At 74.6% G+C, this 54,632-nt stretch carries 52 protein-coding genes, 3 pseudogenes and 1 riboswitch (1 of these 56 running past the window's edge); of the genes and pseudogenes, 30 read left to right on the forward strand and 25 right to left on the reverse strand.

Features of this window, described 5'->3' with window-relative positions:
- Window positions 1–112: 112 nt before the first annotated feature.
- From ABTZ58_RS07295 to ABTZ58_RS07315, 5 genes are all read left to right on the forward strand, one after another.
- A complete protein-coding gene (locus ABTZ58_RS07295; protein WP_351351450.1) occupies window positions 113–1,630 on the forward strand; it encodes a serine/threonine-protein kinase in 1,518 nt (505 codons plus the stop codon).
- A 78-nt stretch (window positions 1,631–1,708) separates the two neighbouring features.
- Window positions 1,709–1,893: riboswitch (cobalamin riboswitch) on the forward strand.
- 30 nt (window positions 1,894–1,923) lie between these two features.
- Entirely contained in the window at window positions 1,924–2,625 is a 702-nt protein-coding gene (locus tag ABTZ58_RS07300) for an energy-coupling factor ABC transporter permease (protein WP_351351452.1), read from the forward strand.
- Window positions 2,622–2,990 (forward strand): energy-coupling factor ABC transporter substrate-binding protein, encoded by a 369-nt coding sequence (locus tag ABTZ58_RS07305; RefSeq protein ID WP_351351455.1) that lies wholly within the window; start codon window positions 2,622–2,624, stop codon window positions 2,988–2,990. Before ABTZ58_RS07300 ends, ABTZ58_RS07305 begins: the two co-directional genes overlap by 4 nt.
- Window positions 2,991–2,996: 6 nt before the next feature.
- Window positions 2,997–3,746 carry a cobalt ECF transporter T component CbiQ gene (gene cbiQ / locus ABTZ58_RS07310; protein WP_351351458.1) on the forward strand — a complete coding sequence of 250 codons (750 nt, stop codon included), beginning with the start codon at window positions 2,997–2,999 and terminating at the stop codon, window positions 3,744–3,746.
- A complete protein-coding gene (locus tag ABTZ58_RS07315) occupies window positions 3,743–4,630 on the forward strand; it encodes an ATP-binding cassette domain-containing protein (protein ID WP_351351461.1) in 888 nt (295 codons plus the stop codon). The genes cbiQ and ABTZ58_RS07315 overlap by 4 nt, the downstream gene beginning before the upstream one ends.
- Here ABTZ58_RS07315 and ABTZ58_RS07320 read toward each other — a convergent pair.
- Window positions 4,618–5,784 (reverse strand): amidinotransferase, encoded by a 1,167-nt coding sequence (locus ABTZ58_RS07320; protein WP_351351464.1) that lies wholly within the window; start codon window positions 5,782–5,784, stop codon window positions 4,618–4,620. The genes ABTZ58_RS07315 and ABTZ58_RS07320 overlap by 13 nt on opposite strands.
- Before the next feature lie 171 nt (window positions 5,785–5,955).
- Between ABTZ58_RS07320 and ABTZ58_RS07325 the strand changes: the two genes are divergently transcribed.
- The 9 genes from ABTZ58_RS07325 to ABTZ58_RS07365 all read left to right on the forward strand — a co-directional run bounded on the left by ABTZ58_RS07325 (window position 5,956) and on the right by ABTZ58_RS07365 (window position 14,119).
- Window positions 5,956–6,612 (forward strand): maleylpyruvate isomerase N-terminal domain-containing protein, encoded by a 657-nt coding sequence (locus tag ABTZ58_RS07325; RefSeq protein WP_351351466.1) that lies wholly within the window; start codon window positions 5,956–5,958, stop codon window positions 6,610–6,612.
- A gap of 59 nt (window positions 6,613–6,671) precedes the next feature.
- Complete coding sequence (locus ABTZ58_RS07330; RefSeq protein WP_351351852.1) at window positions 6,672–7,475, forward strand: alpha/beta fold hydrolase; 804 nt, start codon at window positions 6,672–6,674, stop codon at window positions 7,473–7,475.
- Window positions 7,475–8,809, forward strand: coding sequence for a SpoIIE family protein phosphatase (locus ABTZ58_RS07335; protein WP_351351469.1), 1,335 nt, complete (start codon window positions 7,475–7,477; stop codon window positions 8,807–8,809). The genes ABTZ58_RS07330 and ABTZ58_RS07335 overlap by 1 nt, the downstream gene beginning before the upstream one ends.
- A complete protein-coding gene (locus ABTZ58_RS07340; RefSeq protein WP_351351472.1) occupies window positions 8,806–9,135 on the forward strand; it encodes an STAS domain-containing protein in 330 nt (109 codons plus the stop codon). The genes ABTZ58_RS07335 and ABTZ58_RS07340 overlap by 4 nt, the downstream gene beginning before the upstream one ends.
- Before the next feature lie 251 nt (window positions 9,136–9,386).
- Window positions 9,387–11,201, forward strand: coding sequence for an ABC transporter ATP-binding protein (locus ABTZ58_RS07345; RefSeq protein ID WP_351351475.1), 1,815 nt, complete (start codon window positions 9,387–9,389; stop codon window positions 11,199–11,201).
- A 353-nt stretch (window positions 11,202–11,554) separates the two neighbouring features.
- On the forward strand, window positions 11,555–11,716 hold the full coding sequence (locus tag ABTZ58_RS07350; RefSeq protein WP_351351478.1) for a hypothetical protein: 162 nt from the start codon (window positions 11,555–11,557) through the stop codon (window positions 11,714–11,716).
- On the forward strand, window positions 11,716–13,335 hold the full coding sequence (locus ABTZ58_RS07355) for an AMP-binding protein (protein ID WP_351351481.1): 1,620 nt from the start codon (window positions 11,716–11,718) through the stop codon (window positions 13,333–13,335). Before ABTZ58_RS07350 ends, ABTZ58_RS07355 begins: the two co-directional genes overlap by 1 nt.
- Before the next feature lie 56 nt (window positions 13,336–13,391).
- Window positions 13,392–13,805 carry an SRPBCC family protein gene (locus ABTZ58_RS07360; RefSeq protein ID WP_351351484.1) on the forward strand — a complete coding sequence of 138 codons (414 nt, stop codon included), beginning with the start codon at window positions 13,392–13,394 and terminating at the stop codon, window positions 13,803–13,805.
- Between the two features lie 5 nt (window positions 13,806–13,810).
- On the forward strand, window positions 13,811–14,119 hold the full coding sequence (locus tag ABTZ58_RS07365) for a hypothetical protein (RefSeq protein WP_351351487.1): 309 nt from the start codon (window positions 13,811–13,813) through the stop codon (window positions 14,117–14,119).
- A gap of 10 nt (window positions 14,120–14,129) precedes the next feature.
- Here the strand turns inward: ABTZ58_RS07365 and ABTZ58_RS07370 are convergent.
- The 7 genes and pseudogenes from ABTZ58_RS07370 to ABTZ58_RS07400 form a co-directional block, all read right to left on the reverse strand.
- Window positions 14,130–14,474, reverse strand: a pseudogene (locus ABTZ58_RS07370) (aromatic ring-hydroxylating dioxygenase subunit alpha); the annotation flags it as partial.
- A 63-nt stretch (window positions 14,475–14,537) separates the two neighbouring features.
- Window positions 14,538–15,143, reverse strand: a complete 606-nt coding sequence (locus ABTZ58_RS07375; protein WP_351351490.1) for a hypothetical protein — start codon at window positions 15,141–15,143, stop codon at window positions 14,538–14,540.
- Window positions 15,144–15,292: 149 nt separating this feature from the next.
- Window positions 15,293–16,132 carry a glutathione S-transferase C-terminal domain-containing protein gene (locus ABTZ58_RS07380; protein ID WP_351351493.1) on the reverse strand — a complete coding sequence of 280 codons (840 nt, stop codon included), beginning with the start codon at window positions 16,130–16,132 and terminating at the stop codon, window positions 15,293–15,295.
- Window positions 16,133–16,443: 311 nt separating this feature from the next.
- The gene (locus ABTZ58_RS07385) at window positions 16,444–19,377 is read right to left on the reverse strand and encodes a hypothetical protein (RefSeq protein WP_351351496.1); all 2,934 of its coding nucleotides are present in this window, start codon (window positions 19,375–19,377) and stop codon (window positions 16,444–16,446) included.
- Window positions 19,378–19,379: 2 nt separating this feature from the next.
- Entirely contained in the window at window positions 19,380–21,236 is a 1,857-nt protein-coding gene (locus tag ABTZ58_RS07390) for an HSP90 family protein (RefSeq protein WP_351351499.1), read from the reverse strand.
- Between the two features lie 321 nt (window positions 21,237–21,557).
- Window positions 21,558–22,544: pseudogene (locus ABTZ58_RS07395) on the reverse strand (hypothetical protein).
- An 88-nt stretch (window positions 22,545–22,632) separates the two neighbouring features.
- On the reverse strand, window positions 22,633–23,514 hold the full coding sequence (locus ABTZ58_RS07400; protein ID WP_351351502.1) for an endonuclease/exonuclease/phosphatase family protein: 882 nt from the start codon (window positions 23,512–23,514) through the stop codon (window positions 22,633–22,635).
- A gap of 65 nt (window positions 23,515–23,579) precedes the next feature.
- Between ABTZ58_RS07400 and ABTZ58_RS07405 the strand changes: the two genes are divergently transcribed.
- From ABTZ58_RS07405 to ABTZ58_RS07415, 3 genes are all read left to right on the forward strand, one after another.
- Window positions 23,580–24,305: an NAD(P)/FAD-dependent oxidoreductase gene (locus ABTZ58_RS07405; protein WP_351351505.1), complete on the forward strand. Its 726-nt coding sequence runs from the start codon at window positions 23,580–23,582 to the stop codon at window positions 24,303–24,305.
- Between the two features lie 334 nt (window positions 24,306–24,639).
- Entirely contained in the window at window positions 24,640–25,098 is a 459-nt protein-coding gene (locus ABTZ58_RS07410; RefSeq protein ID WP_351351508.1) for a winged helix DNA-binding protein, read from the forward strand.
- Between the two features lie 50 nt (window positions 25,099–25,148).
- Window positions 25,149–25,508, forward strand: a complete 360-nt coding sequence (locus ABTZ58_RS07415; protein WP_351351511.1) for a tetratricopeptide repeat protein — start codon at window positions 25,149–25,151, stop codon at window positions 25,506–25,508.
- Window positions 25,509–25,578: 70 nt separating this feature from the next.
- Here ABTZ58_RS07415 and ABTZ58_RS07420 read toward each other — a convergent pair.
- Window positions 25,579–26,984: pseudogene (locus ABTZ58_RS07420) on the reverse strand (PepSY-associated TM helix domain-containing protein).
- A 130-nt stretch (window positions 26,985–27,114) separates the two neighbouring features.
- On the opposite strand from ABTZ58_RS07420, the gene ABTZ58_RS07425 reads away from it, so the two are divergent.
- Window positions 27,115–27,759 carry a peptide deformylase gene (locus tag ABTZ58_RS07425; protein ID WP_351351514.1) on the forward strand — a complete coding sequence of 215 codons (645 nt, stop codon included), beginning with the start codon at window positions 27,115–27,117 and terminating at the stop codon, window positions 27,757–27,759.
- Between the two features lie 114 nt (window positions 27,760–27,873).
- Here the strand turns inward: ABTZ58_RS07425 and ABTZ58_RS07430 are convergent, their stop codons facing one another.
- Window positions 27,874–29,304, reverse strand: coding sequence for a dihydrolipoyl dehydrogenase family protein (locus tag ABTZ58_RS07430; RefSeq protein ID WP_351351517.1), 1,431 nt, complete (start codon window positions 29,302–29,304; stop codon window positions 27,874–27,876).
- Window positions 29,305–29,422: 118 nt separating this feature from the next.
- On the opposite strand from ABTZ58_RS07430, the gene trxA reads away from it, so the two are divergent.
- On the forward strand, window positions 29,423–29,812 hold the full coding sequence (gene trxA, locus ABTZ58_RS07435) for a thioredoxin (protein WP_311684496.1): 390 nt from the start codon (window positions 29,423–29,425) through the stop codon (window positions 29,810–29,812).
- Window positions 29,813–29,852: 40 nt separating this feature from the next.
- On the opposite strand, the gene ABTZ58_RS07440 is transcribed toward trxA, so the two are convergent.
- The 3 genes from ABTZ58_RS07440 to ABTZ58_RS07450 form a co-directional block, all read right to left on the reverse strand.
- Window positions 29,853–31,289, reverse strand: coding sequence for an aldehyde dehydrogenase family protein (locus ABTZ58_RS07440; RefSeq protein WP_351351522.1), 1,437 nt, complete (start codon window positions 31,287–31,289; stop codon window positions 29,853–29,855).
- Between the two features lie 223 nt (window positions 31,290–31,512).
- Window positions 31,513–32,550, reverse strand: a complete 1,038-nt coding sequence (locus ABTZ58_RS07445) for a LacI family DNA-binding transcriptional regulator (RefSeq protein WP_351351525.1) — start codon at window positions 32,548–32,550, stop codon at window positions 31,513–31,515.
- A gap of 90 nt (window positions 32,551–32,640) precedes the next feature.
- Entirely contained in the window at window positions 32,641–33,306 is a 666-nt protein-coding gene (locus tag ABTZ58_RS07450; RefSeq protein ID WP_351351528.1) for a TetR/AcrR family transcriptional regulator, read from the reverse strand.
- Window positions 33,307–33,436: 130 nt separating this feature from the next.
- Here ABTZ58_RS07450 and ABTZ58_RS07455 point away from each other — a divergent pair, with 130 nt between their 5' ends.
- Complete coding sequence (locus ABTZ58_RS07455; protein ID WP_351351531.1) at window positions 33,437–34,000, forward strand: NAD(P)H-dependent oxidoreductase; 564 nt, start codon at window positions 33,437–33,439, stop codon at window positions 33,998–34,000.
- Between the two features lie 184 nt (window positions 34,001–34,184).
- On the opposite strand, the gene ABTZ58_RS07460 is transcribed toward ABTZ58_RS07455, so the two are convergent.
- From ABTZ58_RS07460 to ABTZ58_RS07475, 4 genes are read right to left on the reverse strand one after another with little or no spacing between them, the layout of a single operon-like run.
- Window positions 34,185–35,390: an XdhC family protein gene (locus ABTZ58_RS07460; RefSeq protein WP_351351534.1), complete on the reverse strand. Its 1,206-nt coding sequence runs from the start codon at window positions 35,388–35,390 to the stop codon at window positions 34,185–34,187.
- Entirely contained in the window at window positions 35,383–37,497 is a 2,115-nt protein-coding gene (locus tag ABTZ58_RS07465) for a xanthine dehydrogenase family protein molybdopterin-binding subunit (RefSeq protein WP_351351537.1), read from the reverse strand. The genes ABTZ58_RS07460 and ABTZ58_RS07465 overlap by 8 nt, the downstream gene beginning before the upstream one ends.
- Complete coding sequence (locus ABTZ58_RS07470; RefSeq protein WP_351351540.1) at window positions 37,494–38,486, reverse strand: FAD binding domain-containing protein; 993 nt, start codon at window positions 38,484–38,486, stop codon at window positions 37,494–37,496. Before ABTZ58_RS07470 ends, ABTZ58_RS07465 begins: the two co-directional genes overlap by 4 nt.
- A complete protein-coding gene (locus ABTZ58_RS07475) occupies window positions 38,483–39,025 on the reverse strand; it encodes a 2Fe-2S iron-sulfur cluster-binding protein (RefSeq protein ID WP_351351543.1) in 543 nt (180 codons plus the stop codon). Before ABTZ58_RS07475 ends, ABTZ58_RS07470 begins: the two co-directional genes overlap by 4 nt.
- Window positions 39,026–39,263: 238 nt before the next feature.
- Between ABTZ58_RS07475 and ABTZ58_RS07480 the strand changes: the two genes are divergently transcribed.
- Window positions 39,264–39,842, forward strand: a complete 579-nt coding sequence (locus tag ABTZ58_RS07480) for a TetR/AcrR family transcriptional regulator (RefSeq protein WP_351351546.1) — start codon at window positions 39,264–39,266, stop codon at window positions 39,840–39,842.
- 460 nt (window positions 39,843–40,302) lie between these two features.
- The gene (locus ABTZ58_RS07485) at window positions 40,303–41,493 is read left to right on the forward strand and encodes a CaiB/BaiF CoA transferase family protein (protein WP_351351549.1); all 1,191 of its coding nucleotides are present in this window, start codon (window positions 40,303–40,305) and stop codon (window positions 41,491–41,493) included.
- Window positions 41,494–41,570: 77 nt separating this feature from the next.
- Here ABTZ58_RS07485 and ABTZ58_RS07490 read toward each other — a convergent pair whose 3' ends face one another.
- Both ABTZ58_RS07490 and ABTZ58_RS07495 read right to left on the reverse strand, forming a co-directional pair.
- On the reverse strand, window positions 41,571–42,215 hold the full coding sequence (locus ABTZ58_RS07490; RefSeq protein ID WP_351351855.1) for a phosphoribosyltransferase: 645 nt from the start codon (window positions 42,213–42,215) through the stop codon (window positions 41,571–41,573).
- 113 nt (window positions 42,216–42,328) lie between these two features.
- On the reverse strand, window positions 42,329–42,985 hold the full coding sequence (locus ABTZ58_RS07495; RefSeq protein ID WP_351351552.1) for a dienelactone hydrolase family protein: 657 nt from the start codon (window positions 42,983–42,985) through the stop codon (window positions 42,329–42,331).
- A 117-nt stretch (window positions 42,986–43,102) separates the two neighbouring features.
- Here ABTZ58_RS07495 and ABTZ58_RS07500 point away from each other — a divergent pair, with 117 nt between their 5' ends.
- The 4 genes from ABTZ58_RS07500 (at window position 43,103) to ABTZ58_RS07515 (ending at window position 46,616) form a co-directional block, all read left to right on the forward strand.
- A complete protein-coding gene (locus ABTZ58_RS07500; RefSeq protein ID WP_351351555.1) occupies window positions 43,103–44,098 on the forward strand; it encodes a GlxA family transcriptional regulator in 996 nt (331 codons plus the stop codon).
- Window positions 44,095–44,697, forward strand: coding sequence for a DJ-1/PfpI family protein (locus ABTZ58_RS07505; protein ID WP_351351558.1), 603 nt, complete (start codon window positions 44,095–44,097; stop codon window positions 44,695–44,697). The genes ABTZ58_RS07500 and ABTZ58_RS07505 overlap by 4 nt, the downstream gene beginning before the upstream one ends.
- Window positions 44,698–44,754: 57 nt before the next feature.
- A complete protein-coding gene (locus tag ABTZ58_RS07510; protein ID WP_351351561.1) occupies window positions 44,755–45,207 on the forward strand; it encodes an archease in 453 nt (150 codons plus the stop codon).
- 161 nt (window positions 45,208–45,368) lie between these two features.
- Window positions 45,369–46,616, forward strand: coding sequence for an MFS transporter (locus tag ABTZ58_RS07515; protein WP_351351564.1), 1,248 nt, complete (start codon window positions 45,369–45,371; stop codon window positions 46,614–46,616).
- A gap of 34 nt (window positions 46,617–46,650) precedes the next feature.
- Here ABTZ58_RS07515 and ABTZ58_RS07520 read toward each other — a convergent pair whose 3' ends face one another.
- Window positions 46,651–47,079 carry a VOC family protein gene (locus tag ABTZ58_RS07520; RefSeq protein ID WP_351351858.1) on the reverse strand — a complete coding sequence of 143 codons (429 nt, stop codon included), beginning with the start codon at window positions 47,077–47,079 and terminating at the stop codon, window positions 46,651–46,653.
- Between the two features lie 257 nt (window positions 47,080–47,336).
- On the opposite strand from ABTZ58_RS07520, the gene ABTZ58_RS07525 reads away from it, so the two are divergent.
- Entirely contained in the window at window positions 47,337–47,711 is a 375-nt protein-coding gene (locus ABTZ58_RS07525; RefSeq protein ID WP_351351566.1) for an SH3 domain-containing protein, read from the forward strand.
- 85 nt (window positions 47,712–47,796) lie between these two features.
- Window positions 47,797–48,171 (forward strand): peptidase M23, encoded by a 375-nt coding sequence (locus tag ABTZ58_RS07530; protein WP_351351569.1) that lies wholly within the window; start codon window positions 47,797–47,799, stop codon window positions 48,169–48,171.
- Window positions 48,172–48,264: 93 nt separating this feature from the next.
- Here ABTZ58_RS07530 and ABTZ58_RS07535 read toward each other — a convergent pair whose 3' ends face one another.
- The gene (locus ABTZ58_RS07535; protein WP_351351572.1) at window positions 48,265–48,714 is read right to left on the reverse strand and encodes a hypothetical protein; all 450 of its coding nucleotides are present in this window, start codon (window positions 48,712–48,714) and stop codon (window positions 48,265–48,267) included.
- Window positions 48,715–48,987: 273 nt separating this feature from the next.
- On the opposite strand from ABTZ58_RS07535, the gene ABTZ58_RS07540 reads away from it, so the two are divergent.
- Window positions 48,988–50,172, forward strand: coding sequence for a hypothetical protein (locus tag ABTZ58_RS07540; RefSeq protein WP_351351574.1), 1,185 nt, complete (start codon window positions 48,988–48,990; stop codon window positions 50,170–50,172).
- A 73-nt stretch (window positions 50,173–50,245) separates the two neighbouring features.
- On the opposite strand, the gene ABTZ58_RS07545 is transcribed toward ABTZ58_RS07540, so the two are convergent.
- The 3 genes from ABTZ58_RS07545 to ABTZ58_RS07555 all read right to left on the reverse strand — a co-directional run bounded on the left by ABTZ58_RS07545 (window position 50,246) and on the right by ABTZ58_RS07555 (window position 53,754).
- Window positions 50,246–51,793 carry a protein kinase domain-containing protein gene (locus tag ABTZ58_RS07545; protein ID WP_351351577.1) on the reverse strand — a complete coding sequence of 516 codons (1,548 nt, stop codon included), beginning with the start codon at window positions 51,791–51,793 and terminating at the stop codon, window positions 50,246–50,248.
- Complete coding sequence (locus tag ABTZ58_RS07550) at window positions 51,790–52,563, reverse strand: serine/threonine protein kinase (protein WP_351351580.1); 774 nt, start codon at window positions 52,561–52,563, stop codon at window positions 51,790–51,792. The genes ABTZ58_RS07545 and ABTZ58_RS07550 overlap by 4 nt, the downstream gene beginning before the upstream one ends.
- A gap of 243 nt (window positions 52,564–52,806) precedes the next feature.
- Complete coding sequence (locus ABTZ58_RS07555; protein WP_351351583.1) at window positions 52,807–53,754, reverse strand: SCO2400 family protein; 948 nt, start codon at window positions 53,752–53,754, stop codon at window positions 52,807–52,809.
- A gap of 338 nt (window positions 53,755–54,092) precedes the next feature.
- Here ABTZ58_RS07555 and ABTZ58_RS07560 point away from each other — a divergent pair, with 338 nt between their 5' ends.
- Window positions 54,093–54,542, forward strand: coding sequence for a spore-associated protein (locus ABTZ58_RS07560; RefSeq protein ID WP_351351586.1), 450 nt, complete (start codon window positions 54,093–54,095; stop codon window positions 54,540–54,542).
- 80 nt (window positions 54,543–54,622) lie between these two features.
- Here ABTZ58_RS07560 and ABTZ58_RS07565 read toward each other — a convergent pair whose 3' ends face one another.
- Window positions 54,623–54,632 carry the end of a glycoside hydrolase family 43 protein gene (locus ABTZ58_RS07565; protein ID WP_351351589.1) on the reverse strand. Its footprint extends 1,379 nt past the window's final position, so 10 of the gene's 1,389 nt are visible here — the last part of the coding sequence; its start codon lies beyond the right edge, outside the window; it ends in the stop codon at window positions 54,623–54,625.

A 54,632-nucleotide genomic window follows, 5' to 3' on the forward strand; every position in this document is an offset into this window, starting at 1 on the left:
GCGGAGCACAATGATCATCCGGCGCCAGTATCCTGGGTCGGCTGTGGCACCCCCCACCAATCCCCGTGCGACCACGGGGAGTTCGGGCTGCGGCAAAGAACTTCCCACCTGCATGAGACGAGGACGAGTGCTGCTAGCGGGCCGCTACCGGCTGGATGTTGAGATCGGGCGCGGTGGAATGGGAGAGGTCTGGCGGGCGTACGACGAGACGCTCGCCCGAGCGGTGGCCGTCAAGCTGCTGCTGCCCCAGGACACCGACGCCACGGCGGCCTCCCGGTTCCGCCTGGAGGCCCAGACCGCCGGGCGTCTCAACCACCCGAACCTGGTCGGCGTGCTCGACTTCGGCGAGTACGACAACCGGCTGTACCTGGTGATGGAGCTGGTCGAGGGCGACAGCCTCGCCGGGGTGCTCGCCGCGTCGGGCGCACTCCCGGCCGGCCGGGTGGCCGACCTCGCCGCCCAGGCCGCCGCGGGGCTCGCCGCCGCGCACGGGCAGGGCATCGTGCACCGCGACATCAAGCCCGCCAACCTCCTGCTGGACCACCACGGCACCCTGAAGATCGGCGACTTCGGCATCGCCCGCTTCCTCGACGACCCCGGCGCCGCGCTCACCGCGACCGGGCAGATCGTCGGCACCGGCCTCTACCTCGCGCCGGAGCGCGCCCTCGGGCAGCCGGCCGGCCCCGCCTCCGACATGTACTCGCTGGGCTGCGTGCTCTACCAGCTGCTCAGCGGCCGCCCGCCGTTCCAGGCCGACACCGCCGTCGCGCTCCTGCACCAGCATCTCGACGCCGCGCCCGTGCCGCCCCGCGAACTCGGCGTCGCCGGTCTCCCGCCGGCGTTCGAGAACTACCTGCTGGGACTGCTCGCCAAGCAGCCCGAGGACCGGCCGTCGGCCCAGCAGGCCGCCGAGTGGTTCGCCGGCGGCGCCTGGCAGGGGCGGCCCGAGCCGCTGCCGGAAGCCACGCCCCCGACGGCCTCCCCGGTCCCGTCCCCGGCGCCGGCGGCCTACCCGCGGGCCGGGACCGGCGCCCCGGCCACATACGCGCTGCCCACCGGGTCGCGCACCGCCCCGGGCGGGCGGGCCCGCCGCGCGGCACCGCGGGGCGGCCCGGGCGGCGGTCCGCAGGGCGGAGCGGGCAGCCGTGCGCAGGGCGGTCCGGGCAGCCGTGCGCAGGGCGGTCCGGGCAGCCGTGCGCGGGGCGGCTCGGACGGCCGGTCGCGCCTGGCCGTCACGGCCGCCGCCGCGGCTCTCTTCCTCGCGGCGATGTACCTCGGCATGGTGTGGTTCGCGCCCGAGGACACCGCGACGAAGGGCACCGAACCCGACGCCTCGCCGTCGGCGAGCAGTCCGGCGGCCTCCGCGGAGCCGAGGTCGGGAGCCTCCGCCGGTCCGGTCACGTCCACCGCGGGCACCGGCGTGACGCCGGCCGTCGGCACCGTGGGCGATGTCACCCCGTCTTCCGAGGCGCCCGCCGCCCCGGGCCCGGCCGAGCCGACGCCCGGCCCGTCGAGCCCGGCGCGGGAGCCGGGCGCGGGCGGCGCGGAGCAGGTGGAGCAGCCGGGGCAGCGGCCTCCCCACGTCCCCGCGGACGGCGGGGAGGACGAGGACGACGAGGGCGAGGACTGAGCGGGCCTGCGCCGGTGCGCGAGCGGGCGCCCCCTCGCGCGCCCCCTGGGGCGGCTTGTCATCGCCCTGATCCCGGCCTTATTGTCACCACGCCTTGGTGAACGGGAAATCCGGTGTGATGCCGGTGCGGCCCTCGCCACTGTGAATCGGGAAGTCCGGCTCCGGCCCTCGCGGGCAGCCACTGGGTCCTCGTGACCCGGGAAGGCGGAGTTCGGGCGGTGGTACCCGTCAGCCAGGAGACCGGCCAAGGCGCGTCAACCATCCACGAGGTGCTGGAGAGGGTCTGCTGAGCCATGCACATAGCCGAGGGTTTTCTGCCTCCGGTGCACGCGGCCGCCTGGGGCGTCGCGTCGGCGCCGTTCGTCGTCCACGGAGTCCGGTCACTCACCCGTGAGGTGCGCGAGCACCCCGAGAGCACCCTGCTCCTCGGTGCCTCCGGCGCCTTCACCTTCGTCCTGTCGGCCCTGAAGCTGCCGTCCGTCACCGGAAGTTGCTCCCATCCCACGGGCACCGGCCTGGGGGCCATGCTGTTCCGGCCGCCCGTCATGGCGGTGCTGGGCACCATCACCCTGCTCTTCCAGGCGCTGCTGCTGGCGCACGGCGGGCTGACCACGCTCGGCGCCAACGTCTTCTCCATGGCGATCGTCGGGCCCTGGGCCGGCTACGCCGTCTACCGGCTGCTGCGCCGGTACGACGTGCCGCTCATGGTGACCGTGTTCTGCGGGGCGTTCGTCGCCGACCTGTCCACCTACTGCGTCACCAGCGTGCAGCTGGCGCTCGCCTTCCCCGACCCGGGCAGCGGGTTCCTGGGCGCGCTGGGCAAGTTCGGGTCCATCTTCGCCGTCACCCAGATCCCGCTCGCGGTCAGCGAAGGGCTGCTGACGGTGCTCGTGATGCGGCTGCTGGTGCAGTCCAGCAAGGGCGAACTGACCCGGCTCGGCGTGCTGTCCGGCGCGAAGAGCGCTCGGACCGAGTCGGAGGCGGTGGCGCGATGAGCCGGAACACGAAGATCAACCTGCTGCTGCTGCTCGTCGTGGCCGCCCTCGCGGTGCTGCCCCTGGCCCTCGGCCTCGGTGACCACAAGGAGGAGCCGTTCGCGGGCGCGGACGGTGAGGCGGAGTCCGCGATCACCGAGATCGAGCCGGGCTACGAGCCGTGGTTCTCCCCGCTGTACGAACCGCCGTCCGGGGAGATCGAGTCGGCCCTGTTCTCCCTCCAGGCCGCTCTCGGCGCCGGTGTCCTCGCCTACTACTTCGGCCTGCGCCGCGGGCGCCGGCAGGGCGAACAGCGCGCGCTGGAGCGGGAAGCCGGGAGCGCGCCCGCCGGCGCGGCCGGGAAGTCCGCCGACGGTCAGGGCTGAACCCGGGTGCTGCCGATCGACGTGGCGGCGCACAGCAGTCGCTGGCGCCGTCGTCACCCCGTGGACAAGGCCGTGCTCGGGCTCGGTCTCACCGTGCTCGCGATCTCGCTGCCGCCCTGGCCGGGCGCGGCGCTGGTGCTGGTGACGGCCCTGGCGCTGCTGCTGGGGCCGGCGGGCGTGCCGGGCCGGCGGCTGTGGCGGGCCTACCGGGTGCCGCTGGGCTTCTGCGTGACCGGCGCGCTCCCGCTGCTCGTCCGGATCGGCGGCCCTGACGGTTTCGTCTCCCTCGCCGGTGACGGGCCCGTCCGGGCCGGGGAGTTGCTGCTGCGCACCTCGGCGGCCTCCCTGGGCGTGCTGCTGTTCGCCTTCACCACCCCCCTGTCCGACCTGCTGCCGCGCCTGGTCCGGGCCGGGGTCCCCGCGCCGGTCGTCGACGTCGCGCTCGTGACGTACCGGATGAGTTTCCTGCTGCTGGACTCCGTGCGGCGGATCCGGGAGGCCCAGGCCGCGCGTCTCGGCCACACCAGCCGGGCCGCGGAATGGCGTTCCCTGGCCGGGCTGGGCGCCACCGCGTTCGTGAGGGCCTTCGACCGGGCCGCCCGCCTGCAGGCCGGACTCGCCGGGCGCGGCTACGACGGCACCCTGCGCGTGCTGGTGCCTCAGGCCCGGGTCTCCGCCCGCTTCACGGCCGCCGGTTGTGCCCTGCTCGTGGCACTGACCGCTCTCACCTTCGTCCTGGAGAGGCCGCTGACATGAGCGAGCCCGCCCTCGTCGCCCTGCGGGGCGCGTCCTACGGCTACGAGGACGGCCCGCCCGTGCTCAGCGGCCTCGACTTCGACATCCGCGAGGGGCGCGCGCTGGCGCTGCTCGGCCGCAACGGCAGCGGCAAGACGACCCTGATGCGTCTCCTGAGCGGCGGACTGAGGCCGGACGAGGGCCGGCTGACGGTCGACGGGCAGCCGGTGACGTACGACCGCAAGGGTCTGACCCGGCTGCGGACGACCGTGCAGCTGGTGGTGCAGGACCCGGACGACCAGCTGTTCGCGGCCTCGGTCGGGCAGGACGTGTCGTTCGGGCCGCTCAACCTGGGTCTGGACCAGGCGGAGGTGCGGGCGCGGGTGGCGGAGGCGCTCACCGCACTGGACATCACCGCCCTGGCCGACCGGCCCACCCACCTGCTCTCCTACGGGCAGCGCAAGCGCACGGCCATCGCGGGCGCGGTCGCCATGCGGCCCCGGGTCCTGATCCTCGACGAGCCGACGGCCGGACTCGACCCCGACGGCCAGGAAAGGCTCCTCACCACGCTCGACGGACTCCGCGCCACCGGCACCACGGTGGTGATGGCCACCCACGACGTGGACCTCGCGCTGGCCTGGGCCGACGACGCGGCGCTCCTCACCCCGTCCGGCGTCCGCACCGGCCCCGCGCCCACGGTCCTGGCCCGCACGGACCTGCTGCGCGCGGCGGGGCTGCGGCTGCCGTGGGGCGCCGCCGCGGCCGAACTCCTGCGCGCACAGGGGCTGTTGACCGGCACGGAGCGGGGTCCGCGCACGCCGGCCGAGCTCGCCGCGCTGGCGGCCGGGCGGCCGGCGGCGTCCGGGGCCTCGAACGTCCCGCCCCGGCGCGGTCAGTCGAAGTAGGACTGGAGCGAGCCGCGGCGGCGGACGTCGAGGGTCGCGCAGTGGAACGAGCCGCCGAAGGGGGCGTAGTGCAGCAGGTCGCACGGGATCGGCTCGAAGCCCCACTTCTCCAGGGCGCGCAGCATCCCGGTGTGATGCCGCTCGGCGATCACCCGCTTCTCGTCGACCATGAGCACGTTCATGCTGAGCCACTTGCCGCACATCGACGTGACCTGGAGCAGCCGCTCGTCGATCGGGTCCGGTTCGGGCGCGACCAGCACCTCCCAGGAGTCGAGGATGTCCGGCAGCCCGTCGGGGTCGACGTACTCGGGGTTGATCAGCACCTTGCCGGGGGCGAGCAGCACGAACGTGGTGTCGATGTGCATGGGCGTGCGGCAGCGGCTGGCGATCTCGTGGACGCGGTACCCGGGGCCGAGGTGGCGGCGCAGCCAGTCGATGCCCATCGCGTTGGTGACGTTGCTGCGCGTCACGAACAGATCGCGCCCGGCCCGGACGAAGTCCGCCGCGTCGAAGACGGGCTCGAACTCGGTGAGGATGTACCGCATGGGTTCGCCGTCCTCCGGGACCCGGAAGTCCGGATCGAACAGCTCGTCCGCCAGCTGCGGTTTGGGCGCCGCCGTCCAGCGCGCGCCGCGCCGGAAGTAGTCCTTGAGGATCGGCCGGTAGGAGTGCGTCTCGAAGTAGCGGCACGGCCAGGCCATCGGCGTCTCGATGATCTCGTCGCCGATCACCAGCATGCTGTCCCGCGGACAGGTGTTGCAGAAGCCGCGCGAGGACCAGTCGGGCGTGCCGAAGCGGCGCCGGTGGTCGACCGCGTCCGGACGGCGGACCGTGACACCGAGGGACTCCAGGAGGGCGACGAACGCGTCGAGCTCCTGGCGGGCCTGCTCGACGAGCAGACGCGGATACCGCAGCCCCGCGGCGAGCCCCTGCAGACGCCCGGCCCAGGGCGGCACGTTGCAGGTGACCACCGGGTGGCCGGAGGGGATGGTCGCGCCCTCCAGCCGCCCGACGATGATCTCCTCCAGCGGATCCCACTCGTTGTGCGAGCTGACCGGCTGGGCGAGGTGCTCCGGGCCGGGGGCGGCCGGGGTGGGGTGCTTCGCGGCCTCGTCGGCGACGGTGGCCGTTCCGGGAGTGTCTGTGACCGCCATGCTCACCACTCTTCTGGTCGCACGCTTCGGTGGCACGCCGCGCTGTGACACGGCGCGAGGCGGCCCGCCGGAGCGTGCCCCCAGCCGTCGCGCGGGGCTTCGACACCCGCGCGGGCGGGCCGGCCGTGACATACGGTTGCCCACCTTCGGGCACTTCACTACGTTGCCGAGGTGGATCTCTTCTCGACCTCCTGGGCGGCGCTGCGCGCGGCCGTCGCCGGTCTGTCCGACGAGGACTTCACGCGCCCGTCCGGCTGCACGGGCTGGCTGGTGCGGGACCTGGTGTGCCACCTGGTCATCGACGCGCAGGACGTCCTGATCACCCTCGCCACCCCGTCCCACCGGGAGCCGACCCGTGACGCGGTGACCTACTGGGAGGTCTCCGACACCCCGCCGACCGGCGAGGACCCGCTCGACGCGCTGACGGTCCGGCTGGCCGCCGCGTACCAGGAGCCGCACCTGCTGAAGCTCCACCTGGACGACGTGGGTTCCGCCGCCTGCCGTGCCGCCCTGCTCGCCGACCCGGCCGGCCGGGTCGGCACCCGCGACGAGGTCCTCACGGTGGCCGACTACCTCTCGGTGTACGTGCTGGAGTGGACGCTGCACCACCTGGACCTGATCGCCCACCTCCCGGACCCGGAGCAGCCCCCGGCGGCGACGCTCACCCGCTCCCGCGAGCTGCTGGAGCGGATCGCGGGCGGCGCGTTCCCCGCGTCGTTCCCCGACGTGGACGCGCTGCTGATCGGCACGGGGAGGCGGGCGCCGACCCAGGCGGAGCGGGCAGGGCTCGGGGAGCCGGCCGACCGGCTCCCGCTCTTCCTCGGCTGAAAGGCCCGGCGCGAGCCCCGCCGTCGATCCGTTCCGGACGAGGTGGGAGCATGGCGAGTATGGACATCCGCCGCAGGAACCACGTGAACGTCACCGGTCCCGAAGACGCCCCGGTGCTTCTCCTGGCCCACGGGTTCGGCTGTGACCAGAACATGTGGCGCCTGGTGGCGCCGGTGCTGGCGGAGCGCTACCGCGTGGTGCTGTTCGACTACGTCGGCTCCGGCAAGTCGGACCTGGCGGCGTGGAGCGAGGAGCGGTACTCCTCGCTCCACGGCTACGCCCGCGACGTCGTGGAGGTCTGCGAGGAGCTCGGCCTGCGGCAGGCGGTGTTCGTGGGGCACTCGGTCAGCGCCATGGTGGGCGTGCTCGCGGCGCAGGCCGCGCCGGAGCGGATCGGGGCTTTGGTGATGGTGACGCCCTCGCCCTGCTACATCGACAGCGGGGACTACCGCGGCGGCTTCAGCACGGAGGACATCGACGAGCTGCTGGCCTCCCTGGAGGCGAACTACCTGGGCTGGTCGTCCGCCATGGCACCGGTGATCATGGGCAACCCGGACCGCCCGGAGCTGGGGCGGGAACTGACCAACGCCTTCTGCGCCACCGACCCGGACATCGCCCGGATCTTCGCCCGTACGACGTTCCTGACCGACAGCCGTGAGGACCTCAAGGGCGTCCATGTGCCGACCCTGGTGCTGGAGTGCGAGCAGGACGCCATCGCTCCCCGCGAGGTCGGCGCGTACGTCCACGCGGCGATCCCGTCCTCCCGCCTGGTCACGCTGGACGCCACGGGGCACTGCCCGCAGCTGAGCGCGCCCGAGGCCACCGCCGAGGCGATCCTCGACTTCCTGGAGTCCCTCAAGTGATGTGCCGCAGGGGCGGTCCGGAGCCCACGGGGACCGGGGACGGGGCGAGCACGGACGCGGCCTTCACCGCCCTGCTGGAGGACAGTGCCGAGGACCTCTACGAGTCGGCACCGTGCGGCTATCTGTCCACGCTGATGGACGGCACCATCGCCAAGATCAACGCGACGCTGCTGGACTGGCTCGGCCTGGAACGCGAGGCCGTGGTGGGACGCAGGCGCTTCACGGACCTGCTCACCGTCGGCGGCCGGCTCTACCACGAGACGCACTTCGCGCCGCTGCTGCGCATGCAGGGCGAGCTGCGCGGGATCGCCCTGGAGATGCGGCGCGAAGGCGGCGGCCGGCTGCCGGTGCTGGTGTCCGCCGTGGTCAAGCACGGCACCGAGGGCGAGCCGCTGCTCATCCGCACCACGGTCTTCGACGCCTCCGACCGCCGTGCCTACGAGGAGGAACTGCTGCGCCGCCGCCAGGAGGCCGAACGGGCCCGGGCGGAGGCGGAGCGGGCCCGGGCCGAGGCCGAGGCGGCCCGACGGCAGGCCGAGGCCGACCGGGCCCGGCTGGCCGCCGCCCTCGCCGTCCTGCAGCAGTCCCTGGTGCCGGACTCGCTGCCCGCCGTGCCGGGCCTGGAGACGGCCGTCCACTACCACACGGCCTCGCCGGACCGGCTGGGCGGCGACTTCTACGACCTGTTCCCGGTGGCCGGCGACCGGTGGGCGTTCTTCCTGGGCGACGTGTGCGGCAAGGGGCCCGAGGCCGCCTCGCTCACCTCGCTGACGCGCTACACGCTCCGGGCCGCCGCGCACCACGACCCCGAGCCCGCGGCGGCCCTGGCCACGCTCAACGCCGTGCTGCACGAGCGGTACACGGGTGACGGCAACCCCCGCTACTGCACGTGCATCTTCGGGATCGTCGAGCCGGCGGGCGAGCACGGCCCGGCGGTGGTGCGTCTCGCCTCCGGCGGGCACCCGCCGGCTCTCGTCCTGCGCTCCGACGGCAGTGCCGAGTACCTGCCGACCCCGGGCGGCCTGCTCGTCGGGGTGCTGACCGACGCGCCGATCGGCACCGCTTCGACCGTCCTCGACCCGGGCGACACACTCGTGCTGTACACCGACGGTCTCACCGAGGCCCGCACAGGGCCCGGCCGTGACGACCGGTACGGGGAGGACGCCCTGCTCGCCTTCGGCGCCGGCCTCGCGCCCGCCACGCCCCGTGAGGTGATCACCGCGCTGACCGGGCTGCTCGCGGGCTTCGGCGACGGGCTGGACGACGACACCGCCCTGCTCGCCCTCGGGGCCCCCTTGCCCGCGATGCGCCCCGCGACGAGCCGCCTGCCATGAATCCGCTGACCATCGGCCTTCGCTCCACGCCGGCCGGCCCCGTGCTGCGGGTGGCGGGCGATCTCGACTTCGACCGGACCCCCGAGCTGCGCCGGCGGATCGACCAGCTCACCGTGGAGCCCGGGCAGCGCCTGGTGATGGACCTGTCCGGCCTCACGTTCTGCGACTCCTCCGGCATCACCGCCCTGCTCGCCGCCCGCCAGCGCGCCCTGGCCGCCGGGGCCGACATCGCGCTGGCCGCCGTACCGGCCAACCTGATGCGGGTCCTCACCCTCGTCGGCCTCGACCGGGTCTTCACCCTGCTCCCGGACACTCCCCCTGGGTGACCCGGGGCGTGGCGGGCTCGCCCTGAGGGGACGAGCTCGCGTGCGCCCGGGCCGGCTCCGCCCCCGAGTCCGCCCGCCGTGCCTCTTGGCGCTCCCCGCACACCACCGCCCGGCCGGAAAACGCTTGGACTGCGCGGTCGCGGTCGCGGGACACTTCCGGACTCGACCCGAAACTCCACACATCCGTTGCGGTGACGGCCCCTGCCCGCACACGCGCGGGACGGGCGGCCGCAGGACGACACAGGGGTGGGATGGAAACGCCTGGATCACGCAGGGTTCAGCCGGGCAAGCGCTCGGTCCTTCTGGCACTTCGGTACTACGGGAGGGAGCTGTCCCGGCTGCGCCGGTGGACGGCTCCCGCCATGTTGCTCTCGGCGCTGGGCAACATCGGCATCAACTACATCGCGCCGCTGATCGTCGCCAAACTGGTCGGCGCCCTCGCCGGCGGCCGGGACGTCACGGCCGCCTCGGCGCTGCCGTACGTGCTCGGCTTCGCCGGTGTCCTGCTGCTCGCGGAGGCGCTGTGGCGGATCGCGCTGCACTGCCTGAACCGGCTCGACGCCCTGGGCATCGAGCATCTGTACGTCATCGGGATGGACGAGCTGTTCGCCAAGGACGCCGCGTTCTTCCACGACAACTTCGCCGGCTCGCTGACCAAGCGCGTGCTCAGCTTCGCCTCCCGTTTCGAGCCGTTCGTGGACACGCTGACCTTCCAGATCGTGGGCAGCTTCGTGCCGCTGACGTTCGGCGCGGTGGTGCTGTGGCACTACGAGCCGCTGCTCGTGGCCGGCCTGCTGTTCATGATCGTGCTGACGGCGGTGCTGGTCGTGCCGCTCATCCGCCGGCGGCAGCGGCTCGTCGACGAGCGTGAGGAGGCGATCGCCCGGGTGTCGGGCCATGTCGCCGACAGCCTGATGAACATGGAGACCGTGCGGGCCTTCGCCGCCGAGGAGCGCGAGGCCGCCGAGCACCGCTCCCGGGTCGCCACCTCACGCCGGCTCACCCTGCGCTCGTGGGACTACGGCAACCTGCGCATCGACACACTGGTCGCGCCGATGTCCGTGGTGACCAACGCGGTGGGTCTGCTGCTCGCGGTGACGCTCGCCGGGGGCGCGAACGGCGTGGAGGCGATCGTGGTCGCCTTCACGTACTACACCAACGCGACCCGCATCATGTTCGACTTCAACCAGATCTACCGCCGGCTGGAGGGCTCGATGACGGAGGCCGCGCAGTTCACCGAGCTGCTGCTGACGCCGCCGACGGTGCTCGACCCGCCGGAGCCGGAGCCGCTGCGGCCCCGGGGCGCCGACGTCCGCTTCGAGAAGGTGACCTTCGCCCACCGGGGCGGGCGCCCGCTCTTCGACGGGCTCGACCTGGACGTGCCGAGCGGGTCGAAGCTCGGCCTGGTGGGCCGGTCGGGCGGTGGCAAGACCACGCTCACGCGGTTGTTGTTGCGGATGACGGACATCGACGGCGGCCGCATCCTGATCGGCGGCCAGGACATCAGCCGACTGCGCCAGGCCGACCTGCGCGGGCAGATCGCCTACGTCCCGCAGGACCCGGCGATGTTCCACCGCACCCTGCGGGACAACATCGCGTTCGCCCGGCCGGACGCGACCGAGAAGGAGATCCGCCGGGCGGCCGAGGCGGCGCACGTCACGGAGTTCGCCGACGCGCTCCCGGACGGCTTCGACACCATGGTGGGCGAGCGGGGCGTGAAGCTGTCCGGCGGGCAGCGCCAGCGCGTCGCCCTGGCCCGGGCGATCCTGCGCGACGCGCCGATCCTGCTGCTCGACGAGGCCACCAGCGCCCTGGACTCGGAGAGCGAAGTGCTCGTCCAGGAGGCGCTGTGGCGGCTCATGGAGGGGCGGACCGCGCTGGTGGTGGCGCACCGGCTGAGCACGGTCGCGACCATGGACCAGCTCGTCGTCCTCGACCGGGGCCGGATCGTCGAGCAGGGCAGCCACCAGGAGTTGCTCGCGCTGGGCGGCGCCTACGCCAAGCTGTGGCAGCACCAGTCGGGCGGGTTCCTCGACGACACGGCTGGGCAGGCCGAGGTGGTGTAGCGCGGCGGACCGTCTCCCCTCCCGGCGGGGAGGCGGCCCATGACCGGCGAGGCCCCCGGCGGCCTCGCGGCTGCGGCCCGGCCGGACCGCCCCCGGACCGGCCGACAGGTCCTCGGGGACGGGTCGGGCGGCGTCTACCCACCCGAACTGCCCGTCTGCCGGCCCGGGTTCGCCGGACCGGGCGCCGCAAACACCGCACAGGCCCGTTTCACCCACGGGTGTGACACCGGACGGCCACCCGGGTGAACGCCGTGTCACGGAGCGTGACCGGCCGTTACGGTGGCGCGGTGCTCAACGCCCCGCGTGCCCGCTTGACAGCCGTCGCCGTCCGTCTGCCGTCCCGTTTCCGGAGCATGGAGGAGATCCGAGCCGGGATCGCGGAAGCCTGTGCGTCCCGCCGCCCGGCCTGTCGCAGGACATCCCGCGCCGGGCACCTGGTCATGGACGACGCCGGCGGCCAACTCGGCGCCCGCATCCGCGACTTCGCGCTGCCCGAACCCCTGCGAGGACAGTGATGACCGCCCCACCCGACAGCATCTCCGCCCGTCTGGCCCGCCTCGGCGAGCACCCGCGTTCCCCCGTCATCGTCCGCTGCAGCGGCCCCGTCTCCGCCGAGGACGTGACGGCGGCCCAACTGCTGGACGGTTGCACGCGGATCGCCGACGCCCTGCGGGCGGCCGGGGTGCGCTCCGGCGACAGGGCCGTGGTGATGACCCGGGACGCCTATCAACTCGTCGTCTGCATCTACGCGTTGACCTCGCTCGGCGCTGTTCCCGTGCTGGTCGAGCCGCCTGCCGGGGTGCGGCACCGCCAGGACGAGATCGCCCCCGGTGTGTTCATCGGGGAGCCGCCGGCGCACGTGGCGCGCCGCGCCCTGGGCTGGGGACACGGCCACGTCCGTACGGCCCTGGTCACCGGCCGCGGCTTCCCCGGGCAGGCGCACCTCCTCGGGCGGCACCTGCCGTCGGCCGTGCCGGACGGCACCGGTCCCGCCCCGCGCGTGGCGGAGCCCCGGCCGGAGGACCTGGCGATGATCGCCTTCGCGTCCGGCTCCACCGGGCGGCCCAAGGGCGTGCGGTACGCCCACGCCACCCTCGCCGGGCAGCTCACCGCCCTGGATTGCGTGCTGCGGGCCGAGGCGGACGACGTGCTGCTCTGCTGCTTCCTGCCGTTCGCCGCGCTGGGTCCGCTGCTCGGCGTGACCACGGTCGCCCCGCAGGTCGACCACCTGGCCCCCGCGCGCACGCCGCCGGCACACCTCGTGGGCCCCCTGCTGCACCACCGGGCGAGCGTCCTGCTCGGTTCGCCGGCGGTCCTCGGTCTGATCGCCGGGCACTGCTCCCGCCACGGTCTGACGCTGCCGTCGGTGCGCCGCGTGGTGTCCTTCGGCGCGCCGCTGCACCCGCGCCTCGCCGAGGCCCTGGCCAGGGCGCTGCCGGCCGGGGCGGAGATCCTCGGCGTCCACGGCGCCACGCAGTGCCTGCCCGTCGCGGCCATCGACGCGGAACAGTCGCGCACGCTGCGGATCCAGCCGCCGCCGGGGCACGCGGGCACCTGTCTGGGCCGGCCCCTGCCCGGCGTCCAGGCGCGCGTGCTGGACGCCGACGCCACCGGTCTGGGCGAGATCTCCGTCGCCGGGCCGGCGGTCGGCCCCGGCCGCCACGCCCGGCCCGAGTCCACGGACGCGGCCCGGACCGAGGCGGACGGCACGCTCTGGTACCGCACCGGTGACCTGGGGCGCCTCGACGACGAGGGCCGCCTGTGGTACCTGGGCCGCAAGGCCGACCTCGTCACCGGCGAGGACTTCACCCTCACCACCGAGGACATCGAGGTCCTCGCCGACACCGCCGCCGGGGTCCGCCGCACCGCCCTGGTGGGCGTCGGCCCCGCCGGGCGGCAGCGGGCGGTGCTCTGCGTCGAACCCGAGCGCGCGGCACGCAAGGACACGGTCGTCGGCGCCCTGCGCACGGCCCTCGGCGACCACCCGCAGGCCCACCGCATCGGCTCGGTGCTGTTCCACCCCCGTCTGCCCACCGACTTCCGCCACGACTCCGGGATCGACCGTGCTCGGCTCGCCACCCGGGCCGGCGATGAGGGCCACGGGCGGGAGCGGGTCGGTGCATCGCGCGGTTAGGTCCGGGCGGTCCGGGAACGCGGTGCGCTGTACGTCCCCGAGCCGAGGGTGCCGCGATGACCGAGTACGAACGTTCCCGCACGATGCCCGCCCAGCCCGAGCACGTCTTCGACCAGGCCGCCGACGTGGGCCGGCTGGACACCTGGCTGCCGGACGCCCTGCACGTGGAGGCCGGGGAGCTGCCGGCCGTCACCGTGCACGAGGACCGCGCCGACGAGGACACCGCCGCCGTGCTGCGGGCCCGGCCCGAGCAGATGCGGCTCGAATGGGGCACGCGTGAGCATGGCGGTTACGCGGGCTGGCTCCAGGTCGCCGGTGTCGGCGGCGGCACCAGTGAGGTGACGCTGCACCTGTCGTTCTTCGACGCCGGCCACGACCCGGGCGAGGGCGCCGTCGTCGACGCCCTCGACACCAGCCTGCGGCGCCTGGAGGAACAGGTGCGGCAGCGCGTCGGCCACACGGCGGACTGACCGCCGTGGCACGCGCCAAGCAGTACGCCGTCGCGGCGTCCGGGCAGTGGACCGACGAGGAGGAGGGCCGGCGCCGCCTGCCGTCCGGGGAGGTGCACGCCTGGGAGCCGGGCCGGAACGAGACCGTCTGCGGGCTGTCCCTGAGCCGGTCCCAGCTCCTGCGTTTCCCTCATGTGGGCTGGCCGGACACCTTCCCGGAGTCCGGCGGAGCGGCGGACCGGGTGCGCCGCCAGTGCCCGCGCTGCGCCTCGGTGGCCGGCCGCCGCGGTCTCGACGCCCGGCCCCGCTGGCACCGCACCAACCCCCGGCCGTGAGCGGCGGTCCTCACCGGCCCTCGCACCCGCCGGCGGAGCCGCAGCCGGCGGGGCCGGACCCGATCGGGACGCCGTTGCCGCGCAGCACCTCGCGCACGTCCAGGATCAGGGAGAACACCTTCTGGTTGCGGTCCTCCCCCTGCTCGTCCCAGGCCCGTTGCTCCGCATCCAAGGCGATCCGGTCCTCGGCGAACACCCGCTCTCTGAACCGCCTGATCAGCGGCCGGGCCAGGTGCCGGGCGGCGGGGACGCGCGGCTTCCCGATCATGAGCAGGCCGTAGGTGTGGCACCTGCGCTGCTCGGCGTCGTCGGGCACGTAGGCGGCCCAGAGGCGGAAGGCGGGGCGCTCGGCGTCGCCCGCACCCGCCCGCGCCCCGCCCGGCGCGTACGGACGGGTGAGGCGCGGGCCCGCGGGAGTTCAGTGGCCGACGGGGGGCGCGAAGCAACCTGTCTCCAGGTAGGGGCCGTTGGCCCGCGCGTCGACGTTCGACGGCTGCACGAACGCGGTGACGCAGGCGTCGTCGTGGACGCGCAGCGCGACGCGCGTCCCCTCGGGCGTGACGTAGCGGCCGTCCTCGTAGCGCGAGAGCATCTCCGTCACGGTGAGGGTCCCGCCGAGCCGGGTGCCGTCCGCGCCGACGCGCTCCTCCTCGTAGCCGAGCCGGAGCAGGGCCGCTTTCACGGAGGCCGGGTCCCACCGCTCCTGCTTCCACAGCCGTCGCAGGACCGGCCTGATCCGGTCCGCCTCCCGCTCGGCGTCCCGCGCGTGCCCGGGGGACATCTCGCCCGGCCGGCGGTGGGCGTTGTTCTCGTTGTGGTGCGGGGCGCCGTCGCCGGCCCCGGGTTCCACGTACGGCGACGCCCCCAGGGCGGTGGGTGAGGGCGGTCCGCCGGACGGGCCCGGGGCGGTCCCGCGCTGCGCGTCCGAGGCGCGCAGCTCACCGCATCCGGTGAGGGCCAGGGCCCCCGCGAGGGCCAGGGTGGCGGCGAGCGGGGCACGGCGCGCGGCCGTCGAGGTGGGCATGGGGCCACCCTCTCATCAGGAGCCGCCGCCCGGGCACGCCGTCAGGTCCGGGTCCGCACGGAGGGCCGCCCCCTGGGTTTCATGGGCGAGCCCCGGGTGGACGTCCTCGAACTGAACAGCGCCATCGCGGCGTTGACCGCGCGGGCCCGTCAGGCGTACGCCGTCCAGTCCACGATCGGCACGGCCGCGCCGGCGGCCTCCCTGCCGCGGCAGTGGGCATGGTGCCTGCGGGCGATGCCGTCCAGGTCGATCCGGGAGCCGAAGGCGGGGTGGGCGGCCAGCCGGCGCGCGTAGGCCCACAGGCGGGGGTGGCCGGTGATCCGGTGCACCGCGGCGGCGTCCAGGTGGTGGCGGTGCACGGTGTCCAGCTGCAGCAGCGTCGCCCACACCTGCACGTCGGCGAGGGTCGGCCCGTCGCCGAGGAGGTACTGCCGCCCGTCGAGCCGCCGCTCCAGCTCGTCCAGCGCGTCCAGCAGCGTGGCCAGCGCGGTGTCGCGGGCCACGGGGTCGCCGTCCCACCGCCCGGCGCGCTGGGCGGCCGCGGCGATGCCCCGCTCGCAGAGCCGGGCCACCTCTTCGACGGCCTCCTCGGCGCCGCGCGGGTGCAGGTCGGGACCGTCGCCGCCGAACCGCCGCGCGAGGTCGCGCAGGATGTCGGGGGCGTGGGTGCTGACGATCCGTCCGGTCCAGCCGTCGCTGAGCACCGGTGCGGCGGCCGGCCCGGGGTGCTGGTGGGCGCTGGCCTCGTACAGCGGGCGCAGGGCCCGGTGTCCCCCGCCGGGCGCGTCGGGCACGGCCGGCAGCAGCGTCACCGGGACGGTGTCGTCGAGGCCGAGCAGGCCGTGGACGACGGCGATCTGCACGGAGTGCGGACACGACAGGGCGAGGTGCAGCCGGTAGCGGCGGGACGCGGCGTAGTAGCCGCTGCGCGCGTCACGGCCGATCCTGCTCCGGAAGGTCGGCACGGCGGTCGGGAAGGTGGCGGACATGCGTCTCCCTGGGGGCTCGGTCACGGGCGGACGACGGCGACGGCGCGCGGCGGCCGGGCGCCGCGGGCGGCGACGGGCGACTCGCCGCGCTGCACACCCGCACCAGGTCGATGTGGCGGCGTGATGTCAGCCGGGGCAGTGACCGCAGGACGATACGGACGATGTCGCTCCCGAGGTCCGCTGCGCCCATGATTTCCCTACCGATTCCCTAGGATTCCTCTACGGAGTGTCGGGCCGTGGCGACGGCGCGTCAAGGGGCCCGTCCCGGGGGCCGGGAGCGCGCCACCGCCCCCGGCCCCGCGGGCGCCGGGTCACCGCTCGTCGCGCAGGCGGGCCGCCAGGGCGGTCAGCGCCTCGGTCTCCTCCGTGTGTCCCAGGGCGGTCAGCCGGGCGACCGCCGCGTCGAGGCGGGTGAGGGCGGGGGCGGGGCGTTCCAGGTAGATGCCCTCCACGGCGCCCGCGAGGCGTACGCACTCGGCCCATTCGCCGGCACGGTCGCCGTCCGCGCCCGGCTCGCCGAGCAGGGCGAGGGCCTTGTCCAGGGCGGCCAGCGACTCCTCGTGGGCACCGGCGTAGGCGTTGACCCGCCCGTGTTCGTAGGCCAGGGCCGTGTCCAGCGGGCGGCCGTGCGCCTCGTACCCGGCGGCGCGGGCCTCGTCGGCGAGGCGGGCGGCGTCGGCCAGGAAGGCGCGGGCGCCGGTCAGGCCGTCGGGGCCCTGCTGCTGGGCCTGGAGCCGGGCGAGTTCGCGCAGGCAGTTGCTGAGCAGTTCGTAGCGCGGGTCCCGGGCGTGGGCGGCGAGCGCCTGACCGGCGGCCTCCCGGGCCCGTCCGAACTCACCGGACTCACCGAGGAGTACGGCCGTCTCGGCGGCGATCATGGCGTGGCTGCCCGGGTCGTCGTCCCAGCCGGCCGACTCGGCCGCGAGGGCGGCGAACTCCGCCGTGGCGGCCTTGAGGTCCTCCCCCGCGTGCAGCGCGCGAGCGCGGGTCAGGCGCAGTTGGGCGACGAGCCGGTCGTCCAGCTCCCCGGCGGCGACGTCCGGTTCGGCGAGCAGGGAGTCGAGCAGCGCGATGCAGTCCTCGACGCGGCCGAGGTCGAGGCTGAGCTGGGCCGCGTTGCTGTAGGCGCAGTACGCGTCCGTCCGGCTGCCGCGGCGCAGCTCCAGCTCCGCCGAGCGGGTCAGGTGCCGCAGGGCCTCGTCGGGGCGGCCCAGGTGCATGCAGGCCTCGGCCAGATCACCGTGGAGGCGGGCGGTGTCGATCGCGTCGGCGGGCCAGTCGGCGGCCAGGCGCAGGCCCTCGGAGAGGTCGGCGTGCGCCCCCTCGGCGTCCCGGAGACCGAGCCGGAGCCGGCCGCGCAGGCCGAGGGTGCGGGGCAGGTGCCAGTCGGGTCCCTGGGCCTTGAGCCGGTCCAGCAGGGCGTCGGTCTCGGTGACCGCGGCGGGCAGGTCCCCGGAGATGGCGAAGGTGCCGGCCCGCAGCAGCAGGGCGCCGGAGACCTGCCCGGTGATGCCGTGCCGGCCGGCGAACGCGTGCAGCAGGTCCGCCTCGGCGAGGACGGGCGCGACGTGCTCCTCGCTGCCCGTGGTCTGCAGGCGCAGGGCGAGCGCGGTCGCGCGCAGCCGCAGCAGACGGGCCTCCTGGTGCGGGGTGAGGCCCGGGGTCTGCTCGTGCATGCGGACGATCGACGCGTGGGCCGCCGTCAACGCGGCGGCCTTGGCCTCGCTCGCGCCGTCGCCCTCGACGGGGAGTTCGGCGGTGGCCAGCAGGGCGCAGGCGCGGGAGATCGCCGCGTGGCCCGGCAGGCCGGCGTCGTCGAACAGGGCTGCCGCCTCCTCGTGGAGGGCGGCGGCCTCGGCGTACTCGTCCCTCTCCCCCACCCGGGCCGCCTCGTCGTTCAGCAGGTCCGCGCGTAGCCGGGCCGGTGGGCCGACGGCCGCGTCGTCGGGGTGGGCGTAGTCGCGGGCGGCGACGAGGGTGCGCAGGCGGGCCCAGCAGGCCCGCGCGTCCGGGTGCCCCAGCTCGTCCAGCTCCCGTGCCCTGAGGATGAGTTCGGGCAGCGCCTCGGGGACGGCGGCGGCCGTACGGGCGGTGGGGGTGGCGGCCGGGGCGGCCGGGGCCAGCTCGTCCAGGGCGCGGGTGCGCAGCGTCAGTTCGAGCGCGTCCACGAGCGGGGTGCGCTCGAGCCGGGCGCGGCGGCGGTCGGCGTGGGTCGTGGTGCCGTTGCGGGCGTCGAAGCGGGCGGCGAGGTCGTCGGCACGGCCGCCGGCCTCGGCGCGCAGGCCGGAGACCGTCCAGGTGCGGCCCGCGTATCCGGCGGCGGGCAGGTCGCCGTGGCCGAGCGACTCGACGCGCCGCAGGAGGACCTCCACGCCGGTGAGGAAGTCGAGCTGGTCCAGCGGCGAGTCGACCTCGTCGAACAGATTGCGGTTCTCGGCGAGCAGTTCCAGGCCGCGCGCCTCGTTGCCGGTGAGCGCGCAGAACTCCAGGTGCCGGCCGACCTCCGCCGACATCGAGGGGTTGCGGCGGCAGCCGCGGTAGCCGGCCAGGTGCAGTTCGCGCGCCCGGTCGGCGCGGCCGGTGCGCAGCAGGGGCAGCAGGGCGTGCGAGACGGAACGCGCCGGCTCCTCCTGGCAGGACTCCCTGCCCGCAAGGACGGGCTCCCAGGCGCGCAGCGCCCGCTCGTCGTCGCCCGCGGCGAGGCGGTACAGGGCCCGCTGGCACGTCTCGCAGGCCTCGCAGTCGCTGAGCCGGGTGCGGGCGCGGGCCGCCCACAGCTCGTAGGCGAGGGTGGTGTCCTCACCGACGTGGGCGGCGAGCTGGTACGCCTGCCCGTAGTAGGGCTGGAGGCCGAGCCCTTCCTTCTCGTAGCGGTCGCGCATCTCCGTCAGCCACTGGCGCAGGCTGGCCAGCGGTATCTCGGGCAGCTGGCGCAGGGCGTGGGCCACCCACTTGAACCGCCAGAACAGCTGGTGGCGCAGGCGCTCGTCGAAGACGTCGGGCTGCTCGTCGAAGAGGGTGAGCAGCCGGGCGAAGACGACGGGCGACTTGCGGGGCTCGGAGCCGTAGGTGTACGCCTCCTGCAGTTCGAGGAGGGCGTGGACGAGCGGGACGGGCTCGTCGAACTGCTCGGCGGCGTCGACGAGTTCCTCGGCGGTGAGGGTGCGGGTGCGGCCGTAGGGACGCTGGTCGTTCTCCTGGAGCGCCTGGTACAGCTCGTCGGTGGTCTGGGGTGTGGTCGGCATCGTCAGCTGTCCTTGCGGAGGGCGTGGGCGAGAAGGTCGAGGAAGGAGCGGTTGATCAGGCTCGACTCGGCGGGCCGTAGCGGGCGACGGGACAGCATCGCGGCCTGCCCGTAGAGGGCTTCGGCGCTGGTGCGGGCCAGCTCGGGCTCGTCGATGGTGACGGCGGTGCGGACCAGCGGGTTGAGCTGGTTGAGGATCAGCTGGGCCCGCGGGGCCTCCTGGCGCAGCGCGCCGAGGATGTCGCCCCACAGCCCGCCCTCCTGCTCCCGGGCGAGCCGGGAGCGGGTGCGCTCGTGCCGGGCCTCGCGGCTGTCGACGAGCAGGGCGGGGGCCGAGGCCGGCTGGAAGGTGCGCAGCGCCACGTCGCAGTCGAAGACGGCGAGGGCGTCACGGGCCTGCGCGAGGTAGGCCGCGGCGGCGAGTTCCGTCTCGCGGTCGACGGGGTCGAGGTGGGCGGTGAGGGTCGCCGGGTCGAGGTCGGCGACGGTGGCCTCGGGCCTGATCTCGGGCAGCCGGTGGACCAGTTCGCGGTCGTAGGTGTAGCCGCCGTTGACGACGCCGAGTCCGGCGGCCGAGGCGATCGCCGCGACCTGCCGGAACTCCTCCACACTCGACGTCACGAGCACCGTGCGGTGGGTGCGCGCGAACTCGTCGAGGGTGGTGTGCCCGTCGGTGGTCTCGAACGGCAGCCAGGGCAGCAGCATCCGCAGGATCCGGTCGTCGTGCACGGCGAGCGACTTCACGGCCAGGTGGTGGGCCTGGAGGAAGCGGTGCAGCAGATCCGGGTCGCTGGCGGCGGCCCGGGCGATCCAGTCGCGCAGCCGTTCGGCGAGGGCGTCGCGCACGGCGGCGAGGGTGTCGTCCTCGTACAGGGACTCGCGGGACGCCGTCGGGCGCAGGCTCTCGGCGTCGACGACGCAGCGGACGAAGAACGCCCAATCGGGCAGGATCTCCTCGGCCTGCTCGGAGAGCAGCATGCCCTTGACGTGCATGCGATGGCCGTGACGGCGTCCGGCCGGGACCGTCTCGGGCAGCACGCAGGCGATGCCCTTCAGGCCGACGGCCGGCAGGTCCAGCTCGATGGTGTCCAGCGGCGTGAAGCCGAAGACCTCCTCGCCGTACGCGGCCAGGGCGCGGGAGCGGGCTCCCGGCGTGGGGTGGGTGCGCGCCCAGGGCGCGGGCTCGGGGTTGACGGACGCGCCCGGGGCGCCGGGTCCGGCCGTGCCGTCGTCGAAGGTCACCGGGTGGCGCAGCAGGGAGCCGAAGTGGCGGGCCAGTGCGTGCACCTGCGCCGGGCGGGTCCACTCGCCCGCGTCGGCGCGGGGGGTCAGCGTGACCGTGGTGCCGGGCCGGGGGCGGGCGGTGGCGGGCAGGGTGCGGACGGTGTAGCTGCCGTCGCCGCGCCCGCGCCACTCCACGGCCGGGGCGTGCGCGGTGCGGGCGGAGCGGCTGAGGACGTGGATCTCGTCGGCGACCAGGAAGCAGGAGAGCAGGCCGATGCCGAACTGTCCGATGAAGTCGCCGCGCTGCTCGGCGATGCCCTCGGCGCGCTTGCTGCTGCGGCCGATGGTGGCGAGGAAGCGGTGCACGTCGGCCTCGGTGAGACCGACGCCGTCGTCCTCGACGCGGACCACCGCGCCGTCGGCGTACAGGCGCACGCCGAAGGCGCCGGTGGGGGCGTCCGGTTCGAGGGTGTGCCGGGCGGTCAGCGCGTCCACCGCGTTCTGCATGAGTTCACGCAGGTAGACGCGGGGGCTGGAGTAGAGGTGGTGGGAGAGGAGGTCGACGAGGCCGCGCAGATCCACCTGGAAGGTGCGGTCGGCGCCGGCCGGGGTCGCGGCGGTGTCGGGAGGAGTCATCGGGCGGTTCCGGGGGTGGGAGACGGGTGAGGTGACCAGGTGCGGGCCGCACGGGGCCGGACGGGTCCGGTGGTTGCCCGGGCGTTCCGGGGCCGGTGCGGAGTGCGCCGACGGCCCGCCCGGCACTCGGGTGCGGCGGTGACAGCCGTGCCCGGGCTCGGCGGGGAGCCGTATCGGGCTCGCTGGGGAGCCGTACGCGGGCTCGCCGGGGCGGGGTTTCGTGAGCCGGGCCTCGTGGTGGGGCGGAGGCCGCACCTCGCGGCGGTGTCGGGGCTCAGCCCTTGCGACCGCGGCGGGCTCAGCCCGTGCGACGCGGCGGGCTCAGGCCTTGCGGTGGTGGCGGGCGAACTGCTTTTCGGGGTCCGCGAAGTACGTCCAGGGCCACTTGGTGTAGGCGCCGTCCAGGGTCCGGAAGACCCGCCGGACGGTGTGCCGCTCACCGGCCAGCGACAGGGCCATGGCGAACATGTTGAAGTCGTGCTGCCAGCCCGGGCGCCACACGTACGCGGGGTGGAGGATGCTGTGGTCGGCGGCCTCGCGCAACTGGGCCCGGATCTCGTCGGTTTCGAGGTGGTCCCCGCGGTCCGCCTCGACCCACTCCTCGATGTACGCCATGGCGATCACACAGCCGAGGCGGTGTCCGTGCGGGGCGCGGGAGAACACCTCCTGGGCGTACGCCAGGGCCTGCCCCGGCTCGCCGCCCCAGCGGGGCTGCAACTGCGACAGCCACTCCAGATGGGTCTCCAGGTCCAGCGGGTCGCGGCGCAGGGCGGCGTCGAGCCGGGTCTCGTTGACGGCGGAGCCCAGCGACATCCCGCGGCCCGAGGTGAGGAGCCGACGCCACGGCGTGACCCAGTCGGGGCGCAGCTCGGCGGCCTCCAGCAGGTGCTCCTCGGCGATCCGGAGCCGCTCGTGGAAGATCCGCCACTGCTCCTGCGTGACGTCCACGGCGCGTGCGGCGGTGCGGGCCTCCCAGCCCCAGCTGACGTGGCGCGTCCCGGAGATCAGCAGGGCGGTCGCCCGGTGCTCCTTGTCCTCCTCGACGGCCCGGACGATCTAGTCCTGCACCCCGTCCAGGTCGGCGAGTTCGCCCAGGACCTGGTGGTCGCGGCCGAGGTCGAAGGGGGCCAGCGCCGCCTTGACGGCGTCCCAGTCGCCCGCGTCGGCCGCCTCCACCAGGGCGAGCACCCGCGCGTCGCCGAGCGCGCGCAGCGTGTACATCCCGTTCCTCTGTCTGCGCGGGACGGGAAGGGCGTGCGGATCCTCCGCGGGTCTCTCCTCGCCCCTGCCGAACAGCCTGCCGAACATGCCGCGCCCTCCCCTGGTCCCGCGTGATCGTTCGGAGCAGCATAGACGGCACCTACGACAGCGCTTCCACAGGGTTTTCACCAGGGCTTCACGCCGCGGGCCGCTCCTCGGTGTCCAGGTCTGCGTACACGATGTGGTGGTCCGAGTACGGGCTCGGCTGCACCCGGTGGCCGAGGGCGGTGATGCCGCGCAGGAAGACGTAGTCGAACCTGAGCTGCCAGTCGGTGGTCGGCTCGCAGCCGCCGGTGGCCGGGGGACGGCACCGGGAGTCCGCCTCCACGGCCAGTTGCTGCACCGGCGTGAGTTCGGGGGCGCCCGGCACGGCGTTGAAGTCGCCGATGAGGACGGCGCGTTCGTGCCGGGCAGCGGCCGCGGCCAGGATTCGGACCTGTGCCGCCCGGACCGTCTCCTGGCGTCGCTGGGCGAGGTGGGTGTTGAAGACCCGGACGGCTTCACCGTCCACGGTGGTGGTGACGGCCATGTACCCGCGGTCCTCGGAGCCGCCGTCGGGGTACTCCACACTGACGGCGTCCGTCATCGGTGCCGCGGAGAGGATCGCCTGGCCGAAGGCGCCCGGGCTCCACGGCGCTCCCCCGCACCGGCCCCACTTGCGCAGGACCGACCCGTACTCGACGTGGTAGACCAGCCCGTGCAGGTTCTTCAGATGCTCCCGGATGGCCTCGACGTCGCGGACGCACGCCTCCTGCATGCCGATGACCTGCGGAGCGTACGCGGCGATCGCCGCGGCCCGGTCGGCGTCGCCCGCGTCGCACGGGTTGCAGATGTTCCACGTCATGACCCGGTCCGGTACTACGTCCTTGACGGCTCCGACGGGCAGCGACGCGCCGAGCAGGGCACCGCTCGGCGCGCTGGGGCCGACGAGCACCATGCAGACGACGGTCATGACGCCCACGAGCCACCGCGCGCACCTTCCGAGCACCACAGCCTCCTCACACACCGGTCCTCCCATAGTGACCTGTGCGGCAGCGGTGTTCGGCCGGAACGGCAAGATCGACGAAGCGAGGGGCACCGACCATGAAGGTCGTCGTCATCGGTGCCGGTGTGCCGGGCGCGAGTGCCGCGAGGCATCTGTCCGCCGCCGGCGCGGAGGTGGTGCTGCTGGATCACCGGGGTGCCGGTGCGCCCACGAGCGCGACGACGTTCGCCTGGGTCAACTCCAACCGGAAGCACGATGTGAGCTCCCACAGGCTGAACGTCGCCGGGATGGAGGAGCACGCCAGGCTCGCCGAGCGGCTGCCGGGGCCGAGGTCGTACTTCCCGAGCGGAGCCCTGCACTGGGCCGACGAGGCGAGCGAACAGCGGCTGGTGAGCAATGTGGAACGGCTGCGGTCCCTCGGCTACCCGGCGCACCGGGTCACGCCCGGGGAAGCGGGGCGGATCGCGGGCGGCCTGCGCATCCCGGCGACCGTCACGGCCGTCGCGCACTTCCCCGGCGAGGGATACGTGCTGCCCGGCCTCTTCCTGGCGGGCCTGCCGTCGAATGCCGAGCGGCACGGCACGCGGTTCGCGCCGGGTGAGGCCGTGGGCATCGACGACGGGCCGGGCGGAGTGTCCCTCGCCCTGGCCGGAGGCGGAGTCGTCCGGGGCGATCGAGTCGTCCTGGCGGCGGGCCGCTGGACGGAGCGGCTGGCCGCACGGGCCGGGATCGACATCCCGATGGTGACGGACACCGCCCGCGGATCGCAGCCGGTGGGCCTGCTCGGCTACGTCCGTCACCGGCGCTCGGCCTGCGCCGCGTGATCCATGGCCCCGGCCTCAACCTCCGCCCCGTGGCGGGCGGGCAGATTACTCATGGCGCACAACCTAATCCGGCGGACGTCTCCGCGTCAGCGCGTCACCCGGCCGTGCACCCCGCGCGCGCAAGCCGGCCGCTCGGCACCGCCGGAGTCGGAAAACAGTAGCGGGGCAGTGAGGTCACCCGGCGGGCGATCGACGTCGTCCAGGGGTTGCTCCGGCAGCTATTGGACCCGCTGGGCGGTCTCGACAGCGCGCGAGCCAAGGAGGTCACGCGCGCTCTGACGGTCCTGCTCGACACACCCCTCGAGCCCTTCGGCGAGCATGAGACGGAGCAGCCGTGACCACCACCGCACCCTCGCTCGACCCCCGCGTCATCGCCCTGGGCCACTACGCCGGGCGCGCGATCCTGGAGACCCTGCCGGCCCGGCACGGCGTCACCTTCCAGCAGTCCGTCACCCTCCGGCTCGCCGCCGCCGCCGACGGGCCGCTCGGCCGCGACCGGCTCGCCGACGGTGTCACCGGCGCCCTGAAGACCGGACCGGCGCCGGCGCACGGCGTGATCGACGAGCTGATCGCCGCGCGGCTGCCGGCTCCGGAGGGGACGTCGGACGGGCGGATCACGGAGGCCGGGCGGGAGCCGTACGCCAGGACCTCCGGCGAGACGGCACCGATCACCGCCCGCGTCCACCACGGCATCCCCGAGGAGGAACCGGCCGTCGCCGGCCGGGTGCTGAGCCTGATCACCGAGCGCGCCGACGCCGAGCCGGCCGCCCCGTCCGGCAGCTCCGGCCAGTAGTGGAATATTGAATCAATAGGCGCGGTTGACGGCCTCGAAGGAGGTCACCAGTGAACACGACCTACGAGCCGGCCTACTACGACCACGGAACTCCGGCGGAGCGCTGGGAGCGCGCGCAGCTGTTCTTCGACGCCCAGGACTACGCCGCCGCCGCGCGCGTCCTGGTCGGGCTGGTCGAGGAGGCGCCCGAGCAGACCGGGCCGCGGCTGCTGCTGGCCCGCGCCTACTACCACTCGGCGCAACTGCGCCGCGCCGAGGCCGAGTTGCGGACCATTGTCGAGCAGGACCCGGTCGAGCACTACGCCCGGCTGATGCTCGGCCGTACGCTCCAGCGGCAGAGCCGGCACGACGAGGCCGAGCCGCACCTGCGGGTCGCCGCCGCGCTCGCCGGTGACTTCGCCGGGCTCTGACCGGCACGGACACGACGACGGGTGCCCGGCTCCGACGAAGGGAGCCGGGCACCCGTGCGTGCACGCCTCCCTACCGCGCCGGGGTTCCGGTCCCGTACGTCCGCCGCCCCCGCCGGTGCGCGATCTCGCCCAGCAGGATGTCGACGGCGAGGAAGACGGCCAGCGGGATGCCGAACAGCGGCAGGAAGTAACCGAGTACGGCGACCCCCGCCAGCAGCGGCACCAGGATCTGCGGCGGCGCGTGCTGCCAGGCGCCGCGCGGCACCGGCCGTCCGAAGGCGCTGCCGCGGCCGCGCTGCCACCACATGCGGTAGCCCCAGACGATCAGCAGGACGAGAAAGAGCGCGAGCACCATCAGCAGGATCTGGTTGGCGAGGCCGAACAGGATGCCCGTGTGCAGGTCGATGCCCCAGCGGGTGAGCTTCGCGAGCACCGGGAAGTCGGCGAACCGCAGGACGTCGGTGACCTCGCCGCTCGCCGGGTCGATCGCCACGGAGTCCTGCTCGGTGGGCCAGCTGCGCTGCACCTGCCGGACGACGTACGCCGAGTTCGCGTCGGCGGGCGGCACGATCTCCACCGGGTCGCCGAGGCCCTCGGCCCGTGCCGCCGCCAGGACCTTGTCCAGGCCCACGCCGTGCGCGGCGTCACCGGCCCGCCCGGCGGCGGCACCGTGGCCGGAGTGTTCGCCGCCCGCCGCCGACACCGAGGGGGTGGCCTGGCCGAGGGGGTGCGCAGCTCGTCGATGGTGGCACCGGCGTACGCCGACCAGGTGAGACCGGTGGCCGAGAGGAAGAAGAACCCGGCCGCCGCCCAGACGCCGACGCCACCGTGCAGTGCGAGCGTGCGGCGCCGCCCCGTCGTGCCCCGCACCTTGCGCCGGGCCCGGCGGCGGGAGAACCACAGCACCAGCCCGCCGGCCGAGATCACCCACAGCCAGCTGGCCGCCAGTTCGCTGTACAGCCGCCCGCCCTCCCCCAGGTGCAGGTCCCGGTGGAACTTGTCGATCCAGGTGCGCAGGGGCAGTGCACCGGTCGAGCCGTACTGTTCGAGGGCGCCGCGCACCTCGGCGGTGTACGGGTCCACGAACACGGCGAGCGTGTGGTCCTCGTCGACGCCCGGGACGCCGGACAGCAGCACCCTGGTCGTCGCGTCGGCCTCGGGCGAGGGGCGTACGGCGGCGACGGTGCCCTGGGGATGGGCCGCGCGGGCGGCGGCGACCTGCTCGCTGACGGGCAGCTTCTCCCGGCCGGCGGGGACGGTGAGTTCGTGGTCGTACACGATCTTCTCGGCCTGGAAGGAGGCGGCGTACAGCAGGCCGGTGACGGCGGCGACGAGGAGGAACGGCGCCACCAGCACGCCGGCGTAGAAGTGCAGGCGCAGGACCAGCGGGCGCAGGGGTGCCCAACTGCTCCTCGACGGGGCCGGGGTGGCTGGCTGCGGGGCCTCGTCCGTGGTGGTCGAGGGAGCGGTGGTCATCGGCGGGCTTCTCCGGGGGACGTCTTGGGCCGTTGCGGTCCAGTAGTCGGGGCGCGGGGCCGTCCGGTTCCCGGAGCATGAGTGTGTCGTGCGCCACACGGCGGCGGCCGGTCCGTGTCATCCTGACGCGATGGGAACTCCGAGCGATCGCGCACCCCTGGCCGAGCGGGTCGAGGAACTCCTCGCGGGCGACGGCCCGTTGACCGTCGTCGCCGCGGGGGACCCGGTGCTGCGGCGCGGCACCGAGCCGTACGACGGGCAGTTGGGCCCCGCGCTGCTGGCCCGGTTCGTCGAGGCGCTGCGGGTCACGATGCGCGCGGCGCCCGGGGTCGGCCTGGCGGCACCGCAGGTGGGGGTGGAGCTGCGGATCGCGGTGATCGAGGACCCGGCGCCGGTGCCGGAGGAGGTGCGGCTCGCGCGCGGGCGGGTGCCGCAGCCGTTCCGGGTGCTGGTCAACCCCGCCTACGCGCCCGCCGGTGAGGCGCGGGCCGCGTTCTTCGAGGGCTGCTTGAGCGTGCCGGGCTGGCAGGCGGTCGTCGCGCGGCCCGCCGCGGTGCGACTGACCGGCCAGGACGAGCGGGGGCGGGCCCTCGACGAGGTGGTGACCGGCTGGCCCGCCCGGATCGTGCAGCACGAGACGGACCATCTCGACGGCGTGCTGTACCTGGACCGCGCCGAGCCGAGGTCGCTCTCGTCCCACCAGGCGGTGGCCGAGCGCTGGGCGCAGCCCACACCTCAGGAGGCGGCGCGGGCCCTCGGCTTCGAACTGCCGTAGGGCGGTGAACAGCCGGTCCTGGCAGCGGTGGACACCTGCCCCGGCGCGGTCGTCACGGTCACGCACGACGAACGCGCCGTCCGGGCACCGCGTCCGGCCCGGGTGCCGGCCGGCTCAGCTGTCCCGGTACGCCTCCAGCAGGCGCAGCCACACCTCGCTGATGGTCGGGTAGGAGGGGACGGCGTGCCACAGGCGGTCGACCGGGACCCGGCCGGCGACGGCGATCGTCGCGGAGTGGATGAGTTCGCCGACGCCCGGGCCGACGAGGGTCACGCCGCGCAGGATCTCGTCCTCGACGTCGACGACCATGCGGGCACGGCCCCGGTAGCCGTCGGCGTACAGGCCTGCCCCGGCGACGGAGGACAGGTCCACGTCGACGGCCTTCACCCGGTGCCCCGCCTGCTCGGCCTCGGCGAGGGAGAGGCCGACCGCCGCCGCCTCCGGGTCGGTGAAGACGACCTGCGGGACGGCGGCGTGGTCGGCGGTGGCCGCGTGGGCGCCCCAGGGCTGGGCGGCGAGGTCCTCGCCGGCGGCCCGGGCGGCGATGGCGGCGCCCGCGATGCGGGCCTGATACTTGCCCTGGTGGGTGAGGAGGGCGCGGTGGTTGACGTCGCCGACCGCGTAGAGCCAGTCGTGGCCGGTCACCCGGAGGCTGTCGTCGACCGGCAGCCAGGAGCCGGGGTCGAGGCCGATCGTCTCCAGGCCGATGTCGTCGGTGCGCGGGGCGCGGCCGGTGGCGAAGAGGATCTCGTCGGCCTCGATGCGGTCGCCACCGTCCGTGACCGCCACGACGGTGCCGTTCTCGCGCGTCACCGACTCCACGGACGTGCCGGTGCGGACGTCCGCGCCGGCCTCGGTGAGCGCCTCGGCGACCAGTTCCCCGGCGAAGGGCTCCATCCTGGGGAGCAGGCCCTTGCCCCGCACCAGCAGGGTGACCCGCGAACCGAGCGCCTGCCAGACGGTGGCCATCTCGGTGGCGACCACGCCGCCGCCGACGACGATCAGCCGGCCGGGCACGGTCTTGGAACTGGTGGCCTCCCGGCTGGTCCAGGGCTTGACGGCGTCGAGCCCGGGCAGCGGGGGCAGGGCGGCGCGGCTGCCGGTGCAGACCGCCACGGCGTGCCGGGCGGTCAGGACGCGCTCGGTGCCGTCCGGGCCGGTGACCGTCACCGTGCGGGGGCCGGTGAGCCGCCCGTGGCCGCGGTACAGGTCGGCGCCGATGGAGTCGAGCCAGCCGACCTGGCCGTCGTCCGTCCAGTTCGAGGTGTAGTAGTCGCGGTGGGCGAGGACCGCGGACGCGTCGAGAGGGCCCTGCACCGCCTGGCTCAGGCCCGGCACGCGGCGGGCGTCCGCCCGGGCGATGACCGGCCGCAGCAGGGCCTTGCTGGGCATGCACGCCCAGTACGAGCACTCCCCGCCGACCAGTTCGCTCTCCACGACCGCGGTGGTCAGGCCGGCCGCGCGGGTGCGGTCGGCGACGTTCTCCCCCACGGGCCCGGCCCCGAGCACCACGACGTCGTACGCGTTGGTTTCCGTTTCCGTCATGGGGTCAGTCTGGTGGGTGGTGTGCGCCCTGGCCACACGGGTAGGGGCGCGGAATACGTGCCCGGCCGGCCGTGTTGTGCCGACGGCCTGACCCCACCCAGGAAGAGGGATGTACGCCATGAGCAGCACCGTGGAGCTCACCAAGGAGAACTTCGACCAGACGGTCACGGACAACGAGTTCGTCCTGATCGACTTCTGGGCGTCCTGGTGCGGGCCGTGCAGGCAGTTCGCGCCGGTCTACGAGAAGGCGGCGGAGGAGAACCCGGACCTGGTGTTCGGCAAGGTGGACACCGAGGCGCAGCCGGAGCTGGCCGCGGCCTTCGGCATCCAGTCGATCCCGACGCTGATGATCGTCCGGGACCAGGTCGCCGTGTTCGCCCAGCCGGGCGCGCTGCCCGAGGCCGCTCTGACGGACGTCATCGGGCAGGCCCGGAACCTGGACATGGACGAGGTCCGCAAGGCGATCGCCGAGCAGCAGGCCCAGCAGCCGCAGCAGCCGGCCGAGTGACGGCCGCCGACAGCGGACCCCGGTCCCGCGAGGGCGGTGCCTAGAAGGGATACGGAGCCACGTCTCCGCGTACCGTCGTCCAGCGCAGTTCGGTGAAGGCCTCCAGGTTGGCCTCGCCGCCGAAGCGGGCGCCGGTGCCGGAGGCGGCCACTCCGCCGAAGGGCGCCACGGCCTCGTCGTTCACCGTCTGGTCGTTGATGTGGACGATGCCGGTCGGGATCCGCTCGGCGAGGTCCAGGCCACGGGCCGGGTCGCGGGTGACGATGCCCAGGGACAGTCCGTAGGGGCTCTGCGCCGCCAGCGCCGCCGCCTCGTCCGCGCTGCCGAAGGAGCGGACGGGTGCCACCGGACCGAAGACCTCCTCGGTGTAGGCCGGGGTGCGGTCGTCGACGTGGGCCAGGACCGTCGGCCGGTAGAACAGCTTCTCGTGGGTGCCGCCGGCGGCGACCTTGGCGCCCGCGGCCCTGCTGGAGTCGACCAGGCCGCTGATCTTGGCGAGCTGGCCCGAGTCGATGATGGGACCGAGGTGGACCTGGTCCCGGTACGGGTCGCCCACGGCGAGCGACTCGGCCTTGGCGGCGAGCCGCTCGACGTACTCGTCGTACAGGGACGCGTGCACCAGGTGGCGCCCGGTGGTCATGCAGATCTGGCCCTGGTGGAAGAACGAGCCCCAGGCGGCCGTGGAGATCACCGCGTCGAGGTCGGCGTCCTCCAGCACGATCATGGCGGAGTTTCCACCCAGTTCCAGGTGCGCCCGCTTCAGGTGGCGCCCGGCGGCCTCGCCCACGGCCCGTCCGGCGGCGGTGGAGCCGGTGAACGAGACGACCGGCACGCGCGGGTCGGCGACCAGGGCCTGCCCGGCGTCGGGGCCGCCGGGCAGCACGTGCAGCAACTCCTCCGGCAGGCCCGCGGCGGCGAACACCGCGGCGAGGGCCAGCCCGCCGCAGACGGCCGTGCGCGGATCGGACTTGAGCAGCACCGCGTTGCCCAGCGCCAGGGCGGGCGCGACCGACCGGATGGACAGGATCAGCGGCGCGTTGAACGGGGCGATGACCCCCACCACCCCGGCCGGGACACGGCGGGTGTACGACAGCCGCGGCGCCTCGCTGGGGAGCACCTGGCCGGCCGGGCGGGAGGCGAGGGCTGCGGCCTCGTAGCACTCCTGGGCGGCGACGTGCAGCTCGAAGTCGGCCTTGCCCGGGACGGAACCGGACTCGCGGACGAGCCATTCACGCAGCTCCGCGGCGTGCTCGGCGAACAGGTCACCCGCCTTGCGGAGCACGGCGGCGCGGGCGGAGTGCGGGGCGCGCGCCCAGGCGCGCTGGGCCCCGGCGGCCCGTGCGGCGGCGGTCTCGACGTCCTCGGGGCGGGCGAGGGCGAGGCTGCCGAGGGCCTGGCCGGTGGCGGGCTCGGTGACGGTGTACCCGGGCCCCGTGAGGGTGCCGGGCTGCCAGGTGCTGGCGTCGAGCAACGGCATGACGGCTCTCCGATCGATCGGTCACCGGCTGACGGGTGGGCGGACGTCCCGTACGTGCGCGGCCGGTTCGGCGGTCACGGGGCGGAGCGCGTGGACCGGTCGCGGTCGGGTGTGCCGCGGTCCGCGTGCTCGCATGCCCCCATTTTGTTGATCATGCAACATCCTAGCCCTGCGGCGTCGCGGAAGCCCGGTCACCGGCCGCCCGCCGGAGCGTCGCGCCCGGTCAGCTGGACTCCCGGCGCAACACCGTCGCCCCCAGTGCCTTGTGGGTCTCGGGCTGCGTTCCGGGCGTGCGCACCGCGCGGTCGACGAGTTCGGCGAGTTCCCGGCCCGAGGGCAGCTCCAGGTGGACGGTGCTCAGGCGCGGTCGCAGCAGCCGGCCCAGCATCAGATCGTCCGCGCCGATCACGGCGGTCTCCTCGGGGATGCGGACGCCCTCGTCCTGCAGGGCCCGCATCAGCAGCATCGCGTACTCGTCGTTGTAGGTGAACACGGCGTCCAGGCCCAGGTCGCGCCAGCGGCCGGCGAGGCGGGCCGCCGCCTGTTCGTCGTAGGCGAGGGGCAGTTCGGTGACGGTGGCGCCGGTGCCCCGCACGGCCTGGCGGACCCCGTCGAGCCGGGGCGCGGAGAACGCGTCGAGGCCGGGCTCCTGCGGGACGACCACGCCGATCCGGCGGCGGCCGCGGTCGTAGAGGTGGGCGCCCGCGCTGTGGCCGACGGCGTCGTGGTCCATGAGCAGGGCGTGCGCGCCCTCGATGGTCTCGGGGCCGAGGGTGACCACGGCCCGGGCGCCGGAGCGCTTGAGCACCGCGACCCCGCGGGGGCCGAGTCCGGAGCCGGGGACGAGGACGGCGACGGGCCGCAGCTCGGCCCAGGTCCGGGCGGCCTCGTCGCCGTGCGGGCCGCCGGTGCCGTACTGCACGACCGTGTAGTCCAGGGTGGAGAGCGCGCCCTGGAGGTCGGTGAGGAAGCGGCTGTAGAGCGGGCCGACGGGGAAGGTCGGCGCTGGGATCAGGACCATGCGGCTGTGCCCGGCGCGCAGGCTGCGGGCGGCCGCGTGCGGGACGTACCCGAGTTCCCGCGCGGCGTCGTGGACACGGCGGCGGGTGGGTTCGCTGATCCGTACGGCGCTGGTGTTGTTGAGGACGTAGGAGACGGTCGCGCGCGAGACGCCGGCCAGGCGGGCCACGTCGGCGCTCGTGGGCACGGAGCGCGACAACGCGGGGGACGGGGGCGCGGGCGTTTTCGGTATCTGCACCATGACGACGGCATCTTGGCAGAAGCGCCAACGCGCCCTTTCGGCGGGGGAGTTGTGAGAATGCCGTGAGCGTTCACGGCCGACGGCGCGTCCTCAGCCCGAGCGGCCGGTCCCGGTGACCCGGTCGACCAGGTCGATCCACGCGTCCTCCAGCCGGGCCAGGGGCAGCCCGCACTGCTTGGTCAGGTGGTGGACCAGGGCCGGATCCAGCTGGCCCATCAGCGTGTGGGAGAGGAGTTCGCAGTCCGCCTCCGGGACCGCCTGCCGCAGCAGCATCTCGATGTGGTGGCGCAGCACCCGGCGGGCCGGCGACATGTAGCGGCGGTTCGCCCCGGGCTCCGCGGCCAGCTGCAGCTCCAGGTCGTCGGTCGAGCGCCGCAGCATCGCGCGGCCGAACGCCCGCAGCCGCTCCACGGGGGGCGCGCCGGGGCCCAGCGGCGGCGGACCGCCGAGGAACGCGGCCTGGAACTGCTTCTCGGAGTGGTCCAGCAGCGCCGTCAGCAGGCCCGTGCGGTCGCCGAACCGGCGGAACACCGTGCCCTTGCCGACGCAGGCCGCCGCGGCCACCGCCTCCATCGTGACGCCCTCGGCGCCGCGCTCCGCGACCAGCCGCGCGGCGGCCTCCAGCAGGCGGGCCCGGTTGCGCGCGGCGTCGGCGCGCAGGCACGGCTCGTCCGCCTCCAGGGCGGTGCCGAGCTGGAGCAGCTCGGGATGGCCGACGTCCTGGGGCGTCGGGAAGGGCGGCGGGACGGTGGACATGAAGCCAGCGTAAAGCATCGGGAACAAAAACTGGACCGCGGTCCGGTTAGGATGCTAGAACATTAAACGGACCTCGGTCCGGATCGTGACGGCAGTGTTTCACTGCAGTTTTCTCTACGTGGGAGTCAGCATGTCTGTTCGTTTCCTCGCCCTCGTCGGCAGCCTGCGCGCCGGTTCGCACAACCGCCAGCTCGCCGAGGCCGCGGTCAAGCTCGCCCCGGAGGGTGCCGAGGTGAACCTCTTCGAGGGGCTCGCCGACATCCCGTTCTACAACGAGGACATCGACGTCGAGGGCAGCGTCCCGGCCGCCGCCGCACGGCTGCGTGAGGCCGCGAACGCCGCGGACGGCCTGATCCTCTTCACGCCGGAGTACAACGGCACCATTCCGGCCGTCCTGAAGAACGCGATCGACTGGCTGTCCCGCCCGTACGGCGCCGGTGCGCTCACCGGGAAGCCGGTCGTCGTGGTCGGCACCGCGTTCGGCCAGTACGGCGGTGTCTGGGCCCACGACGAGACCCGCAAGGCCGTGGGCATCGCCGGCGGCAAGGTGCTCGAGGACGTCAAGCTGTCCATCCCGGGCTCGCTGACCCGTTTCGCCGAGACGCACCCGTCCGACGACGCCGAGGTCGCGGCACAGCTGACGGAGGTCATCGCCCGCCTGCACGGGCACGCCACGGCGCCGGCCGCCGCCTGAGCGGCACGAGCCGCCGCCGTGGAGGGGCCGGGGCCGTGTGCGGCCCCGGCCCCTCCCGCGTGTCCATGTCCCCGGGCGGAGAAGCGGGGGCGCGCGGCGGCGGTGCCCGTGCGGCGCCGGGTGCGGGATGCGTCGTGGCCGGTCGCGCAGTTCCCCGCGCCCCTGAGGGCGCCCGCGCCGGGCCTCAGGAGACCGCCTGGGGAACCACCTCACGCGCGGACGCGTGGATCGGCCGGTCGGTACCCGTCAGGGGCGTGCCCGTGCCGCCGTGCCGTGCGGCGATGATCTCCGCCGCGATGGACACCGCGGTCTCCTCGGGCGTCCGGGCGCCCAGGTCCAGGCCGATCGGGGACCTCAGCCGGGCCAGCTCGGACGCGCTCACGCCCTCCTCGCGCAGCCGCCGGGCGCGGTCCTCGTGCGTGCGGCGCGAGCCCATGGCCCCGACGTACGCGACCGGCAGCCGCAGTGCCTCCTTCAGCAGCGGCACGTCGAACTTGGCGTCGTGGGTGAGCACGCAGAGCACCGTCCGCCGGTCGGTCCGGGTGCCGCGCAGGTAGCGGTCGGGCCAGTCCACGACGATCTCGTCGGCGTCCGGGAAGCGGGCCCGGGTCGCGAAGACCGGGCGCGCGTCGCAGACCGTGACGTGGTAGCCGAGGAACTTGCCCGCGCCGACCAGCGCCGACGCGAAGTCGATCGCGCCGAAGACGATCATGCGGGGCGGCGGTACGGCCGACTCGACGAGCAGGGTGAGACCGCCCGGGCAGTGCGAGCCGTCCTCGGACAGCTCGACCGTGCCGGTGCGGCCGGTGTCCAGCAGGGCACGGGCCTCGGCGACGGCGGTGCGGTCCAGGGCGGGGTGGCCGCCGAGACCGCCCTCGTGCGTGCCGCCGGGGCGTACCAGCAGCGCCCCGCCGAGCAGTTCCGCCGGCCCGCGGATCACACGGGCCAGCGCCACGGGCTCACCGCGGTCGGCGGCCGACACGGCGGCGAACGCGGCGGCGGCCCGCGAGGGGCGGGGCACCGGCGGCGCCCCGGCCGACGGCGCCGCCGGATCCCCGGCCGGCTCCCCCGGACGCCCCGCCGCGAACGGGGTGATCATGACGTCGATCGTCCCACCGCAGGTCAGTCCGACCGCGAAGGCGTCCTCGTCGCTGTAGCCGAACCGCTCCACCCGCGTCTCGCCGTCGTGGAGGGCCTGGACGCACAGGTCGTACACCGCGCCCTCCACACACCCCCCGGAGACCGAGCCGATCGCGGTTCCGTCGCCCGAGACGGCCAGCGCGGCGCCCGGAGGGCGCGGGGCGCTGCCGCCGACGGCGACGACCGTGGCGACGGCGAACTCCCGGCCCTCCTCGATCCATTCCCGCAGCCGGCCGGCGAGATCAAGCATCGCCGCCCGCCAGCAGGACGCGGTCGGGACGGATCGGCAGGTTCCGGTGGCGGACGCCGGTGGCGTGCCACACCGCGTTGGCGACCGCCGCCGCGGCGCCGACGATGCCGACCTCGCCGATCCCCTTGATGCCGACCGGGTCGTCCGGGTCGGGGTCGTCGACCCAGTCGGCCTCGATGTGCGGGACGTCGGCGTGCGCGGCGACGTGGTAACCCGCGAGGTCGGCGCCGTACACGCCGCCACTGGTCCGGTCCCGGACGGCCTCCTCGTGCAGGGCCATGGACAGGCCCCAGATCATGCCTCCGACGAGCTGGTTGCGGGCGGTGAGCGGGTTGACGATGCGGCCGGCCGCGAAGACGCCCAGCATGCGGCGGACGCGCACCTCGCCGGTGGCCGGGTCCACGGCGACCTCGGCGAACTGCGCCCCGAACGCGTGCCGCTCCTTCTGCGCCAGGGCGCCGACGGCCTCGGTCGTGTTCGACCGCGCGGTGACGCCCTCGGGCGGGATGCCGGCGCCCGGCACGAGACTCCGGCGCAGCTCGTCGGCGGCGGCCGTGACGGCCCATGCCCAGGAGCGGGTGCCCATGGAGCCGCCGGCGATGATCGCCGGCCCGAGGTCGCTGTCGCCGATCCGCATCCGGATCCGGTCCGTCGGCACCTCCAGAGCGTCGGCGGCGACCAGGGTGAGCGCGGTGCGGGCGCCGGTGCCGATGTCCGCCGCGTTGATCCGCACGGTGTAGGTGCCGTCGGCCTCGGCGGTGACGGCCGCGGTGGACGGCATGGCCGTGGTCGGGAAGGAGGCCGCCGCGGTGCCGGTGCCGAGCAGCCAGCGCCCCTCGCGGCGCACTCCGGGCCGCGGGTCGCGCTCGGCCCAGCCGAACCTGCGGGCGCCCTCCCGGAAGCAGGCGATCAGGTTGCGGCTGCCGAAGGGCAGTCCGGAGACCGGTCCCACCGCGGGTTCGTTGCGCACGCGCAGCTCGATCGGGTCGAGGCCGAGCCGCTCGGCGAGCTCGTCGAGCGCCGACTCCAGCGCGAAGGAGCCCGGGGCCTCGCCGGGGGCGCGCATCCACGTCGGCGTCGGCACGTCGAGCCGCACGATGCGGCTGGCCGTGTGATGGGCGTCGGCGGCGTACATCGACCGTCCGGCCGCGGCGCTCGGTTCGACGAACTCGTGCACGGCCGAGGTGAGGTTGAGCGACCGGTGCTCCAGCACCCACAGCCGCCCGTCCGGATCGGCGCCGAGCCTGACCCGCTGCGCGGTGGGGCTGCGGTAGCCGGCGAGCGAGAACATCTGCCGGCGGGTCATCACCACCCGGACAGGGCGCTGCAGCACGGTCGCCGCCATCACGGCGGCCACCTGGTGGGCACGGACGCCCTTGCTGCCGAAGCCGCCGCCGACGTGCTCGGAGCGCACCCGCACGGAGGCCGGGTCGAGGGAGAACAGGCTCGCGAGTTCAGCGGCGACCCAGTTGGTGCCCTGGTTGGAGTCGACGACCTCCAGCCGGCCGCCCTCCCACCGGGCGGTCGCCGCGTGCGGCTCCATCGGGTTGTGGTGCTCCTCGGGCGTGGTGTACCGCTCGTCCACCACGACGGCGGACGCCGCGAGCCCCGCCTCCAGGTCGCCCTTCTCCACCACGGCCGGCAGATGCCCGTCGGCCGCGTAGGCCTCGGCGTCGCGCTCGGCGGAGAAGGCGACGTCGTGCGGTTGCCGGTCGTAGTGGACGACGAGGGCCTCGGCGGCCTCCCGCGCCTGCTCGGACGTCTCGGCGACGACCAGCGCCACGGGCCAGCCCCGGTGGGCCACCCGGTCGTTCTGGAAGAGGGCGACGGTCGGGTCCGGCGGGACGCCGAGCAGGCCGACGTAGTCGGTGGTGACGCGCGGGGCGTTGTGGTGGTGCAGGACGGCGAGCACACCGGGCATCGCGAGGACGGCCTCGGTGTCCACGGAACGGACCCGGCCGCGGGCGACGGTGGACAGCACCAGCCAGCCGTGCGCGAGGTCGGCGAAGGGGATCTCGCCCGCGTAGCGGGCCGCCCCGGTCACCTTGTCGCGGCCCTCCACGCGGGTGTGCGCGGTGCCGACGGCTCCCCGGGTGGCGGTGGTCATCGGGCGGCCTCCTCGGCGAGTTCGCTCAGGACGGCCACGACGAGGTTGCGCATCAGGATCACCTTGTATCCGTTGTGGGGCAGCGGCCGGGCGGCGGCCAGTTCGGCGTCCGCGGCGGCCGCGAAACTCTCCGCGTGCGCGGGGGTGCCGGTCAGGGCGCGCTCGGCCGCCCGGGCCCGCCAGGGGCGGGAGGCGACGGCGCCGAACGCCAGGCGCACGTCGTGCACGAGGCCGTCGCGCACGTCCAGGGCGGCGGCGACGGACCCGATCGCGAAGGCGTACGAGGCCCGCTCGCGGACCTTGCGGTAGCGGGAGTGGACCGCCACCGGGGCGGGCGGCAGCGTCACGCCGGTGATCAGCGCCCCCGGCGGCAGGACGGTCTCCCGGTGCGGGGTGTCCCCCACCGGCAGGTAGAAGTCGGCCAGCGCCACCTCGCCGGGCCCGTCCGCCGTCTCGTACGACACGACCGCGTCGAAGGCGGCCAGCGCCACGCCCATGTCGGAGGGGTGGGTCGCCACGCAGTGGTCGGAGGCGCCCAGGACCGCGTGGTTGTGGTGCTCGCCGGTGAGGGCGGGGCAGCCGCTGCCGGGGTCGCGCTTGTTGCAGGGCGAGCTGACGTCGGCGAAGTAGCCGCAGCGGGTGCGCTGGAGCAGGTTGCCGCCGACGGTGGCCATGTTGCGCAGCTGCCCCGAGGCCCCGGCCAGCACGGCCTGCGCCAGGGCCGGGTAGCGGCGCCGGACCTCCGGGTGGGCGGCCAGGTCGCTGTTGGTGACGGTGGCGCCGATGCGCAGGCCGCCGTCCGCGGTCGGCTCGATGTCGTCCAGGGGCAGTTCGCGGACGTCGACGAGGCGGGCGGGCCGTTCGACGCCGGTCTTCATCAGGTCGACCAGGTTGGTGCCGCCGCCCAGGAAGCGCGCGTCGGGGTCGCCGTCGAGCAGCGCCACCGCGCCGGAGACGTCGTGGGCCCGCTGGTAGCCGAATTCCCTCATGCGGCCGCTCCCTCGGACGCGGCGGCCCGGGCGACGGCCTGGACGATCGACACGTACGCGCCGCAGCGGCACAGGTTTCCGCTCATGCGTTCCCGTATCTCCTCGGGGGTCAGTGCGGGCGGCCCGGCCTCGGGCCGTACGTCGCCGGTGACCGCGCTCGGCCAGCCGGCCGCGTGCTCCTCGATCACGGCGATGGCCGAACAGATCTGCCCCGGTGTGCAGTAGCCGCACTGGAAGCCGTCGAGGTCCAGGAACGCCTGCTGCACCGGGTGCAGTTGCTCGCCCCGGGCCACGCCTTCGATGGTGGTGATCTCGCGTCCTTCGGCGGCGACGGCCAGTTGCAGGCAGGCCACGCTGCGGCGGCCGTCGACCAGGACGGTGCAGGCGCCGCACTGTCCCTGGTCACAGCCCTTCTTCGTGCCGGTCAGGTCCAGTCGTTCACGCAGCGCGTCGAGCAGGGTGGTGCGGTGGTCGACGGTCAGCGTGTACTTCTCGCCGTTGACGGACAGGGTGAGGTCGCTGGACGTCGATGGGGGCATGGAAGCCTTCTTTCTCACATCGCGAGGTCAGGCGGGGGCGTAGGGGTGGCGGCGCCGGTTCCCGCCCGGGCAGGATGCGGGGGCGGACCGGCCGTGACGGGGCCGGTACGAGGTGTCCGCGGGACGGGCACGCCGGTACGATGAGACAAGCGGACAGTTGTCCGTTACCCGGAAAACGTAACGGACAGCTGTCCGCTTAACAAGGACGGGTTTCGGCCACCGATCGCGAGGAGGGCGAGTGCGGCAGCGGAAGGACGCTCCCCTGCGCTCGGACGCGCAGCGCAACCGCGAGCGCATCCTGGAGGTGGCCGTGGTCGAGCTGACGCGCTCGGCGGACGCGCCGCTGAGCGCCATCGCCAGGAAGGCGGGCGTCGGGCAGGGGACGTTCTACCGTCACTTCCCGAGCCGTGAGGCGCTCGTCATGGAGATCTACCGCCACGAGATGCGGCAGGTCGCCGAGTCGGCGGCGCCCCTGCTGGAGTCGCGGGAACCGGACCGGGCGCTGCGCGAGTGGATGGACCGCCTCGCCCGGTTCGCCATGACCAAGGCGGGTTTGGCCGACGCGATCCGCCAGGCCACGAGCGCGCCGGGGAAGCCGCAGAAGCCGGGGCACACCCCGGTGACCGAGGCGGCCGAACTGCTGCTGCGCGCCGCCGAGGAGGCCGGCAGCATCCGCCCGGGCATCAGCGCGGACGACCTGTTCCTCGCCATCGGCGGCCTCTGGACGATCGACCCGCACGACGACTGGCAGCCCCGCGCGACCCGCCTGCTGGACCTGGTCATGGACGCGCTGCGGGTGGGGGCGCCTGGGCGGTGACGGGCCTGCCGGGGCGGATGCACACGTGAAGTCCGGGCGGTGAGCGACTGCACGCGGGCGGCCGGGCGCCTGGTGGGGTGGGACGCGCGTGCCGCAAGCCGGGTCGGGCGACTGCCGGGCTCCGGCCCGGCCCGGCTCCGCTCGGCCGGCAGCCGCAGCACCGTGCCGCCCGGGGGCGGCGAGGGCGGGGTGTCCGGCCCGGGTCCCGGTTTCGCACCGGGTGGCGGCACCCCGGCTCGGGCGGGTGAGCACCGGCAGTTCCCCCGGCGCTGACCGGGGGCGCCGCTGATGCGTGTACCGCGCCCGGCCCTGGCCTGCGCCACCCGGCCCGGTTCCAGGGCCCGTCCGGCGCCGCACGTCTCCACCGTGATCCGAATCGCCCCGGGCGCCCCGTCCCGCCTCCTGCCCGTGGGAGACACTGTCGGGGCGCCCTCCCGCACGAGGATCTGGAGCCTGAGGCATGAGCGTGCAGCGGTATCCCCTGTCCGGGGTCACGGTGGTCAGCGTGGAGCAGGCGGTGGCCGCGCCCTACGCCACCCGGCAGCTCGCCGACCTCGGCGCCCGGGTGATCAAGGTGGAGCGCCCCGGCGACGGTGACTTCGCCCGCCGCTACGACACCACCGTGCACGGGCACTCCAGCTATTTCGTGTGGATCAACCGCTCCAAGGAGTCCCTCACCCTCGACCTCAAGGACCCGCGCGGCCGGGAGATCCTGCACGAACTCCTCGACGGCGCCGACGTGTTCGTACACAACCTCGCCCCGGGCGCCGCCGGCCGCCTCGGCCTGGACGCCGCCACCGTCACGAGGTGCCGCCCCCGGCTGATCCCGTGCACGATAAGCGGCTGGGGCACGACCGGCCCCTGGGCCGACCGCAAGGCCTACGACCTGCTCGTGCAGTGCCAGACCGGGCTGGTGTCGCTGACGGGAACCCCGGACACGACGGCCCGGACGGGGATCTCCGTGGCCGACATCGCCGCGGGGATGTACGCGTACAGCGGCGTCCTGACGGCCCTGTACACCCGCGCCGTCACGGGAGAGGCGCACCCCGTGGAGGTGTCCTTGTTCGAGGCGCTCGCCGAGTGGATGGGCCAGCCCGCCTACTACACCCGGCACGGCGGCACCCAGCCCCCGCGCCTGGGCACCTCCCACGCCACCATCGCGCCCTACGGGACGTACCCGGCCGCCGACGGCAAGGAGGTGCTGTTCTCCATCCAGAACGAGCGGGAATGGACGGCCCTGTGCACCGAGTTCCTCGGCCGGCCGGAACTCGTCGGCGATCCGCGCTTCGCCACCGCCTCCGACCGCGTGACCCACCGCGAGGAGCTCGACACGATCATCGCCGGCCGCTTCGCCCGCTCCACGTCCGAGGAGATCCTCCAGGACCTGGAGCGGACCGGCATCGCCTGCGCCGGCGTCAACGACGTCGCCGCGTTCCTGGATCACCCGGTGCTGGCGGCCCGCCGCCGCTGGACCGAGATCGGCGTGCCCGGCGCCACGGTGGAGGCCCTGCTCCCGCCGGCCGACCTCGCCGGCCTGCCCGCCCGCATGGACCCGGTACCGGCCGTGGGCGAGCACACGGGGGCGATCCTGGCCGAACTGGGCCGCACCGAGGACGAGGTGGCGGCGCTGCGCGCGGACGGCGTCGTCTGACGGGTGGGCCGCGGGGGAATGGCACATCGTGGCCCCCGCCGGCTGATCTCCGCCACTCCCGCCCGCTGAACGCATGGTCAAAGATGCACGTGGAGCGCCTCCAGGACGTCCTGGTCCGTCAGCTGCCCGAAGTCCTCGTACCACAGGCCCACGGCCATGAACGCGGCCGGCACGTGCAGGCAGACCACCTCGTCCGCCTCGGCGCGCATCGCTTCGGCCGCCTCCCGGGAGCACACCGGCGCGGCCAGCACCACCCGTCCGGGTTCCCGACGGCGTACGGAGCGCAGCGCGGCCCGTGCGGTGGAGCCGGTCGCCAGGCCGTCGTCGACGACGATCACGGTCCGTCCCCGCAGGTCCGGCGCGGGGCGGTCCTGCCGGTACAGCCGTTCGCGGCGGCGCAGTTCCGCGCGCTCCCGTTCGATGACGCGGGCCAGGGCGGTCGCACCGATGCCCAGGTGGCGCAGGGCGTCCTCGTCGATGAGGGGCACCTCGTCGCCGGCCATCGCACCGACGCCGAGCTCCTCCTGGAAGGGTGCCCCGATCTTGCGGACGACGAGCACGTCGAGCGGGGCGTGCAGGGCCGCGGCGACCTCGCGGGCCACGGCGACGCCGCCGCGCGGCAGCGCCAGGACCACGGGATCCGGCAGGGCCCCCTCCTGCTGCCGGATGCGCAGCGTTTCGGCCAGTTCGACGCCGGCCTGCCGACGATCACGGAACCGCATCTCGCTCACCTCCGCTTCCCGCACGGAGAGGTTCCCCCGGCCGGTCGGGCTCCCGCGTACCCCGCGGCCCGGCGGACGATGCGCACCCGGGACGAGGAGTGCGCCGGCCGCCGTCAGCCCGCCACGGTCCGCAGCTGTTCGACGCACCACCGCCGGACCGTCTCGGTGACCTGGTCCAGTGCGCCCGGCTCCTCGAACAGATGGGTCGCGCCGGGCACCACGTGGAGGGTGTGCGGGACGTGCAGCCGGCGGGCCGCCTCCTCGTTGAGCCACAGCACGTGCCGGTCCTGGCCGCCGACGATCAGCAGCACCGGGGCGCGGACGGCGGCCAGGGCCTCGCCCGCCAGGTCGGGCCGCCCGCCGCGTGAGACGACCGCCTGCACCCGGCCGGGCCGTTCGGCGGCGGCGACCAGGGCCGCGCCGGCGCCGGTACTCGCCCCGAACAGGACCACGGGCAGGCCGCGGGTGCCGGGCCACCGGGCCAGTTCGTCGATGGCGGCGACCAGCCGCCGGCCCAGCAGCGGGATGTCGAAGCGGAGTGCGGCGGTGCGCGCGTCCTGCCGCTCCTCCTCCTCGGTGAGCAGGTCGATCAGCAGGGTGCCGAGCCGCGCGGTGCACAGGCCGGCGGCGACCTCGCGGTTGCGGGGACTGTGCCGGGAACTGCCGCTGCCGTGCGCGAACAGCACGACCGCGCGGGCGGCCGGCGGCACGGTGAGATCACCGGTGAGAACCGCGCCGCCGACGGGCACGGTGACCGTCCGGGAGTCCATCGGGAGCCTCCTCTCCCCCGGCTCCCGTGGTACCCCCGCAGCCGCGGACGTCCCATGGCGCGATGTGTGGGATGCCCGTCGTTGACGCCGTGATCCGGGCCGGTGGAGCGTGGAGGGGTGAGTGATCCCCGTGTCGTCTTCGTCGTCTTCGACGGCTTCCAGCCGCTCGATCTCACCGGCCCGCACGAGGTGTTCGACGGCGCGGGCGGCTACGTCTGCCAGGTCGTCGGGCCCCGGGCGGGGCCGGTGTCGTCGTCGAGCGGGCTGCTGGTGCACGCCGCGCACGGCGTGGCGGACCTCGATCCGGCCGGGGCGGACACCCTCGTGGTGGTCGGCGGCCGGGGCGTGGACCGGGCCTGCCGGGACGCCGGGCTGGTCTCCTGGGTCGCGGCCGCGGCAGCCGGTGCCCGCCGTGTCGCCTCGGTGTGCAGCGGCGTGTTCCTGCTGGCGGCCGCGGGTCTGCTGGAGGGGCGCCGGGTCACCACGCACTGGGCCCGCGGGGAGCAACTGGCCCGGGAGCATCCGGGGGTGCGGGTGGACTGCGACCCGGTCTTCGTCCGGGACGGGCCGGTGTGGACGTCGGCCGGGGTGAGCGCCGGGATGGATCTGGCGCTCGCCCTGGTGGAGGACGACCTCGGCCGGGACGTCGCGCACGCGGTGGCCCGCCGGCTCGTGCTGTTCCTACGCCGGCCGGGTGGTCAGTCGCAGTTCAGCGTGGCGCTGTGGTCGCGGCAGCCCGCGACGGATCCGGTGCGGGCGGCCGTCGCCGCCGTCCACGCCGATCCGGGTGCCCGGCACGACATCGCCGCGCTCGCCGCGCGCGCCGGGCTGAGCCCGCGCCACCTGCAGCGCCGCTTCACCGCCGAACTGGGCGTGCCGCCCGCCGCGTACGTCGAGCGGGTGCGGGTCGAGGCGGCACGTCGCGCGCTCGCCGCGGGGGACGAACCGGTGGAGGCGATCGCCCGCGGCTGCGGCTTCGCCACCGCCGAGACCCTGCGCCGCGCCTTCCACCGCCGGCTCGGCGTCGCGCCGTCGGACTACCGCGCCCGGTTCCGCTCCACGGCGGGACCGGCCGGCGCCCATCCCGTTCCAGAGGAAGGACGACCCGTATGACGACCTACGGCCTGCTGGTCTTCGAGGAAGCCGAGGAGCTGGACTTCGTCGGCCCTTGGGAGGTCTTCACCGTCTCCGCGGCGCTGCGCGACGGGGCCGACCGGGCCGTGCTCCTCGCCGAGCACCCCGGCCCGGTCCGCTGCGCCAAGGGCCTGCGTGTGCTGCCCGACCACACGCTCGACGACCATCCGCCGCTGGACGTGCTGCACGTCCCGGGCGGCCGGGGCGCCCGGGAGGCGCAGGTGCACAACCCGGTGGTGACCGGCTGGATCGGGAGGACGGCCGAACAGGCGGCGTGGGTGCACGGCGTGTGCACCGGCACGTTCCTGCTGCACGCGGCCGGGCCGGCCCGCGGACGGCGGGTGGCGACCCACTGGAGCCATGAGGACACCCTCCAGGCGCGCGGCGACGTCATGGTGGTCCGGGACGCCCGCTACGTGGTCGACGGCAACCTGGTCACCAGCCAGGGCGTCTCGGCCGGGATCGACAGCGCCCTGTGGCTGGTCGGCCGGCTGCACGGCCGGGACCACGCGCGGGCCGTGCGCCGCCACATCCAGTACGACCCGGCCCCGCCCTACCTCGCGGACGAGCCCCTCTGACGCACCGGTCCGGACCGGGCACCGCATGGGAACGCGGCCTTCGGGCAGGCGGTGTTCATGGGCGGTGACACGGAAGACGGGCAGGTACGTCAGCCGGGCGCGAGCGGGCACCGGGCGGTGCCGCACCCGGGCGACATCCGGATCGAGGCCTGGGCGGCGTGCCGGGAGCACTGTCTGGCGGAAGCCGTCCTGGCGATGGTGGAGTGCTTCGCGGACCTCTCCGGGGTGCGGCCCACGGCCGTGGACCGGGTGCGGCTGGGCGAGGCCAGCGACGACGACCTGCTCGCGGCGCTGCTGGACGAGGTCATCTTCCGGATGGAGGCGTACGGCGAGGTGCCCGTCGACGTGGAGGCGGACGAGGCCGACGGCGGTCTGGACGTCCGGCTCGCGGTCACCGCTCTCGCGGACGTGCAGATCACCGGCGCGGTCCCGAGGGCGGTGGCGTGGGAGGAGCTGCGGATCGGGCCCGATCCCTACGGCTGGTCGTGCTCGGTGCGGGTCGACGCCTGACCCCGCCGGGCCGCGACGCCCCTCCGCGCCCACCTCTGCGCCACAACCATCGGTTGTGGCGAGGGTGACGTTCGGTTGTTTGATCCCCGGGCCCGCTCCTGGCTTGGATGGCTCCCGGTCAACGGGGGGTTGTCCACCAGAGCGGGGAGGGCAGGCGGGGGATGGCGGGCGGGCGGTCGCTGGGGCGGCGCTTCGGGTGGCTGTGGGGCGCGTACGCGCTCAGCACGGCCGGGACGTGGCTCGCGTTCGACGCGTTCGCGCTGATCGCCGTGGTCGTGCTGCACGCCGGCCCCGCGCAGGTGGCGCTGCTGGCGGCGGCGGGACCGGCGGTCGGCGCCGCGGTGTCGGTGCCGCTCGGGCCGTGGGTGGAGGTCCGCCGCAAACGGCCCGTGATGATCGCCATGGATCTGGTCCGCTGCGCGGTGCTGCTGAGCGTCCCGGTGGCGTTCGCCCTGGGACGGCTGGGCTTCGGGCAGTTGCTGCTGGTGTCGGTGGCCGTGGCGGCGGCCGACATCACGTTCAACGCGGCGGCCGGGGCCTTCCTGAAGGAGCTCGTGCCGGGACCGGACCTGCTGGTGGCGAACGGGCGGTTCGAGGCGACGTCCTGGACGGCCAGCATGGTGGGGCCGCCCCTGGGCGGGGCGGCGATCGGGCTGCTCGGCCCGGTGACGACGGTGGTCGCCGACGCGGTGAGCTATCTGCTCTCGGCGGCCGGGCTCCGGGCGATCGGCGGCCCGGAGAAACATCCGGTGCGGCCGGCGGCCCGGCCGCGCGCCGGTGACCTGGCGGCCGGCTGGCGCCACATCATGGCCGATCCAATCCTGCGCCCGCTGTTCCTCCACACGGTCGCGTTCAACGCCCTGGTCATGGCGGGTACGCCGCCGCTGCTGGTCCTCATGGTGGGCGACCTGCACTTCGCCCCCTGGCAGTACGCCCTCGCGTTCGCGGTGCCCTGCGCCGGCGGCCTGCTCGGCTCCCGGCTGGCCCCCCGGCTCGTCGCGCGCCACGGCCGGCACCGGGTGCTGCGCGCGGCGGGGACGCTGCGCGCCTGCTGGCCGTTGGGCCTGGCCTTCACCGGTCCCGGGGCGCCGGGGCTGGCGCTGGTGATGGTGGTCGAGTTCGGCCTGATCACCTGCTGTGGCGTGTTCAACCCGGTGCTGGCCACCTGCCGGCTGGAGCGGACCCCGCCGGACCGGGTCACCCGCACCCTGTCCGCCTGGTCGGCCACCGCCAAGGCCACGACCGCGGCCGTGACGGCCCTGTGGGGTGTGCTGGCCGGCCTGACCGGCCCCCGTACGGCCCTGGCCCTGGCGGGCGCGCTCCTCCTCGCCACCCCGCTCCTGCTCCCCCGCCGGGACCACGCCCTCGCGCAGTCCGCGCCCCGGGCGCCGGCGCCGGACGGCGGCTGAACGGCCGTTCAGCCGCCGCGCGGCTCCTGCCGGCTCAGACCGCCCCGGCGACGTCCTCCGTGACCCCGTTCAGGGGGGAGGCGGGATCGGTGCCGTACGGGCGGGTGATGATCTCCAGGCCGTGGCCGGACGGATCGAGGAAGTAGACGCCCCGGCCGCCGTCGTTGCGGTTGATCCGGCGCGGGTGGTTGCCCTGCGGGTCGGCCTGGATCGGGATCCGGTCCTCGACGAGGCGGGCGAGGGCCTCGTCGAACTCGTCCTCGGAGACGAGGAACGCGTAGTGCTGCATGGGGATGTCGGCGTCGATGGTGAGGAAGTCCAGCGTGACGCCGTTGGCGGTCGTCACCGGCAGGAACACCCCGGTCGGCGCCCCGACCTCCAGGCCGAGGATCTTCGCGAGGAAGTGGGCGGACTGCTCCCGGTCACGGGACAGGACGATGGTGTGATTGAAGTCGACTGACACGGTCAATGCCTCCACGGGCATCTCCACGGCGCCTCCATGCCTCACCCGGCCGGTGACCGGCACGCGATGCCGCGCCGTGGATCGTAGACAGGGGCGGGCACGGTCGTCGAGCGGTTTTCGGCCGTGTCCGAGCGGCTCCCCGGCGCGGGTCCGTCGGCCCTGCCGGTGCGGGCGATCCTGACAATTGTCAGGGACCGTGTCGTCCCGGGTCTCCCTACAGTGCTGAGCGTCGGACACACCATCAGGGGGATCTCGACATGTCCATTCGTCTCTTCGCCAAGGCCGCGCTCGTCGGCGCCGGGGCGCTCGCCCTGCTCGGACCGCTCACCGCCGGGACCGCCACCGCGGCCACCAGCGGCGAGCAGGGCGGCGCCCGCGTGCTGGCCGCGCCGTACGCGGTCGTGCCCTACGAGGCCGTCAACGTCCGCAGGGGTCCGGGCACCGGCTACGGCATCATCACCACCGTCCCGGCGGGCCAGCCGCTCGGCGCCTACTGCTGGACCCGCGGCGAGCGCATCAACGACAACGGCTACTCCAACGACGTCTGGGTCAAGCTCCTGGAGGGCTACGTCAGCGCCGTGTACCTCAAGGGCAACGAGTACGGCGACCTGCCGGCCTCGGCGCGCTGCTGACCCGGCATGACCACGTCGGATCGCGGTGACCGCATCGCCCACGCCGACCACACCCTCAACTCCTAGTCCTACGGGGGACAGACACATGAAGCGACTGATCAGCCGCACCGCCCTGGGCCTCGCCGCGGCCGCGCTCGCCGTCGGCGGTCTCGCCACCTCGGCGCAGGCGGCCCCGGCCGTCGCCAGCGGCGGCGACCCGGCGCTGACCGACGTCTACATCTGGGCCACCGACGTGAACCTGCGTCAGCAGCCCACGACCGACTCCCCGCGTCTCGCGCAGCGTTCGCAGTGGTGGGCGGACGCCATCTGCCAGACGCAGGGCCAGACCGTGCACGACCCGGCGGTCGGCACCAACAACTGGTGGACCGCCGTCATGGAGTTCTCGGGCAGCGACGTCGCCTGGGTGAACAACCTGTACATCCGCGGCGGCCAGAAGATCGCCGGCGTCCCGGACTGCTGACGCACCGTCCCGTCCACCGGCCCGCGGCCGGTGGACGGGCAGCCCGACGGGGCGGACCGGAGTGCCGGTCCGCCCCTTCGGGCTGCGCGCCGCTCAGTACCAGCCGGTCTCGACCAGGTCGTGGCCGTCGCAGGAGAGCACGGCCTTCGAGACGCGGCCGTGGAGGTTGTTGCCCATCATCGTGTAGGCGTAGTTGATACCGGGGTCGACGGTCTCGGAGACCCAGCCGTCGACGCGCCCCACGCCGCTGTCGGAACGCTGGAGCACGGCGGCACAGCCGGCCCGGGAGTTCTCGATCCGGGCGAACGAGCCGCACTTGTCGGAGTAGAAGTACTTCAGGGCCATGCCCCCGGCGTACTTGGTGGGCCCGATCTGCCGGAACGTGCCCGAGCAGTAGGAGGTGGTGGGGTACTGCCCCTCGTTCCCGTAGGCCCCGTAGTTGCCGCCCGAGTGGGGAGCCGCCTGGGCGGAGGTGGGGAGGAGCGCCATCACCGCGGCGGCGCCCCCGGCTGCCAGCAGTGTCCTGAGAGATCGGCGGCTCATGAGTCCTCTTTCGTGTGGTCGTCGGATGTGTCCGGCCGTGCGCGGGCGACCGGCTGCCCAGCCGGCCGTCGCTCGCTGCCAAGACCGTACGGTCCGTCATCCCGTCCGCGGCACCTGACATCTATCAGGGTGGCACCGCAGGTCGCCCGGGGTGCGGAGGGGCGCAGTGGCCCCCTGACATCCGTCAGGACCGTTCACCCGCGTCGGCCCCTACTGTGTCGGCCACGGGGCCGAGGTTCCCCGCGGACCACCGGCAGACCAGGAAGGGCAACCATGCGCATGCTCCTGCGCGGCGCCGCCGCGCTCGCGGCCGTCGTCACGGTCGCGTCGCTCACGAGCGGTGCGGCGGCACAGCCACGGCCGGAGAGGGCGGCGGGCACCGTCCGGGCGGCGGCCGCCCAGATCCCGCCGGGCGTCACGGCCGGCGTCGCCGTCTACGACCGCCGCACCGGCACGTTCACCGAACAGGTCAACGACAGCGCGCAGTTCCGGTCCGCCTCGGTCGTGAAACTGCTGCTGGCCCTGGACTTCCTGTGGAACCGCGGGCCCGACTACACGATCCCCGCCGCCGACCGGGCGCTGCTGGAGCCGATGCTGCGCAGCAGTGACGACGCCGCCGCGAACCACTACTGGTCGACGTACGGCGGCTCGGCGATCATCGACCGGATGGCCGCTCCCGACCGGCTCGGCCTGCGCGACACCCAGGGGCCGCCCGCGGGCTACCCGGGCTACTGGGGCTACACCGCCGTGTCGGCCCGGGACACGGTGACGATCTACCGGTACGTCCTGGAGAAGGCGCCCGCGCCCGTGCGCACCTTCATCATGGACAACCTGCGGGCCTCGACGCGCTGCGCCTCCGACAAGTTCGACCAGCACTTCGGCATCGCCGGGGCGTTCGACCGGCCGTGGGCGGTGAAGCAGGGCTGGGCCGGCAAGTACGCGGAGGGCACCTGCGGTCCGCAGGGCGCGGCGGGCGCCCGGGCCGCGACGGGCGAGGGGGCCGAGGGGGCCGCCGCGCGGGGTGCGGCGGACGTGGATCTCACCCGTCCCGCCCTGCACAGCACCGGCACGGTGGGAGCCGACGACCGGTCGATCGTGGCCGTGCTGACCACGCACCCGGTCGGCACCTCCTACGGGAAGGCGTACACCGACATCGGGCGGCTGACCCGCTCGCTGAACGTGCCGGGTGGGGTGCGGCCGGCGGGGACGTGGTTCGGCACCTGGGGCGAGTTCGTGAACGTCCGCAAGGGACCGGCCACCGGTGACGACCGGATCACGCAGCTGCCGGCCGGGGTCGAGGTGCTGGTGGGCTGCCAGGTGCGCGGCCAGGTGGTCAACGTGCCGCCCTACACCAACGACTGGTGGGCCTATCTGCCCCAGTACAAGGGCTACATCTCCAACATCTACATCAGTTCGCCGGACAACCGGCTGCCGAACGTCCCGGAGTGCGCCGCGTAGCGGTCCGCGACGGGAACGGGGGACGAGCGGGGGGTGGGGCCGAGGCTCCGCCCCCCGCTCGCGTCGGTGCGTCTCAGCGCTGGTACTCGGCGAGGTAGCCGAGCACCCTGTCGACGTGCGGCCGGACCCGCTCGGGGACGCCGCCCTCCTCGATGACCGTGCGGTCGCTGGTGCGGTAGCCGGCCGCGACCAGTGCGGGCAGGTCCTTCTTCGGCAGCCCGGCCTCCTTGAAGCGCTGGTCGAGCCAGCACACGTAGCCGCTCATGGTGGAGATCGCGTCCGGCGGCGACATGTGGTCCTTGTCTCCGTCCTCGTCCCCGTCCACCGCCCAGGCGTTGAACACCGCCGGCGTCCACATGGCGATGCCGTACTCGTCGCTCTCCGGGCGGGAGGCCTTCGGGTCGAAGCCGCTCTCGGCCTTGATCATCGCGGCGAGCAGGGCGGGGGTGATCTCCTCGTCGGTGCAGCGGTGCGCGGCGCGGGTGATGACGGGGCGCAGCGCCTCGGGCACGTCGGAGTCCGCGGGGATCTCCCCGGGCGGAAGACCGCTCGGGCCGGTGGCGGTGGGGGCGGAGGCACCGCTGTCGCGGTCCTCGTCGTCCGTGCCCAGCAGGGCGACCGCGGCGAGTGCGGCGGCGGTCGCGATCACGAGCCCGGCCGCGGTGGCCGGCACCAGGCGTCTTCGGCGGCGCGCCGGGCCGCCGGTGATCTCCTCGACACGGCCGGCGACGCTGAGGGCCGTGTGCGGGAGGCGGGTGGTGTGGTCGGGTGCCAGGCAGTCGGCGATCAGCCGCCGCAGGTCCTCGTCCAGACCGGCGTCGAGCCGCAGGGACGCGGTGCCGCGGGCGTAGCTCTGGGCGGCGAGGGAGCGGGCCCGCGCCGTGGCGCCCGGGAAGGGGTGCAGGCCACCGGTGAGGACCTGGTGGGCGAGCACGCCGAAGGCCCAGATGTCGGCGGTGGGCCTGACGAGGGCGCCCTCGGTGCCGGTGCGCTGGGACCACCACTCGGGCGGCAGGTGGTCCAGCGTGCCGAGCGGCGGCAGGTGGGCGTGGGTGCCGTCGAGTTCGGCGGCCAGCCCGAAGTCCGCCAGCCACACCTGCCCGTCCGCGCCCAGCAGGACGTTGGCGGGTTTGAGGTCTCCGTGCACCCAGCCGGCGGCGTGCATGTGGGCGAGTCCGGCGGCGACGCCGCGCAGGACGCGGGCGGCGTCGTCGATCGGCCCGCCGGTGACGGCCGCGTCGAGGACGTCCTTGAGGCTGGCCTCGGCCCGGTCCATGACGAGCGCGATCGCCCCGTCCAGGGCGGGCAGTTCCGGTGCCTCCACGGTGCACACGGCGTGGGTGCGCACCAGGTGCGGGTGGTCGGCCTCCGCGCTGAAGCGGACCTCGCGGGCCACGAGTTCGCCGAGTGCGGCACGCTGCCCCGGGCCCAGGGAACCGGTCGGCAGCACCTTCACCGCCACGGGCGTGCCGTCGGCGACCGCACGGGCCTCGTAGACGGTTCCCCAGCCGCCCGATCCGATGACCGCGCCCACGGCCCAGCCCTCGATCCGGAAGCCCTCCGGGAGGCGGGGCCGGGGTGTCTCCAGGTCGTCCTCGTGGGTGTCGTGTCCGGAGGTCATGCTCCGGCCTCCTGCGGGGTGAGGCGGCCGGCGTTGCGCGGCGGCAGCAGGGCGAGGTGCTCCTCGCGGACCAGGCCGAAGCGCAGGGCGACGGAGGCCAGCCGGGTGCGCTTGGCGCCGGTCGCGGTGTCCTCGCCGAGGTCGAGGCGGAGCTTGGCGAAGGCGAGGTAGTCGATGTGGTAGTTGACGGCGGAGCGGGTCAGGTCCCGGCAGGACGGCAGCGGCCGCAGCCGCTCCACGATCTGCCCGACGCCGGGCAGCGCCGAGTCGGAGGGGTCGCGCAGCCGGGGTTCGCACAGGGCCACCAGGACGAGGAAGTACTTCGACGTGGGGTCCAGGGCGAAGGGGTGGACGGTCTGTTCACCGCCGCCCGGCAGCGACTGCTCGCCGAGGTAGGCGTGCTGGGGCGCGAACACCTTGAACGTGGCGGTGCCGGACAGGGCCGGGAGCACCACCCGGGAGAACTCGAAGGGCACGGGAGCGCCGAGCCTCCCCGGTGCGACGGTGATGTACTCGCCGGCACCCTCCAGGTTCTCCACGACGTACGACACGCTGCGGCTGAAGTTGGACATCCGCCAGTAGTCCCCGGCCGCTTCCAGCTGCCCGGCCCGGCGCGAGATGCCGGGGTCGGTCAGGACGATGCGCACCCCCGACCCCCCGCGGCCGAAGTCCGCGACGTCCCCCGGTCCCAGGTGGATCAGTTCGGGACTGCCCGAGTCGTCCTCGCCCCACTGCGACGGACCGGGCAACTGCACGATGATGGTTTCCACGCGGACTCCCCCGCTGATGACGCCCCCGATTTGGTCGCCAGGATTGTACGGGCGGATTCCACTTTGCGCGGAGGCGGCGCGGTCCGCCTCGGCCATCGCGCCGGGGACGCCGCGCGACGCACGCGAGTTCCCGCCATGATCCGCCCCAAGGCATCCCGCCGCGAACCGCAACTAGCGTGCCTGCAGGGCGAGTTGGGAACAGAAGAAGGCGGCAGGGCCGTCGGGGCGGCCGGTGGCGGGGAGTCAGCCGAGGCAGATGACGAGGAGGCACAGCTCCTTCGGCTTCGGGTCGGACGGCGGCGTCGTGGGCGAGGTGGGGCTCGTCGCGGGCGGCTCGGCCGCCGGGGGCGCCGGCTGCTGGGCGTCCGAGCCGGCGGCCGGGGGGGCCGTGGGGTCGGTGGCGCCCGACCCGGCGGAGCCGGAGGAGCCGGTGGCCGTGTCGGCGGCACTCGGGGCGGTGGTGCGGCGCGGCGGCGTCGTCAGCGGCAGCTCGCGCGGCGTGGCGGCCGTGTCCGTCCGGGTGTCAGCCGGCGCGATGCGGGGATCGGCGGCCCGGGGCTGCTGGTGGCGCGAGACGCGGCCGGCGTACGGCGGGGTGGTGGGCGAGGTGCGCGGGGCGGCGTTCTGACCGGCCGCCGGCTCGGTGTACGCCGGCGCCTCACCCTTGGCGCCGCCCATGGGGGTGTCCTCCGGCGTGGTGGCCGCCTGGACGCCGGGCGCCGCGTCGCCGCTCATCGCGGAGACGGTGAGGCCGCCGCCGACGAGCGCGACGGCGGTGGCGACCACGGCCCGGCGCTGGTTCTTCTTCCAGCGGGCCAGCTGACGCCGCCGGGCCGCCCGCCCCTGCGGGCGTGCCGCGTAACCGTCGGGCAGGCCGGTGTCCGGGGCCTCGTACGCGTCGGCCGGGCCGGTGCCGGCGGCCTCGTCACGGCCGTCCCCGGCGCCGGGGACGTCCCGGGGGCCGGCGGGGGCCCCGTCCCACAGGGTGCCGTCGTGCCAGGTGCCGGCGGCGGTCGGACACTCCCGTACGGCCGGGTACTCCTGTACGGCCGGCCCGGCCGCGGCGGTCGCGGAGGCCCGGCCGGTGCGGCCGTCGCCGGCGGTGGGGTCGATGTCCGGGGCGTAGGCGCCGCACCCCGGGCAGACCAAGGCGCCGTTGAGGTGCCGACGGCACGAGGAGCAGTAGTCCATGTGTGGTCTTCCCGATCTGGCTGTTCCGGCGGCTCGCCGGCCGCGGCCTGGTCACGTTCGCACGTGGGATCGAGCCGTAACGCTAACGAGACTTTGAACAGTCCGTGTGCAGCCTGTGTGTCACCCCTGCGCAGATCCTCTGGATCTCCGGTGTGGTGCGGGTGACCGGTGAGTGGACCGGCCGGAAACCGGGCATCCTCGGCCGTCCGGCCCCGCCGCGTCCGGCACGGGAACACCAACTGGCTTGTTTTTCCCGGTACATGACGCACAACCCTTTGCGCCTCCGGCGGGTCACACCATGCAGGAGCAACCACCTCGAAGAGTTGCAAGGGGGAAATATGAGATTCGCCCGTTCCATCCTGTCCGCGTCCGCCGTGGCGGCGCTGTCGCTGGGGACCATGACCGCCCTGGCCGCGCCGGCCTCCGCCGCACCCGACACCACGCCGCAGAAGGTCTGTGGAAGCGGCTACAAGACGGTCAACTCGGCATCCGTCGGCTCGCTGGGGACGGTCTACCTGACCTACAACTCCGCCAACGGCCAGAACTGCGTCGCGACCATCCGCAACAACCCGGGCACGGCCGTGAACATGTCGGCCTGGATCTTCGTCCCGGACACCGAGGAGAGCCACTACGACGAGGGCCTGTTCACGTCGTACGCCGGACCGGCCTACGTGCACGGCAAGGGCCACTGCGTCGACTGGGGCGGCAGCATCGCCAACACCTACGTGCAGGTGTACGGCTCCAACTGCGGCTCCCTGAAGGAACACCGGGTGACCTTCACCCGCTGATCCACCTCCGGCCGGCCACCACGGACACCGTGTCCGTGGTGGCCCGGTCACGTCCGGGCCGGGAGCCGCGCAGCGACCGGTCAGGCCCAG

The organism is Streptomyces sp. NPDC094143 (assembly GCF_040303825.1).
GTDB lineage: Bacteria > Actinomycetota > Actinomycetes > Streptomycetales > Streptomycetaceae > Streptomyces.

Bases quoted from the DNA above. Each gene is read 5' to 3' on its own strand.
- ABTZ58_RS07295 (WP_351351450.1), top strand. From the start codon at position 113: ATGAGACGAGGACGAGTGCTGCTAGCGGGCCGCTACCGGCTGGATGTT.
- ABTZ58_RS07300 (WP_351351452.1), top strand. From the start codon at position 1,924: ATGCACATAGCCGAGGGTTTTCTGCCTCCGGTGCACGCGGCCGCCTGG.
- ABTZ58_RS07305 (WP_351351455.1), top strand. From the start codon at position 2,622: ATGAGCCGGAACACGAAGATCAACCTGCTGCTGCTGCTCGTCGTGGCC.
- ABTZ58_RS07315 (WP_351351461.1), top strand. From the start codon at position 3,743: ATGAGCGAGCCCGCCCTCGTCGCCCTGCGGGGCGCGTCCTACGGCTAC.
- ABTZ58_RS07320 (WP_351351464.1), bottom strand. From the start codon at position 5,784: ATGGCGGTCACAGACACTCCCGGAACGGCCACCGTCGCCGACGAGGCC.
- ABTZ58_RS07330 (WP_351351852.1), top strand. From the start codon at position 6,672: ATGGACATCCGCCGCAGGAACCACGTGAACGTCACCGGTCCCGAAGAC.
- ABTZ58_RS07335 (WP_351351469.1), top strand. From the start codon at position 7,475: ATGTGCCGCAGGGGCGGTCCGGAGCCCACGGGGACCGGGGACGGGGCG.
- ABTZ58_RS07340 (WP_351351472.1), top strand. From the start codon at position 8,806: ATGAATCCGCTGACCATCGGCCTTCGCTCCACGCCGGCCGGCCCCGTG.
- ABTZ58_RS07345 (WP_351351475.1), top strand. From the start codon at position 9,387: ATGGAAACGCCTGGATCACGCAGGGTTCAGCCGGGCAAGCGCTCGGTC.
- ABTZ58_RS07350 (WP_351351478.1), top strand. From the start codon at position 11,555: ATGGAGGAGATCCGAGCCGGGATCGCGGAAGCCTGTGCGTCCCGCCGC.
- ABTZ58_RS07355 (WP_351351481.1), top strand. From the start codon at position 11,716: ATGACCGCCCCACCCGACAGCATCTCCGCCCGTCTGGCCCGCCTCGGC.
- ABTZ58_RS07360 (WP_351351484.1), top strand. From the start codon at position 13,392: ATGACCGAGTACGAACGTTCCCGCACGATGCCCGCCCAGCCCGAGCAC.
- ABTZ58_RS07375 (WP_351351490.1), bottom strand. From the start codon at position 15,143: ATGCCCACCTCGACGGCCGCGCGCCGTGCCCCGCTCGCCGCCACCCTG.
- ABTZ58_RS07380 (WP_351351493.1), bottom strand. From the start codon at position 16,132: ATGTCCGCCACCTTCCCGACCGCCGTGCCGACCTTCCGGAGCAGGATC.
- ABTZ58_RS07385 (WP_351351496.1), bottom strand. From the start codon at position 19,377: ATGCCGACCACACCCCAGACCACCGACGAGCTGTACCAGGCGCTCCAG.
- ABTZ58_RS07390 (WP_351351499.1), bottom strand. From the start codon at position 21,236: ATGACTCCTCCCGACACCGCCGCGACCCCGGCCGGCGCCGACCGCACC.
- ABTZ58_RS07400 (WP_351351502.1), bottom strand. From the start codon at position 23,514: ATGGGAGGACCGGTGTGTGAGGAGGCTGTGGTGCTCGGAAGGTGCGCG.
- ABTZ58_RS07405 (WP_351351505.1), top strand. From the start codon at position 23,580: ATGAAGGTCGTCGTCATCGGTGCCGGTGTGCCGGGCGCGAGTGCCGCG.
- ABTZ58_RS07425 (WP_351351514.1), top strand. From the start codon at position 27,115: ATGGGAACTCCGAGCGATCGCGCACCCCTGGCCGAGCGGGTCGAGGAA.
- ABTZ58_RS07430 (WP_351351517.1), bottom strand. From the start codon at position 29,304: ATGACGGAAACGGAAACCAACGCGTACGACGTCGTGGTGCTCGGGGCC.
- trxA (WP_311684496.1), top strand. From the start codon at position 29,423: ATGAGCAGCACCGTGGAGCTCACCAAGGAGAACTTCGACCAGACGGTC.
- ABTZ58_RS07440 (WP_351351522.1), bottom strand. From the start codon at position 31,289: ATGCCGTTGCTCGACGCCAGCACCTGGCAGCCCGGCACCCTCACGGGG.
- ABTZ58_RS07445 (WP_351351525.1), bottom strand. From the start codon at position 32,550: ATGGTGCAGATACCGAAAACGCCCGCGCCCCCGTCCCCCGCGTTGTCG.
- ABTZ58_RS07450 (WP_351351528.1), bottom strand. From the start codon at position 33,306: ATGTCCACCGTCCCGCCGCCCTTCCCGACGCCCCAGGACGTCGGCCAT.
- ABTZ58_RS07455 (WP_351351531.1), top strand. From the start codon at position 33,437: ATGTCTGTTCGTTTCCTCGCCCTCGTCGGCAGCCTGCGCGCCGGTTCG.
- ABTZ58_RS07460 (WP_351351534.1), bottom strand. From the start codon at position 35,390: ATGCTTGATCTCGCCGGCCGGCTGCGGGAATGGATCGAGGAGGGCCGG.
- ABTZ58_RS07465 (WP_351351537.1), bottom strand. From the start codon at position 37,497: ATGACCACCGCCACCCGGGGAGCCGTCGGCACCGCGCACACCCGCGTG.
- ABTZ58_RS07470 (WP_351351540.1), bottom strand. From the start codon at position 38,486: ATGAGGGAATTCGGCTACCAGCGGGCCCACGACGTCTCCGGCGCGGTG.
- ABTZ58_RS07475 (WP_351351543.1), bottom strand. From the start codon at position 39,025: ATGCCCCCATCGACGTCCAGCGACCTCACCCTGTCCGTCAACGGCGAG.
- ABTZ58_RS07485 (WP_351351549.1), top strand. From the start codon at position 40,303: ATGAGCGTGCAGCGGTATCCCCTGTCCGGGGTCACGGTGGTCAGCGTG.
- ABTZ58_RS07490 (WP_351351855.1), bottom strand. From the start codon at position 42,215: ATGCGGTTCCGTGATCGTCGGCAGGCCGGCGTCGAACTGGCCGAAACG.
- ABTZ58_RS07495 (WP_351351552.1), bottom strand. From the start codon at position 42,985: ATGGACTCCCGGACGGTCACCGTGCCCGTCGGCGGCGCGGTTCTCACC.
- ABTZ58_RS07505 (WP_351351558.1), top strand. From the start codon at position 44,095: ATGACGACCTACGGCCTGCTGGTCTTCGAGGAAGCCGAGGAGCTGGAC.
- ABTZ58_RS07510 (WP_351351561.1), top strand. From the start codon at position 44,755: ATGGGCGGTGACACGGAAGACGGGCAGGTACGTCAGCCGGGCGCGAGC.
- ABTZ58_RS07515 (WP_351351564.1), top strand. From the start codon at position 45,369: ATGGCGGGCGGGCGGTCGCTGGGGCGGCGCTTCGGGTGGCTGTGGGGC.
- ABTZ58_RS07525 (WP_351351566.1), top strand. From the start codon at position 47,337: ATGTCCATTCGTCTCTTCGCCAAGGCCGCGCTCGTCGGCGCCGGGGCG.
- ABTZ58_RS07530 (WP_351351569.1), top strand. From the start codon at position 47,797: ATGAAGCGACTGATCAGCCGCACCGCCCTGGGCCTCGCCGCGGCCGCG.
- ABTZ58_RS07535 (WP_351351572.1), bottom strand. From the start codon at position 48,714: ATGAGCCGCCGATCTCTCAGGACACTGCTGGCAGCCGGGGGCGCCGCC.
- ABTZ58_RS07540 (WP_351351574.1), top strand. From the start codon at position 48,988: ATGCGCATGCTCCTGCGCGGCGCCGCCGCGCTCGCGGCCGTCGTCACG.
- ABTZ58_RS07545 (WP_351351577.1), bottom strand. From the start codon at position 51,793: ATGACCTCCGGACACGACACCCACGAGGACGACCTGGAGACACCCCGG.
- ABTZ58_RS07555 (WP_351351583.1), bottom strand. From the start codon at position 53,754: ATGGACTACTGCTCCTCGTGCCGTCGGCACCTCAACGGCGCCTTGGTC.
- ABTZ58_RS07560 (WP_351351586.1), top strand. From the start codon at position 54,093: ATGAGATTCGCCCGTTCCATCCTGTCCGCGTCCGCCGTGGCGGCGCTG.